General features: G+C 68.0%; 38 protein-coding genes and 4 pseudogenes. 32 read left to right on the top strand and 10 right to left on the bottom strand.

What is annotated here, in order from left to right; genetic code table 11:
* From tolA to folD, 10 genes are all read left to right on the top strand, one after another.
* Window positions 1–581, top strand: a 581-nt coding sequence (gene tolA / locus CLG85_RS18305; RefSeq protein ID WP_512699376.1) for a cell envelope integrity protein TolA, incomplete at its 5' end; no start/stop codon positions are given.
* 140 nt (window positions 582–721) lie between these two features.
* Entirely contained in the window at window positions 722–2050 is a 1329-nt protein-coding gene (tolB, locus tag CLG85_RS18300) for a Tol-Pal system beta propeller repeat protein TolB (RefSeq protein ID WP_095884436.1), read from the top strand.
* Between the two features lie 166 nt (window positions 2051–2216).
* Window positions 2217–2753: a peptidoglycan-associated lipoprotein Pal gene (gene pal, locus CLG85_RS18295; RefSeq protein WP_095884437.1), complete on the top strand. Its 537-nt coding sequence runs from the start codon at window positions 2217–2219 to the stop codon at window positions 2751–2753.
* Between the two features lie 10 nt (window positions 2754–2763).
* Window positions 2764–3609 (top strand): tol-pal system protein YbgF, encoded by an 846-nt coding sequence (ybgF, locus tag CLG85_RS18290; RefSeq protein WP_260349818.1) that lies wholly within the window; start codon window positions 2764–2766, stop codon window positions 3607–3609.
* A gap of 20 nt (window positions 3610–3629) precedes the next feature.
* Window positions 3630–4937 (top strand): tRNA lysidine(34) synthetase TilS, encoded by a 1308-nt coding sequence (tilS, locus tag CLG85_RS18285; RefSeq protein WP_260349817.1) that lies wholly within the window; start codon window positions 3630–3632, stop codon window positions 4935–4937.
* A 92-nt stretch (window positions 4938–5029) separates the two neighbouring features.
* Window positions 5030–6943: an ATP-dependent zinc metalloprotease FtsH gene (ftsH, locus tag CLG85_RS18280; protein ID WP_095884308.1), complete on the top strand. Its 1914-nt coding sequence runs from the start codon at window positions 5030–5032 to the stop codon at window positions 6941–6943.
* A gap of 172 nt (window positions 6944–7115) precedes the next feature.
* Window positions 7116–7715 (top strand): MOSC domain-containing protein, encoded by a 600-nt coding sequence (locus tag CLG85_RS18275; RefSeq protein ID WP_260349816.1) that lies wholly within the window; start codon window positions 7116–7118, stop codon window positions 7713–7715.
* A 78-nt stretch (window positions 7716–7793) separates the two neighbouring features.
* On the top strand, window positions 7794–9488 hold the full coding sequence (locus CLG85_RS18270; protein WP_260349815.1) for a formate--tetrahydrofolate ligase: 1695 nt from the start codon (window positions 7794–7796) through the stop codon (window positions 9486–9488).
* 156 nt (window positions 9489–9644) lie between these two features.
* Entirely contained in the window at window positions 9645–9941 is a 297-nt protein-coding gene (locus tag CLG85_RS18265; RefSeq protein WP_095884285.1) for a chorismate mutase, read from the top strand.
* A 5-nt stretch (window positions 9942–9946) separates the two neighbouring features.
* Window positions 9947–10849, top strand: a complete 903-nt coding sequence (gene folD / locus CLG85_RS18260) for a bifunctional methylenetetrahydrofolate dehydrogenase/methenyltetrahydrofolate cyclohydrolase FolD (protein WP_095884284.1) — start codon at window positions 9947–9949, stop codon at window positions 10847–10849.
* 37 nt (window positions 10850–10886) lie between these two features.
* Here the strand turns inward: folD and pdeM are convergent, their stop codons facing one another.
* Together pdeM and CLG85_RS18250 are read right to left on the bottom strand one after the other, a co-directional pair.
* Window positions 10887–11552: a ligase-associated DNA damage response endonuclease PdeM gene (gene pdeM, locus CLG85_RS18255; protein WP_260349814.1), complete on the bottom strand. Its 666-nt coding sequence runs from the start codon at window positions 11550–11552 to the stop codon at window positions 10887–10889.
* 86 nt (window positions 11553–11638) lie between these two features.
* Window positions 11639–14054 (bottom strand): annotated as a pseudogene (locus CLG85_RS18250) (ligase-associated DNA damage response DEXH box helicase).
* A 261-nt stretch (window positions 14055–14315) separates the two neighbouring features.
* On the opposite strand from CLG85_RS18250, the gene yghU reads away from it, so the two are divergent.
* Window positions 14316–15173: a glutathione-dependent disulfide-bond oxidoreductase gene (gene yghU, locus CLG85_RS18245; RefSeq protein ID WP_095883828.1), complete on the top strand. Its 858-nt coding sequence runs from the start codon at window positions 14316–14318 to the stop codon at window positions 15171–15173.
* Between the two features lie 86 nt (window positions 15174–15259).
* Here the strand turns inward: yghU and hisG are convergent, their stop codons facing one another.
* Genes hisG through hisS form a run of 3 tightly spaced genes read right to left on the bottom strand, consistent with a single transcriptional unit; the run spans window position 15260 to window position 18494 of the window.
* Window positions 15260–15952, bottom strand: a complete 693-nt coding sequence (gene hisG, locus CLG85_RS18240) for an ATP phosphoribosyltransferase (protein WP_095883827.1) — start codon at window positions 15950–15952, stop codon at window positions 15260–15262.
* Window positions 15949–17031, bottom strand: coding sequence for an ATP phosphoribosyltransferase regulatory subunit (locus CLG85_RS18235; protein ID WP_260349813.1), 1083 nt, complete (start codon window positions 17029–17031; stop codon window positions 15949–15951). The genes hisG and CLG85_RS18235 overlap by 4 nt, the downstream gene beginning before the upstream one ends.
* Window positions 17022–18494, bottom strand: a complete 1473-nt coding sequence (gene hisS / locus CLG85_RS18230) for a histidine--tRNA ligase (protein ID WP_095883554.1) — start codon at window positions 18492–18494, stop codon at window positions 17022–17024. Before hisS ends, CLG85_RS18235 begins: the two co-directional genes overlap by 10 nt.
* A 242-nt stretch (window positions 18495–18736) precedes the next feature.
* On the opposite strand from hisS, the gene CLG85_RS18225 reads away from it, so the two are divergent.
* The 8 genes and pseudogenes from CLG85_RS18225 to CLG85_RS18190 all read left to right on the top strand — a co-directional run bounded on the left by CLG85_RS18225 (window position 18737) and on the right by CLG85_RS18190 (window position 28496).
* Complete coding sequence (locus CLG85_RS18225) at window positions 18737–19375, top strand: helix-turn-helix domain-containing protein (RefSeq protein ID WP_095883553.1); 639 nt, start codon at window positions 18737–18739, stop codon at window positions 19373–19375.
* Between the two features lie 144 nt (window positions 19376–19519).
* Window positions 19520–20407, top strand: coding sequence for a class II glutamine amidotransferase (locus tag CLG85_RS18220; protein WP_095883552.1), 888 nt, complete (start codon window positions 19520–19522; stop codon window positions 20405–20407).
* 3 nt (window positions 20408–20410) lie between these two features.
* Entirely contained in the window at window positions 20411–21094 is a 684-nt protein-coding gene (locus CLG85_RS18215) for a GltB/FmdC/FwdC-like GXGXG domain-containing protein (RefSeq protein WP_095883555.1), read from the top strand.
* A gap of 10 nt (window positions 21095–21104) precedes the next feature.
* On the top strand, window positions 21105–22442 hold the full coding sequence (locus CLG85_RS18210; RefSeq protein ID WP_095883551.1) for an FMN-binding glutamate synthase family protein: 1338 nt from the start codon (window positions 21105–21107) through the stop codon (window positions 22440–22442).
* A 77-nt stretch (window positions 22443–22519) separates the two neighbouring features.
* Window positions 22520–23824, top strand: a complete 1305-nt coding sequence (gene glnT, locus CLG85_RS18205) for a type III glutamate--ammonia ligase (RefSeq protein ID WP_095883550.1) — start codon at window positions 22520–22522, stop codon at window positions 23822–23824.
* 26 nt (window positions 23825–23850) lie between these two features.
* Window positions 23851–25101, top strand: coding sequence for a sarcosine oxidase subunit beta family protein (locus CLG85_RS18200; RefSeq protein ID WP_095883549.1), 1251 nt, complete (start codon window positions 23851–23853; stop codon window positions 25099–25101).
* A 163-nt stretch (window positions 25102–25264) separates the two neighbouring features.
* Entirely contained in the window at window positions 25265–25555 is a 291-nt protein-coding gene (locus CLG85_RS18195) for a sarcosine oxidase subunit delta (protein WP_260349812.1), read from the top strand.
* Window positions 25552–28496 (top strand): annotated as a pseudogene (locus CLG85_RS18190) (sarcosine oxidase subunit alpha family protein). Before CLG85_RS18195 ends, CLG85_RS18190 begins: the two are co-directional and overlap by 4 nt.
* Before the next feature lie 180 nt (window positions 28497–28676).
* Here the strand turns inward: CLG85_RS18190 and CLG85_RS18185 are convergent.
* Entirely contained in the window at window positions 28677–28856 is a 180-nt protein-coding gene (locus tag CLG85_RS18185) for a hypothetical protein (protein WP_260349811.1), read from the bottom strand.
* A 339-nt stretch (window positions 28857–29195) separates the two neighbouring features.
* Here CLG85_RS18185 and CLG85_RS18180 point away from each other — a divergent pair, with 339 nt between their 5' ends.
* Complete coding sequence (locus CLG85_RS18180; RefSeq protein ID WP_224843126.1) at window positions 29196–29411, top strand: SlyX family protein; 216 nt, start codon at window positions 29196–29198, stop codon at window positions 29409–29411.
* Window positions 29412–29427: 16 nt separating this feature from the next.
* On the opposite strand, the gene CLG85_RS18175 is transcribed toward CLG85_RS18180, so the two are convergent.
* The 3 genes from CLG85_RS18175 to CLG85_RS18165 all read right to left on the bottom strand — a co-directional run bounded on the left by CLG85_RS18175 (window position 29428) and on the right by CLG85_RS18165 (window position 34747).
* Complete coding sequence (locus CLG85_RS18175; RefSeq protein ID WP_260349810.1) at window positions 29428–30201, bottom strand: hypothetical protein; 774 nt, start codon at window positions 30199–30201, stop codon at window positions 29428–29430.
* Between the two features lie 145 nt (window positions 30202–30346).
* Window positions 30347–33844: a DNA polymerase III subunit alpha gene (gene dnaE / locus CLG85_RS18170; RefSeq protein ID WP_260349809.1), complete on the bottom strand. Its 3498-nt coding sequence runs from the start codon at window positions 33842–33844 to the stop codon at window positions 30347–30349.
* Between the two features lie 84 nt (window positions 33845–33928).
* Window positions 33929–34747, bottom strand: a complete 819-nt coding sequence (locus CLG85_RS18165; protein WP_260349808.1) for a hypothetical protein — start codon at window positions 34745–34747, stop codon at window positions 33929–33931.
* Here CLG85_RS18165 and CLG85_RS18160 point away from each other — a divergent pair.
* The 9 genes and pseudogenes from CLG85_RS18160 (at window position 34746) to CLG85_RS18120 (ending at window position 45396) form a co-directional block, all read left to right on the top strand.
* On the top strand, window positions 34746–34904 hold the full coding sequence (locus CLG85_RS18160) for an alpha/beta fold hydrolase family protein (RefSeq protein ID WP_260349807.1): 159 nt from the start codon (window positions 34746–34748) through the stop codon (window positions 34902–34904). The genes CLG85_RS18165 and CLG85_RS18160 overlap by 2 nt on opposite strands.
* Before the next feature lie 207 nt (window positions 34905–35111).
* Window positions 35112–36526: pseudogene (xdhA, locus tag CLG85_RS18155) on the top strand (xanthine dehydrogenase small subunit).
* Window positions 36523–39031, top strand: a pseudogene (locus CLG85_RS18150) (xanthine dehydrogenase molybdopterin binding subunit). Before xdhA ends, CLG85_RS18150 begins: the two co-directional pseudogenes overlap by 4 nt.
* The gene (gene xdhC / locus CLG85_RS18145; RefSeq protein WP_260349806.1) at window positions 39021–39968 is read left to right on the top strand and encodes a xanthine dehydrogenase accessory protein XdhC; all 948 of its coding nucleotides are present in this window, start codon (window positions 39021–39023) and stop codon (window positions 39966–39968) included. Before CLG85_RS18150 ends, xdhC begins: the two are co-directional and overlap by 11 nt.
* Window positions 39938–41458 (top strand): ABC transporter ATP-binding protein, encoded by a 1521-nt coding sequence (locus tag CLG85_RS18140; protein ID WP_260349805.1) that lies wholly within the window; start codon window positions 39938–39940, stop codon window positions 41456–41458. The genes xdhC and CLG85_RS18140 overlap by 31 nt, the downstream gene beginning before the upstream one ends.
* Before the next feature lie 150 nt (window positions 41459–41608).
* Window positions 41609–42694: an ABC transporter permease gene (locus CLG85_RS18135; protein WP_095883393.1), complete on the top strand. Its 1086-nt coding sequence runs from the start codon at window positions 41609–41611 to the stop codon at window positions 42692–42694.
* Window positions 42694–43602 carry an ABC transporter permease gene (locus CLG85_RS18130; RefSeq protein ID WP_095883394.1) on the top strand — a complete coding sequence of 303 codons (909 nt, stop codon included), beginning with the start codon at window positions 42694–42696 and terminating at the stop codon, window positions 43600–43602. The genes CLG85_RS18135 and CLG85_RS18130 overlap by 1 nt, the downstream gene beginning before the upstream one ends.
* Window positions 43603–43683: 81 nt before the next feature.
* Entirely contained in the window at window positions 43684–44757 is a 1074-nt protein-coding gene (locus CLG85_RS18125; RefSeq protein WP_224843140.1) for a BMP family ABC transporter substrate-binding protein, read from the top strand.
* A gap of 237 nt (window positions 44758–44994) precedes the next feature.
* Entirely contained in the window at window positions 44995–45396 is a 402-nt protein-coding gene (locus tag CLG85_RS18120; RefSeq protein ID WP_260349804.1) for a YdcF family protein, read from the top strand.
* Between the two features lie 20 nt (window positions 45397–45416).
* Here CLG85_RS18120 and CLG85_RS18115 read toward each other — a convergent pair whose 3' ends face one another.
* On the bottom strand, window positions 45417–45848 hold the full coding sequence (locus tag CLG85_RS18115; RefSeq protein ID WP_224843145.1) for a DUF1489 family protein: 432 nt from the start codon (window positions 45846–45848) through the stop codon (window positions 45417–45419).
* A 224-nt stretch (window positions 45849–46072) separates the two neighbouring features.
* Here CLG85_RS18115 and CLG85_RS18110 point away from each other — a divergent pair, with 224 nt between their 5' ends.
* The 3 genes from CLG85_RS18110 to CLG85_RS18100 all read left to right on the top strand — a co-directional run bounded on the left by CLG85_RS18110 (window position 46073) and on the right by CLG85_RS18100 (window position 50997).
* Complete coding sequence (locus tag CLG85_RS18110) at window positions 46073–48361, top strand: adenosylcobalamin-dependent ribonucleoside-diphosphate reductase (protein WP_095882341.1); 2289 nt, start codon at window positions 46073–46075, stop codon at window positions 48359–48361.
* A 1042-nt stretch (window positions 48362–49403) separates the two neighbouring features.
* Window positions 49404–49931, top strand: coding sequence for an ImmA/IrrE family metallo-endopeptidase (locus CLG85_RS18105; protein ID WP_095882342.1), 528 nt, complete (start codon window positions 49404–49406; stop codon window positions 49929–49931).
* Window positions 49924–50997: a hypothetical protein gene (locus CLG85_RS18100; protein WP_141244553.1), complete on the top strand. Its 1074-nt coding sequence runs from the start codon at window positions 49924–49926 to the stop codon at window positions 50995–50997. The genes CLG85_RS18105 and CLG85_RS18100 overlap by 8 nt, the downstream gene beginning before the upstream one ends.
* Window positions 50998–51274 lie beyond the last annotated feature (277 nt).

Raw genomic sequence — 51274 nt, 5'->3', positions numbered from 1 at the left:
CGCTGGCGCCCGATGCCTCGCGCCGTCCGGCGACGCGGCCGACCCAGCTTGCCCAGCGTCCCGAGCCGGAGACGCCCAAGCCGGCCGAGAAGCCGGCGGAGAAACCCGCCGAGAAGCCCGCCGAGAAGCCGAAGACCGAGACCGCCAAGACCGAGACGCCCAAGCCCGCCGCGCCGGAGCCCGCCGAGGATGCCGTCGCCGATGCCATCGCGCAGGCGCTGGCTGCCGGGGGAGCCGCCGAGGAGCGCGGTCCCGCCGGCCCGCCGCTCACGCAGGGCGAGCGCGACTCGCTGCGCGTCGCGGTGCAGAAGTGCTGGGTGGTCGACGTCGGCAGCCAGGCCGCCAACGTGACGGTCACCGTCAGCATGGACATGGAGCCCGGTGGCCGGGTTGTTTCGTCCTCGCTGCGGATGATCGGCTCGTCGGGCGGAGATGCCTCGGCGGCGGAGACGGCCTTCCAGAACGCGCGCCGGGCGATCCTGCGCTGCCAGGCCGACGGCTACCCGCTTCCGGCGGACAAGTACGACCAGTGGAAGACCATCGAAATGACCTTCAACCCCGAGCAGATGAGGCTGCGGTGACCGCCCCTCAGGCAAGGATTTGCGCAGGCCGCGCGTTGCGGCGCTTTGTCCGGGGCACCTCCCCGCGCTATGTTGGCCCCGAGGCAGTCATTCCTGCGGCAGACAAGCGCGTCGGCGCGACCGGGAAGGAGAACACGAGCATGACTAGACTACTGGCCCTCATCCTCGCCCCTGCGCTGGCAGTGGCGGGACTGGCCGCACCGGCGCTGGCCCAGGATGGCCCGCTGCGCATCGAGATCACCGAGGGCGTGGTTGAGCCGCTGCCCTACGCGGTGCCCGACTTCGTCGCCGAGACCGGCGATGCGGCGCAATACGCGCAGCAGATCAGCCGGGTGATTGCCGACGACCTGACCGGCACCGGCCTCTTCCGCGAGATCCCGCGCGATGCGCATATTTCGCGCGTGTCGAATTTCTCGAGCCCGATCCAGTTCTCGGACTGGAAGGCGATCAACGCGCAGGCGCTGATCACCGGCGCGGTGTCGTCTGACGGCGCGGGCAAGCTCACCGCCAAGTTCCGCGTCTGGGACGTCTTTGCCGGCACCGAGCTGGGGCAGGGGATGCAGTTCTCGGCCACGGCCGACGGCTGGCGTCGGCTTGCCCACAAGGTTGCCGATCAGGTCTATTCGCGGATCACCGGCGAGGGCGGCTATTTCGACAGCCGCGTGGTCTTCGTGTCCGAGACCGGCCCCAAGGACGAGCGCGCCAAGCGGCTCGCGGTCATGGATTACGACGGCGCCAACGTGCAGTTCCTCACCTCGAGCAACTCGATCGTCATCGCGCCGCGCTTCTCGCCGAATGGCAGCCGGGTGCTCTACACCAGCTACGAAACCGGCGAGCCGCGCATCCACGTGCTCGACGTGGGCTCGGTGCAGAGCCGCATGCTGCCGACCACCGATGGGGTGATGAGCTTTGCGCCGCGCTTCTCGCCGGACGGCTCGCAGCTGCTCTATTCGATGACACGTGGATCGAATACCGACATCTACGCGATGGACATCAACTCGGGCCAGACCCGGCAGCTGACCACCGCGCCCTCGATCGAGACCGGCGCCAGCTTCTCGCCCGACGGCAGCAAGATCGTCTTCGAGAGCGACCGCTCGGGCAGCCAGCAGCTCTACGTGATGCCGGTGGGCGGCGGCGAGCCGACGCGGATCAGCTTCGGCCAGGGTCGCTATGGCACGCCGGTCTGGTCCCCGCGCGGCGATCTCATCGCCTTCACCAAGCAGAACGCGGGGCGCTTCCACATCGGCGTGATGCGCACCGACGGTTCGGAAGAGCGGCTGCTGACCGCCTCCTTCCTCGACGAGGGTCCGACCTGGGCACCGAACGGCCGGGTGCTGATGTTCGCCCGCGAGACCCAGGGTGCGACCGGCTCGAGCTCGCTCTACACGGTCGACGTCTCGGGGCGGAACCTCAAGCGGGTGCGCACGCCGGACGGCGCGTCCGACCCGAGCTGGGGCCCGCTGCAGTAAGCGCGGCGCCGGGCAGGCACGGCGGGCCAAGGGGCGGGGCTCCTTGGCCCTGTTGCCTTGGAAACAAACCTCTCAAAAGGGTTATCTTGCCTTCAATGCGCCACGTTCCCAAGGCTTTCGCGCTGTGCTAGCGTTGCGGCAAACACACGAGCAGGACAGTGATCCAATGACATATCTTCCGAAGGTTCTGATGCTGGTGGCCGGCCTTGGCCTTGCCGCCTGTACAAACCCGGACCGCTTTGGCGCCGGCGACGGCACCGGTGCCGGTGGCGCAGGCTACGGCAATGGCTCCGGCGTGAACGGCGGCTACCTCGACGGCTCCGCCAGCGACCCGCGTTCGCCCGCCTATTTCAACCAGGCGATCGGTGACCGCGTGCTCTTCGCCGTCGACCAGTCGACGCTTTCCGCGGATGCGCAGGCGACGCTGGACGCGCAGGCGCAATGGCTGATGACCAACTCCGATTACCTCGCGGTGATCGAGGGTCACGCCGACGAACAGGGCACCCGCGAGTACAACATCGCGCTGGGTGCGCGCCGGGCGAACGCGGTGATGGAGTACCTGATCTCCAAGGGCGTCGCCTCGGGCCGCCTGCGCCAGATCTCCTATGGCAAGGAACGCCCGGTCGAGGTCTGCTCGCAGGAAGCGTGCTACGCCAAGAACCGCCGTGCGGTGACGGTGATCTCCATGGGCATGACGAGCTGAGGCCGGGCGGATGCGTCTGACCGGCATTGCCCTCTGCCTGGGCCTGATCGCGTCCGGCGCGCAGGCCCAGCAAACCGAGACCCTGGCGGACCTCCGCCAGGAACTCTCGCTCTTGAATGGTGAACTTCTGAAGCTCAAGCAGGAGCTCAACACCACCGGCATCGGCTCGACGAACATGCCCGCCAGCATGCTCGAACGCGTCAACGCGATCGAGGCCGAGCTGTCGCGGGTGACCGCCAAGACCGAGGAACTCGGCCACCGTATCGACAGCGTCGTCGCGGATGGAACCAACCGCATCGGCGACCTCGAGTTCCGCATCTGCGAGATGGAGCCCGGTTGCGACATCGGTGCCATCGGCCAGACCAAGCCGCTCGGTGGGCAGCAGCCCGCGACCGGCGGCACCTCCGCTCCGGCCCCGGCTCCGGCTCCGGCGCAGACCGCCGAAACGCCCCTCGGGGGCGGTGCGCAGCTTGCCGTCGGCGAAGAGACGGACTTCCGGCGGGCGCAGGAGGCGCTCGCCAATGGTGACTTTCAATCCGCCGCGGAAAAGTTTGCGGCCTTCCGCCAGACCTACCCGGGCTCTCCGCTAGAGGCGGCGAGCTACCTGGCCGAGGGACAGGCGCTGAAGAAGGCGGGCGATACCCGAGAGGCGGCGCGGCGCTTCCTCGGGGCCTATGCCAACTACCCCGAGAGCGAGGTCGCCCCGGCGGCGCTCTGGCAGCTCGGCACGGCGCTCGGCGAGCTGGGCAGCACCACCGAGGCCTGCGTCACGCTGGGCGAGGTCGCGACCCGCTATCCGGGCACCGAGGAGGTGTCGAAGGCGGCGGACGAGATGGCGCGCCTCGGCTGCCAGTGAGGCCGCCGGACGGCATCCCGGTGAGCGCCTCGCTCGACCAGCGCTTCGCAGAGGCGATGGGCGCGGCGCTCGGACCCGATTTCCCCGAAAGCATTGCCCTCGCCGTCTCCGGCGGGGGCGACAGCATGGCGATGCTGACGCTGGCGCACAATTGGACACATGTCTGGGGCGTGCGGCTGCGGGTGGTGACGGTTGATCACGGTCTGCGCCCCGAGGCTGCCGCCGAGGCCGAGATGGTGGCGCAGACCTGCGCCGAGCTCGGCTGGGAGCACCAGACCCTGCGCTGGCACTGGGACGGGCTGGGCAACCTGATGGATTCCGCCCGCCGCGCCCGGCTTTCCCTGATCGACGGCTGGCGGGGCGAGACCCGAGACGTCCTGCTCGCCCATACCGCCGACGATGTCGCCGAGAGCTTCCTCATGCGCCTGTCGCGGGGTGCCGGGGTCGAGGGGCTGTCGGCGATGCGGGCCCTGCGCGAGGTCCGGCTGGGGGAGGGTGCGCCGATGCGCATCGTTCGTCCCTGCCTGGGCATGCGCCGCGCCGAGCTGCGGCATTATCTGCGGGTGCTGCAGGGGCAGTGGGTCGACGATCCGTCCAACGATGACGACGGCTACGAGCGGGTGCGCGCCCGCAAGCTGGTCGCCCGGCTCGAGGCGGAAGACTCCCTGACCGGCGCCGATCTCGCGGCGGCCGCCAACCGCATGGCGCGCGCCTCCGAGGCGCTGCGCGCCCGCGCCGCGCAGGTCTGGGGCGAGATCGCCGCCGAGGTGCCGCCGCAGCGCTGCGGTGATCTCCTCTTCGACCAGACCGCCTTCCAGGGCATCGAGCGCGACACACAACTTCGGCTGCTGTCGGCGGCGCTGCGTTACGTCTCGGGCGCGGAATATCCGCCCCGCGAAGCGCCGCTCGAGGCGCTGCTCGAGCGGCTGCTCGGCGGCGGGGGCGGCACGCTGCACGGCTGCGAGGCGCGGATCGAGCGCGGGCGCATTGCCGTCTTCCGCGAGTTCGCGGCGGTGCAGAACCTGTCCGTCGTGGCGGAAGCGGACGCGCTCTGGGACGGGCGCTGGCGTCTCGCGCTCACCGTTCCCGAGGGGCTCACCTTGCGCGCCCTCGGTGAGGACGGCTGGGCGCAGCGCGACCGAAAGGCCGAGCCGCAGGTGCCCTTCCACGCCGCCCGCAGCGCTCCGGCGCTCTTCGCGGGCGACCGGCTGGTCGGCTGCGACGCGCTGCAACCTGAGGGAGAGAGTGCGGTTTTCCGGCTCTGCCCCTTCGGGCGCCTCGCCCCCGACTTCGCGGCTTTCCTGGAATCAGGCCCGGCTTCGGGGTGAAATCGCATTGAACCGGCTGGCTCAGCCCTTATGTTAGGCACAGATCGCGGAACCGAGAGGTCCGCGAGATACGTCATTTTAGGAGGCCGTCCTTGGGCAACGCACGAAATATCGCCTTCTGGGTCGTTCTTTTCCTGTTGATTCTGGCGCTCTTCAACCTCTTCTCCGGAGGCGGAAGCACGCTGCAGAGCCGGGAAATCAGCTACTCGGACTTCATGGAGGCGGTGGATTCGCAATCCGTCAGCTCCGTCACCATCGACGGCGAACAGATCCGCTACCGGGGGAACGACGGGCAGGATTACGTCACCGTCAAGCCCGAGGATGCCCAGGTCACCGATACGCTCATCGACAAGGGCGTGACGGTTCGGGCCGAGGCACAGGAACAGTCTGGCTTCCAGGCCTTCCTGCTGAGCCTTCTGCCTTTCCTTCTGCTGATCGGCGTGTGGATCTACTTCATGAACCGCATGCAGGGCGGCGGCAAGGGCGGCGCCATGGGCTTCGGCAAGTCCAAGGCCAAGCTGCTCACCGAGAAGCACGGCCGCGTCACCTTCGATGACGTGGCGGGCATCGACGAGGCCAAGGAAGAGCTCGAAGAGATCGTGGAATTCCTGCGCAATCCGCAGAAATTCTCGCGCCTCGGCGGCAAGATCCCCAAGGGCGCGCTGCTCGTGGGCCCTCCGGGCACAGGTAAGACGCTGCTGGCGCGCGCCATCGCGGGCGAAGCGGGCGTGCCGTTCTTCACCATTTCGGGTTCCGACTTCGTGGAAATGTTCGTCGGTGTCGGCGCATCCCGCGTGCGCGACATGTTCGAGCAGGCCAAGAAGAACGCCCCCTGCATCGTTTTCATCGACGAGATCGACGCCGTGGGCCGCAACCGTGGCTCGGGCTACGGCGGTGGCAACGACGAGCGCGAGCAGACGCTCAACCAGCTGCTGGTCGAGATGGACGGTTTCGAGGCGAACGAGGGCGTGATCATCATCGCCGCCACCAACCGCCGCGATGTGCTTGACCCCGCGCTGCTGCGTCCGGGCCGCTTCGACCGCCAGGTCATGGTCGGCAACCCCGACATCAAGGGCCGCGAGAAGATCCTCGGCGTGCACGCCCGCAAGACCCCGCTCGGCCCGGATGTCGACCTGCGCATCATCGCGCGCGGCACCCCCGGCTTCTCGGGCGCGGATCTGGCGAACCTTGTCAACGAGGCGGCGCTCATGGCCGCGCGTGTCGGTCGCCGCTTCGTGACGATGGAAGACTTCGAGAACGCCAAGGACAAGGTCATGATGGGCGCCGAGCGCCGGTCGATGGTCCTGACCGCCGAGCAGAAGGAAAAGACCGCCTACCACGAGGCCGGTCACGCCGTGGTGGGCCTGATGCTGCCGCAGTGCGACCCGGTCTACAAGGCGACGATCATCCCGCGCGGCGGTGCCCTCGGCATGGTGGTCTCGCTGCCCGAGATCGACCGTCTGAACTGGCACAAGTCGGAATGCGAGGAAAAGCTCGCGATGACCATGGCCGGCAAGGCTGCCGAGATCATCAAGTACGGCGAGCCCAACGTGTCGAACGGCCCGGCCGGCGACATCCAGCAGGCTTCGGCGCTGGCGCGCGCCATGGTACTGCGCTGGGGCATGTCGGACAAGATCGGCAACATCGACTACTCCGAGGCGCACGAAGGCTACCAGGGCAACACCGCGGGCCTGTCGGTCTCGGCGCACACCAAGGAGCTGATCGAGGAAGAGGTCCGCACCTTCATCCAGACCGCCTATGAGCGCGCCTACCAGATCCTCACCGACAACAACGAGGAATGGGAGCGCCTGGCGCAGGGGCTGCTCGAATACGAGACGCTGACCGGCGACGAGATCAAGCGGGTGATGAAGGGCGAGCCGCCGAACGCCTCGGGCGGCGAGGACAGCGACGCGGACGAGACGCCGAGCGTGACCTCGATCCCCAAGACCAAGCCCAAGGCCAAGCCCGCCGACGAGGGCGGCATGGAGCCCGAGCCCTCGGCCTGAGCGCGTCGTCCTTGAAAAGACACAGACCCCGGAGCCCGGACAGGCCCCGGGGTCTTTCTTTTTCGGGGGGCCTTCCGGTGTCTTGCGCAGAAATCGGAGCGGATCCCCCCTCGACCTCGCGGCGCATCTGTGGCCCAACTGGGCGCCGTAACGTCAGTCGAAGGATCCTCCCATGCCCGCGCTCATCCCCACCGAGTTCACCGCCCGCATCACCTGGCTCGGGAAGGTCCCGCTGGAGGGCGACGACATCCGCTCGCAGGCCGTCGAGTCGCTCGAGATCGGGTGGGGCGGGCCGGAGGGCGAGCGCCACGCCGGGCGCACGCGGCCGTCCTGCTCGCGCGTGACCTCGCAGCACAAGCGCGGCACCGAGATCGCCAACGTCCGGCAGATGTGCCTGATGTCCGCCGAAGAGCTGGCCGAAATCGCCGGGAGCCTGGAGCTGGACGACGTTGACCCGCAGCTCGCCGGGGCGACGCTGGTGCTCGAGGGCATCCCCGATTTCAGCCACCTGCCGCCCTCGTCCCGGCTGCAGGGGCCGGATGGGGTGACGCTGATCATCGACATGCAGAACCGCCCCTGCAACCTGCCCGCCCGCGAGATCGAGGCCGAACACGCGGGCCACGGCAAGGCCTTCAAGGGCGCGGCCAAGGGCAAGCGCGGCGTCACCGCCTGGGTCGAGCGCCCGGGGCGGCTGGCGCTTGGCGACGAGCTGCGCCTGCATGTACCGGACCAGCGCGTCTGGGCACACCTCAAGGCCGTCCGCAAGGGCTGAGCGCTTCGCGCGTGACCGGCGCGCGGCGAGCGGCTATGGAGGGCGGCAGACGACCAGACGGGAAGGAGGCCCCCGCCCATGAGCAGCAAGATGACCACCGACATCGAAATCGCCCGCGCCGCAGAGAAACGCCCGATCCAGGAGATCGGCGAGAAACTCGGCATCACCGGCACCGACCTCATCCCCTATGGCCATGACAAGGCGAAAGTTTCCGCCGGCTTCATCGCCGGGCTGAAGGGGCGCAAGCAGGGCCGGCTGATCCTCGTTACCGCGATCAACCCGACCCCCGCGGGCGAGGGCAAGACCACCACCACCGTCGGCCTCGGCGACGGGCTGGCGGCGATCGGCAAGAAGGCGGCGATCTGCATCCGCGAGGCCTCGCTCGGGCCGAACTTCGGCATGAAGGGCGGGGCTGCCGGCGGCGGTTATGCGCAGGTGGTGCCGATGGAGGAGATGAACCTCCATTTCACCGGCGACTTCCACGCGATCACTGCGGCGCACAACCTGCTCGCGGCGATGATCGACAACCACATCCACTGGGGCAACGCGCTCGACATCGACCTGCGCCGGATCGTCTGGCGCCGGGTGCTCGACGTCAACGACCGCGCCCTGCGCGATGTGGTGACGGGTTTGGGCGGCGTGCCCAACGGTTTCCCCCGTCAGGGCGGCTTCGACATCACCGTGGCCTCCGAGGTGATGGCCTGCCTCTGCCTCGCCGACGACCTGACCGACCTGCAGCAGCGGCTCGGCGACATGATCGTCGCCTACCGCCGTGACAAGACCCCGGTGCATGCGCGCGACCTGAAGGCCGACGGCGCGATGACCGTGCTGCTCAAGGACGCGCTGCAGCCCAACCTGGTGCAGACCCTCGAGCACACCCCGGCCTTCGTGCACGGCGGACCGTTTGCCAATATCGCCCATGGCTGCAACTCGGTCATGGCCACCAAGACCGCGCTGAGCCTCGCCGATTACGTGGTGACCGAGGCGGGCTTCGGCGCCGATCTCGGCGCCGAGAAATTCTTTGACATCAAGTGCCGCAAGGCCGGGCTGCACCCCGATTGCGTGGTGCTGGTCGCCACCGTGCGGGCGCTGAAGATGAATGGCGGGGTCGCCCGTGCGGATCTCGGCGGCGAGGACGTGGCTGCGGTGAAGAAGGGCTGCGCCAACCTCGGCCGCCACATCGAGAACCTGCGCCAGTTCGGCGTGCCGGTGGTGGTGGCGATCAACCATTTCGCCGGCGACACCGAGGCCGAGGTGGCGGCGGTCAAGGCCTATGCCGAGGCCCGCGGTGCCGAGGCGCATCTCTGCCGCCACTGGGCCGAGGGTTCGAAGGGCATCACGAAACTCGCGGAGCGCGTCGCCCATATCGCCGACGGCGACGCCGCGCAGTTCGCGCCGATCTACCCCGATGAGATGCCGCTGTGGGAAAAGATCGAGACCGTTGCCAAGCGCATCTACCACGCCGAGGAGGTCACCGCCGACCCGCGCATCCTCGCGCAGCTTGCCGAGTGGGAGAAGCAGGGCTTCGGCAACCTGCCGGTCTGCATGGCCAAGACCCAGTATTCCTTCTCGACCGACCCCAAGAAGCTCGGCGCGCCCTCCGGCCACATGGTGCCGGTGCGCGAGGTGCGGCTCTCGGCCGGGGCGGGCTTCGTCGTGGCGATCTGCGGCGACATCATGACCATGCCCGGCCTGCCGCGCGTGCCCGCGGCCGAGACCATCCGGCTCAACGACGCGGGTGAGTCGAGGGGCTGTTCTGACTTCTCAAGATGACGCGGCGGGGGCGGTTCCGGACCGCCCCCGGGTTTCCGATCCGCGCCTCGATTGTCGTCTTTGGCCCGCGCTTTGCCGCACTGGTGCGTTGATCATCGCGCCGCATCGCGGCATAGGGGGCGCAGCGGACCACGGTCACCCTGCAAGGAGGCGCCCATGCGCGATCCCGCAACCCTCGGCGACATGACGGCGCTGCGCGCCGAGATCGACGCCACTGACAGGCGCCTCAGCGCGCTGCTGGCGCACCGCCAGAGCCTCATCGACCGTGCTGCCGAGATCAAGACCGGCGCGGGGCTCCCCGCCCGGATCGAGGCCCGCGTCGAGGAGGTCATTGCCAACGCCCGGAGCAATGCCGAGGCCGAGGGCATCGACCCCGAGCTGAGCGAGACGCTCTGGCGCGCGCTGGTGGACTGGTCGATCCGCCGCGAAGAAACGGTACTGGGACAGGAGTGAGGCGCATGAGCGCAACGATCATCGACGGCAAGGCCTTTGCCGAAAAGGTGCGGACGCAGGTCGCCGCCCATGTGACGCGGCTGAAGGATGAACACGGCATCACCCCCGGCCTCGCCGTGGTGCTGGTGGGCGAGGACCCGGCCTCCGAAGTCTACGTCCGCAACAAGGGCAAGCAGACGCTCGAGGCGGGGATGAACAGCTTCGAGCACAAGCTGCCCGCCGAGACCTCCGAGGCGGACCTGCTGGCGCTGATCGACCAACTCAACACGGATCCGGCGGTGCACGGCATCCTCGTGCAGCTGCCGCTGCCGGCACATCTGAACTCGGACCTGGTGATCAATTCGATCGACCCCGCGAAGGACGTGGACGGCTTCCACATCTCCAACGTCGGCCTTTTGGGCACCGGTCAGAAGAGCATGGTGCCCTGCACCCCGCTCGGCTGCCTGATGATGCTGCGCGAGCAGCTCGGGTCGCTCTCGGGGCTGAACGCCGTGGTGGTGGGCCGCTCGAACATCGTCGGCAAGCCGATGGCGCAGCTCCTGCTCGGCGACAGCTGCACGGTGACCATCGCGCATTCGCGCACCAGGGATCTGGCCGAGGTCTGCCGCCGCGCCGACATCCTCGTCGCGGCCGTCGGCCGCCCCGAGATGATCCCCGGCGATTGGGTCAAGCCCGGCGCGACGGTGATCGACGTGGGCATCAACCGTATCCCCGCGCCGGAGAAGGGCGAGGGCAAGATGCGCCTCGTCGGCGATGTCGCGTTTGCCTCCGCCGCCGAGGTCGCGGGCGCGATCACCCCGGTGCCGGGCGGCGTCGGTCCGATGACCATCGCCTGCCTGCTGGCCAACACCGTCACCGCCTGCTGCCGCGCCAATGGCCTTGCCGAGCCCGAGGGGCTGACGGCCTGAGCATGAGAGCGCCGTGCGGCCCCCCCGCCCGGCGCCTTCAGCGCGGCATCGGGATCGCCAGCGGCACCGCGCCGGTGAGGATCGCCCGCGCGCCCGCCTCCATGAGCCCCGCAAGCGCCGGGCTGTCGGTGCGCAGACCGCCGGTGTAGGCGCCATAGGCGGGCATCAGCAGCCGCGCCTCGTCCACCAGGAAACAGGCCCGCGAGATGACCCGCCCGCCGCGCAGCACCAGCCGCGCCTTGGGGTGGTAATGCCCCGAGACCTCGCCGCGCGCGCCCGGCTTGGCGATGTGCCGCAGCACCAGCCCGCCCAAGTCCAGCTCCGCCAAATGCGTGCCGCCGAGCGAGACCGGACCCGGATCGTGGTTGCCCTCGATCCACATCCAGTCGCGCCCCGCCTGCAGCCGGGCGATCCACAGCCGGTCCTCCTCGGGCAGCAGCAGGTCGATCCCCGCCGCGTCGAAACTGTCGCCAAGACAGACCACCCGCCGCGCGCCGGTGGCCTCGAGGTCGCGCTCCAGCCGCAGCAGCGTCTCGCGCCCCTCGTAGGGCGGCAGCAGCGCCCCGCCCTGCGCGGCCAGCCGGGCTGACTTGCCAAGATGCAGGTCCGAGACCACCAGCAACCGCTCAGCGGGCCAGAACAGCGCCCCCGATCCCAGCGCCTCCAGCGTCGCCCCGCAAAAATCGATCCCCAATCGCGTCATGCCCGCCGCAATGCCAGAGCCGTCGCCGTTCTTCTAGGCCCAAATATCCCGGGGGAGGCCGCGCAGCGGCCGGGGGCAGAGCCCCCTCACGCGCCGATCTCCCAGAGCCCCGCCTCGCGCAGCAGCGCGCCGACCTCCTCTTCCAGCAGCCGCGCCTCGGCACTGCCGCGGATCGGCACCCGGCCGGGCTCGAGGAAGAGCGGCGCCGAAAGCGGCGAGAGCCGCGCGAGCCGGACAAGGTCGATCCGGCCCTCGACCCGCTGGCACATCTCGCGGATGCGGGCGAAATCCACCAGCCCGCGCATCGCCTCCTCGCGGGTGATCTGCAGCAGCAGGTGATCCGGGTCGTATTTCACCAGCGTGTCATAGAGGATGTCCGAGGACATGGTCGCCTGCCGCCCGGTCTTGCGCTGGCCGCCGATGTTGCGCTCGATCAGCCCGGCGATGGTGGCCGAGGCGCGGAAGGTCCGCTTCATCACCGCATTGCCCGCCAGCCAGCCCTCGAGCCCCGCCTCCAGTGCCGCGAGATCGAAGAGCGGGCCCGGGTCGATGATCGCATCGAGGCCCCAGATCAGCACGGCGTAATCCGTGGCGACGAAGCCCATGGGCGCCAGCCCTTCCTCCTCCATCCGCTTGGTGAGCAGCAGCCCCAGCGTCTGCATCGCGTTGCGCCCGGCAAACCCGTAGACCACAAGCTGCTCGCGCCCGTCATGCGGGAAGCTCTCGATCAGCAGCCGGCCCGGCTGGGGCAGGCGCGAGACCTCGCGCTGCAGGTGCAGCCAGTCGGCGGTGTGCTCCGGCAGGCCGGGCCAGTCCTCCTGCTGGAACAGGCGCAGGATGCGCTCCGAAAGCTGGGTGGAGGTGGCGAATTTGGTGCCCATGAAGGTGGCGATCTTCGGCTTGCGGTGGGCGTCGCGGCTGACCTGCACCACCATCTCGCGCAGCCCCTCGTAGCGCACGATCTGCCCGCCGATGAGGAAGGTGTCGCCGCGGGTGAGCTGCGCGGCGAAGCCCTCCTCGATCTCGCCCAAGGGGGCGCCGCCCCGGCCGCGGTAGCGCACCTTGAGCGTGTCGCTGTCCTGGATGGTGCCGATGTTCTGCCGGATGCGCGCCGCCGAGCGCGGATCGCGCAGCTGCCAGAGCCCGTCCTCGCGTTGCTTCAGCCGCTGCCACTGGTCGTAGGCCCGCAGCGCGTAGCCGCCGGTGGCACAGAACATCAGGCAATCGTCGAAGGCGGCGCGGCTCAGCCCGGCATAGGCTCCGGCGGTGGTCATCTCGGCGTAGAGGGCATCCGCCTCGAACGGCCCGGCGCAGGCGGCGATGAGAATGTGCTGGCAGAGCACGTCGCGCGGGCCGGACCCGCGGCGCTCGCCGTCGAGATCGCGCGCGCGCACCGCCTCCAGCGCCGCCAGGCATTCCACCACCTCGAAGCGGTTCGCCGGCACCAGCAGCGCCTTGGAGGGGGCGTTGTAGCGGTGGTTGGCCCGGCCGATCCGCTGCACCAGCCGCTTCACGTTCTTCGGCGCGCCGATCTGGATCACCAGGTCGACGTCGCCCCAGTCGATCCCCAGATCGAGCGAGCCGGTGCAGACGATGGCGCGCAGATCGCCGCGCACCATGGCGGCCTCGACCTTCTCGCGCTGGCCGCGGTCGAGCGAGCCGTGGTGGATGCCGATCGGCAGCGCCTCCTCATTGGCCAGCCAGAGCTTGTGAAAGAAGATCTCCGCCTGCGCTCGGGTGTTGTGGAAGATCAGCGTGGTGCGGTGCCGCCTGACCTGCTCCAGCACCGCCGGGATCGCGTGGGCGGCGCCGCCGCCGGACCAGGGCGGGGCGGCCTCGGTGTGCAGCATCGAGATATCCGGCTCTGGCCCCGGGTCTGCTTCGACGATCTCGCAGGGATCGGGGTGCCGGGCCAGCAGCCGGGCGATGGCCTGCGGGTCCTCCACCGTCGCCGAGAGTCCCACCCGCCGCAGACCCGGGCAGAGCCGCTGCAGCCGCGCCAGCGCCAGCATCAGCTGATCGCCGCGCTTGCTCTCGGCCAGCGCGTGGATCTCGTCGACCACCACCCTCTGCAGCCCCGCGAAGATGCGCGGCGCATCCTCGTAGGAGGTCAGCAGGGCAAGGCTCTCGGGTGTCGTCAGCAGGATGTGCGGCGGGTGGGCCCGCTGGCGGCGCTTGCGCGAGGATGAGGTGTCGCCGGTGCGGTCCTCGACGCGGATCGGCAGGCCCGCCTCCTCGATGGGGATGAGCAGGTTGCGCCGGATGTCCGCCGCCAGCGCCTTCAGCGGCGAGACGTAGAGCGTGTGCAGCCCCGTCCTCGGCGTCTCGGTCAGCTCGGCCAGCGTCGGCAGGAAGCCGGCCAGCGTCTTGCCGCCCCCGGTGGGCGCGATCAGCAGCAGCGCCGGCGCGCCCGCCCCGCGCCAGCATGGCACGCTGGTGCGGGTGCAGGCTCCAGCCACGCGCGGAGAACCACTGGTCAAGAGAGACGGGCAGGTCGGACATGCCTCGTAGATAGGCGCCCGCCGCCCGAGGAAAAGCACGCCGCATCCCCTTTCTTCTAGGCAGAAATATCCCGGGGGAGACGCGCGCAGCGCGGCGGGGGCAGAGCCCCCAATCGCTCGCAGATGCCCGAGCCGAGCCGCCGCCGGGATCAACGCAGCAGCCCCCCTCACACCCACATGTGCCGCCACGCACAGCCCCGCCTCTGGCCTTTCCGCCCCAAACCACTAGGGTTCGGCGCAATCAGACAATGGAGCCTCTCTCATGAACGCTGAATACACCCCTCCCAAGGTCTGGACATGGGATGCCGAGAACGGCGGCCAGTTCGCCTCGATCAACCGTCCCATCGCCGGCGCGACCCACGACAAGGCGCTGCCGGTCGGCAAGCACCCGTTCCAGCTCTACAGCCTCGCCACGCCCAACGGCCAGAAGGTCGGGGTGATGTTCGAGGAGCTGCTCGCCGCCGGCCATGACGCCGAGTACGACGCCTGGCTGATCCGCATCGGCGACGGCGACCAGTTCGGCTCGGGCTTCGTCGAGGTGAACCCCAACTCGAAGATCCCGGCGCTGATGGACCGCTCGGGCGACACGCCGGTGCGCGTCTTCGAATCCGGCGCGATCCTTCTGCACCTCGCCGAGAAGTTCGGCGCCTTCCTCGGGAAGCCCGAAGACCGGGCCGAGATGCTGAGCTGGCTGTTCTGGCAGATGGGCAGCGCGCCTTATCTCGGCGGCGGCTTCGGGCATTTCTACGCCTATGCGCCCTCGAAGATGGAATATCCGATCAACCGCTTCGCCATGGAGACCAAGCGCCAGCTCGACGTGCTCGACCGCAACCTCGCGGACCGCAGGTTCATGGCGGGTGACGATTATACCATCGCCGACATCGCAATCTGGTGCTGGTACGGCAACCTGGTGCTGGGCCGCGCCTACGAGGCTGCCGAGTTCCTCGACGTGGAAAGCTATGCCAACGTCCGGCGGTGGGCGCAGGAGATCGACGCGCGCCCGGCGGTCAAGCGCGGCCGCATGGTCAACAAGGCCACTGGCCCGCTCGAGGAGCAGTTGCACGAGCGTCACGACGCCTCTGACTTCGAGCTGCGCACGCAGGACAAGCTGGCCGGGTGAGGGGAAGGGCAACTTCCTTCGAAGGAAGTTGCAAATCGCTTCGAACAGATTTGCCCGGGGGATCGCTCTCCCGGGCATTCTTGTTGTCAGACGCCGAGCATCTCGCTGAGGCCGCGCATCGCCTCGCGGTCGGCCTCGGTGAGCTTCGCGGCGCGCGAACGGAAGAGCGTCGCCTGGCTGCGCAGCACCGGCTCCTCGGCCAGCACCTTGAGGTGGTTGGCGCGCAGCGTCTCGCCGGTCGAGGTGATGTCGGCGATGGCCTCGGCGGTGAGGTTCTTCACCGTGCCCTCGGTCGCGCCCTGGCTGTCGACGAGCTGGTAGTCAGCCACGCCGCCCATGCGCAGGTAGTCGCGCACGAGGCGGTGGTACTTGGTGGCGATGCGCATGCGGAAGCCGTGGCGGGCGCGGAAGGCGGCAGCGGCCCCGTCGAGATCGTCGAGCGTGTCGACATCCACCCAGGCGGCGGGCACCGCGACGATGAGATCGGCTTGCCCGAAGCCCAGCTCGGCCAGCTGCTCGACCTTCTGGTCCCATTGCACCAACTTCTCGCGCACGAGATCGGTGCCGGTGACACCGAGGTGGATGCGCCCCGCCGCCAGCTCGCGGGGGATCTCCCCGGCAGAGAGCAGCACCAGCGACACGTCCTCGACGCCCTCGACCGCGCCCGCGTATTCGCGATCCGAGCCGCTGCGCGAGAGCTTGACGCCGCGCGCGCCGAACCAGTCGAAGGTCTTCTCCATCAGACGGCCCTTGGAGGGCACACCGAGCTTGATGGTCATCGTGCCACCTCCAGAAGGATGCCCGGCCGGATCACGCCGCCGACGGCGGGGATCTCCTGCCCGCCGCCGAGCCGCCGGGTGAGCGCGTCATAGCGCCCGCCGGTGGCGATGGGGGGCAGGTCCGGGCGGCTCTCGCAGACGAAGCCGAAGGCGAAGCCGTCGTAATATTCCATCGAGCTGCGGCCGTAGCTGGCCTCGAAGTCGAGCTCGGCCACGTCGATGCCGCGCGCCGATAGCGCGTCGCAACGGCGCTCGAAGGTCTCGAGCGCGGGCAGCAGCGCGGGCATGTCCACGGCGATGTCGCGCAGGTGCTCGAGCGCGAACGAGCAGGTCTCGCGCACCGCCAGCACGGCGTCGATCAGCTCGACCTGTCCACGCGGCAGGGCGGGCTCGGCGGCATCGGCGCGCAGGGCGGCGATGCGGGCCTCGATCTCGCGCTCGCTGCGCATGCCGATCACCGGGCCGGCCTTGGCCATCGGATCCGCCTGCGCCAGCATCGCCGCGCGGGTCGCGGGCACCGGTGTCTTGCCCGAGTAACGGTCGAGCAGGGCGCGGAAGCGGCGCGGCCGCCAGATGTGGCGCAGGAGCGCGTCGCGGCGTTTCTGCGAGGTTTGCAGTCCCGCCACGGCGGCAGTCAGGATGCCGATATCGCCGGTCACCGGGCGCAGCGCATGCGGCTTCAGCACCTCGGCGAAAAGCGCGAAGACCTCGGCGTCGAGCACTGCCTGGTCGCCCCGGTCAAAGACCTCGTAGCCCACCTGGTAGTATTCCGACGGGCGCTCGGGGTGCTCTTCCTGGCGGCGGAAGACCTCGCCCGCGTAGGTGTAGCGGGCGGGATCGGCGCCGTGCGACATGTGCATCTCGACCACCGGCACGGTGAAGTCGGGACGCAGCATCATCTCGCCGCGGGACGGGTCATGGGTGACATAGGCGCGGGCGCGGATGTCCTCTCCGTAGAGGTCCAGCAGCGTCTCCGCCGACTGCATGATCGCGCAGTCGAGCGGTTGCGCCCCGGCCTCGGCGAAAACCGCCCTCAGCCGTTCCGCCTCGGCCTTCTCGGCAGCGAAGTTCACGCCCATTGGCTCAGGATCTCGCGCACCTTGGCGACCAGCTGGTCGCGCGGCACCTCGTATTGCGAGGGGCGCTCCTTCCACTCCTCGAGGCTGGCACTCTGCGCCAGCTTGGCCCCGAGGATCAGATCCTTGATCTGCACCACGCCGCGGTCCTTCTCGTCGCCGCCCTCGATGACGGCCACGGGGGACTCGCGCTTGTCCGCGTACTTGAGCTGGTTGCCGAAGTTCTTCGGGTTGCCGAGGTAGACCTCGGCGCGGATGCCGGCGTTGCGCAGCTCGGCAACCATTGCCTGATAGTCGGCCATGCGGTCCTTATCCATCACCGTCACCACCACCGGGCCCTGCGCCGTGCCGCCGATGCGGCCCTTGGCGCGCAGCGCGGCAAGCAGCCGGTCGACGCCGATCGAGACGCCGGTCGCCGGGACGGACTGGCCGGTGAAGCGCTTGACCAGGTCGTCGTAGCGCCCGCCGCCCGAGACCGAGCCGAACTGCCGCTTGCGGCCCTTCTCGTCGAGGATCTCGAAGGTCAGTTCCGCCTCGAACACCGGGCCGGTGTAATAACCGAGCCCGCGCACGACCGAGGGGTCGATCTCGATGCGGGTCGAGCCATATCCGCCCGCGTCGAGCAGCGTGGCGATCTGCTCGAGCTCATCGACGCCCTCGGCGCCGATCGCCGAGCCGCCGATGGCAGCGCGCAGGTTGGCCAGCGTCGCGCCCGCATCCGTGCCCTTCGAGGTCAGGAAGGCCAGCACCGGCGCCGCCTGATCGTCGGAAAGGCCCACGCCGTCGATATAGGCGCCCGAGGCGTCGAGGCGCCCCTTGCCCAGAAGCTCCCGCACGCCGCTCTCGCCGACCTTGTCGAACTTGTCGATGGTGCGCAGGACAGCCTGCTGCTGCGCGTCATCCGACAGGCCCATGGTCTCGAGCACGCCGTTCAGAACCTTGCGGTTGTTGACCCGCACCAGGTAGTCGCCGCGCGGGATGCCAACCTCTTCCAGCGTGTCCGAGAGCATCGCGCAGATCTCGGCGTCGGCGGCCACCGAGGGCGCGCCCACGGTATCCGCATCGCACTGGTAGAACTGGCGGAAGCGGCCCGGGCCGGGCTTTTCATTGCGCCAGACCGGCCCCATGGCGTAACGCCGGTAGGGGGTGGGCAGGTCGTTGCGGTGCTGGGCGTAGACCCGCGCCAGCGGCGCGGTCAGGTCGTAGCGCAGCGCCACCCAGCCGTCGTCATCGTCTTCCCAGGCAAAGACACCCTCGTTCGGACGGTCGACGTCCGGAAGGAACTTGCCAAGTGCCTCGACGGTCTCGACGGCCGAGCTTTCCAGCGCCTCGAAGCCGTAGCGATGATAAACCCCGGCGATGGTATGCAGCATATGTGCACGCTCGGTCACTTCCGTGCCGAAATAGTCGCGGAACCCCTTGGGCGTTTGTGCCCGGGGGCGGGGGGCTTTCTTTTCCTTGGCCATGGCCTCGCTCCGGCTGTCCAGATTGCGCGCATCCCATAGCCGCTTGACCACAAAGGAGCAAGCAAAGGCCTCGGCTTCGGGATGATGAGAGGGGCCGCTACGGCAATTGTGTCCGACGGGGCGCGGGCGGAAGGCGTGCCGGAGAGGGGTCTTGCCGAGCAAGCAGCGGTATGCGCAGCCTTGCATCCTACGGGGCGCGGCAGGCCCGGCGCCCCGTGACGCCGGAAGACGAAGGAGCACCGATGGCCAAGCGGGACGACAAGGCGCTGCAGCAGAACCCCCACGCGTTGCGCGAGCAGCGCGAGAAGAATCTCGAGGTGGCAATTGGCCGGCAGGTGCGCGAGCTGCGCAAGCGGCAGCGGATGACTGTCGCGGACCTCGCCACGCAGACCGGCCTGTCCGTGGGGATGCTCTCGAAAATCGAGAACGGCGTCATCTCACCGTCGCTCACCACCATCTCGACGCTGGCCCATGCGCTGCGCGTGCCGCTGGTGCAGCTGTTCTCCGGCTACGAGGAAGAGCGCGGCTGCATGCACGTCAAGGCCGGTGAGGGGGTGGAGATCGAGCGCGCCGGCACCCGCGCCGGGCACCAGTACCACCTGCTCGGCCATATCGGCTCGAACAACTCGGGCGTGGTGGTCGAGCCCTACATGATCAGCCTCGACAGCGAGAGCGACCAGTTCCCCACCTTCCAGCACGAGGGCATCGAGTTGCTCTACATGCTCGAGGGCGAGATGGGGTACCGGCACGGCGATCGGCTCTACCGGATGGAGCCCGGCGACTCGCTGCTATTCGATTCTGACGCGCCGCACGGGCCGGAAGAGCTGATGTCCCTGCCGATCCGCTACCTGTCGATCATCACCTACCCCCAGCAGCGCTGACTCTGCCCAATTCGCGGGCGAAAATTTCTGATGAGGACAAACAATTTCCTGCGGACGGAGTTTTTCTTGGAGGGAATAAAGGTTTCCCGGTAGTGATTTTGGCAAGGGGCGCTTCCGCCCGTTCCAGAACTCTATGGAGGACCCATGTGCGGCATCGTTGGCCTTTTCCTCAAAAGGGATGAGCTGCGCCCCAAGCTGGGCGACATGCTGACCGACATGCTCATCACCATGACCGATCGCGGCCCGGACAGCGCCGGCATCGCGATCTACGGGGATGCGGCATCCGGCCTGAAGATCACCGTCCAGTCGGACACGCCGGACAAGGACTTTGCCGGTCTCGACGCGTCGCTGGCCGAGGTGCTCGGCGCCGAGGTGACGATGCGCGTCGCCAGCACCCATGCGGTGCTGACCCTTCCGGTGGCGCAGGAGGCCGAGGCGCTGAGCTTCCTCGAGGCGCGCGGCCTGCGGGTCATGGGCTCGGGCGAGAGCATGGAAATCTACAAGGAGGTGGGCCTGCCCAAGGACGTCGCCGCCCGCTTCGGCATCCGCGAGATGGGCGGCAGCCATGGCATCGGCCACACCCGCATGGCGACCGAAAGCGCGGTGACCACGCTCGGCGCGCATCCGTTCTCGACCGCCGGGGACCAGTGCCTCGTGCATAACGGCTCGCTGTCGAACCACAACGCCATGCGCCGCAAGCTCGCCAAGAAGGGTGTCTTCACCAAGACCGAGAACGATACCGAGGTGGGCGCGGCCTATATCTCCTCGCGCATCGCCGAGGGCGCCACACTGGGCGAGGCACTGGAAGGCACGCTGAAGGACCTCGATGGGTTCTTCACCTTCGTCACCGGCACCAAGACCGGCTTCGGCGTGGTGCGCGACCCCGTTGCCTGCAAGCCCGCCGTGATGGCCGAGACCGAGGATTACGTCGCCTTCGCCAGCGAATACCGCGCCTTTGCCGACCTGCCGGGGATCGACGCCGCCCGCGTCTGGGAACCCGAGCCCGCCACCGTCTACTTCTGGGAGCGCTGAGTGATGCCCGTTCTGGATATGCTGGAAACCGAGCTGCGCGAGGTCAACGCCACCCTTCAGGCCGCCGCGAGGGCCAAGGGCAACGAAACCTTCACTATCGAGAACCCGCGCGGCGCCCATGCCATGGCGGTGGGGCTCGACGGGCCGATCTCGGTCACCGTGAAGGGCTCGACCGGCTACTACTGCGCAGGGATGAACAAGCTCGCCACCGTGCATGTGACCGGCTCCGCCGGCCCGGGCGTGGCCGAGAACATGATGTCCGGCGAGGTGATCATCGAGGGTGACGCCAGCCAGTACGCCGGGGCCACCGGCCATGGCGGGCTGCTCAACATCAAGGGCAACGCCAGCTCGCGCTGCGGCATCTCGATGAAGGGCATCGACATCGTCGTGCACGGCAACATCGGCCACATGTCCGCCTTCATGGCGCAGAAGGGCAATCTGGTCGTTCTGGGCAACGCTGGCGATGCGCTGGGCGACAGTCTCTACGAGGCGCGGCTCTTCGTGCGCGGCTCGGTGAAATCGCTCGGTGCCGACTGCGTCGAGAAGGAGATGCGCCCCGAGCACCTCGAGATCCTGCGCGGGCTGCTCGAACGCGCCGGTGCGGATGCCAGGCCCGAGGAGTTCAAGCGCTACGGTTCTGCCCGCACGCTCTACAACTTCAACATCGACCACGCCGACGCCTACTGAGGAGCGGACCATGGACAAGACACCCCAGCACACTCCCCAGACCGAACCCCGCCAGTCCTGGACCTTCTCGCGCGAGATCAACTCCGAGATCCGCCGCGCGGCGGCGACCGGCATCTACGACATCCGCGGCGGCGGGGCGAAGCGCCGTGTGCCGCATTTCGACGACCTGCTGTTCCTCGGCGCCTCGATCAGCCGCTACCCGCTCGAGGGCTACCGCGAGAAATGCGACACCTCGGTGGTGCTCGGCACGCGCTTCGCCAAGAAGCCGATCGAGCTGAAGATCCCGATCACCATCGCGGGCATGTCCTTCGGCGCCCTCTCGGGCAACGCCAAGGAAGCCCTCGGCCGCGGCGCGACGCTCTCCGGCACCTCGACCACCACCGGCGACGGCGGCATGACCGAGGAAGAACGCGGGCATAGCGAAAAGCTGGTCTACCAGTACCTGCCGAGCCGCTACGGCATGAACCCCGACGACCTGCGCCGTGCCGATGCCATCGAGGTGGTCGTGGGGCAGGGCGCCAAGCCCGGCGGCGGCGGCATGCTGCTCGGCCAGAAGATCACCGAGCGGGTCGCCGGGATGCGCGACCTGCCGGTGGGCATCGACCAGCGCTCGGCCTGCCGCCACCCCGACTGGACCGGGCCGGACGATCTGGAGATCAAGATCCTCGAGCTGCGCGAGATCACCGGCTGGGAAAAGCCGATCTACGTGAAGATCGGCGGCGCGCGCCCCTATTACGACACCGCGCTGGCGGTGAAGGCCGGGGCCGACGTCGTGGTGCTCGACGGCATGCAGGGCGGTACCGCCGCGACGCAGGATGTGTTCATCGAGCATGTCGGCCAGCCGACGCTGGCCTGCATTCGCCCTGCCGTGCAGGCGCTGCAGGATCTGGGCATGCACCGCGAGGTGCAGCTGGTGGTCTCGGGCGGCATCCGCACCGGCGCGGATGTGGCCAAGGCGCTGGCGCTGGGCGCGGATGCGGTGGCCATCGGCACCGCCGCGCTGATCGCGCTCGGCGACAACGATCCCAAGTGGGAAGACGAGTACCAACGGCTCGGCACCACCGCCGGGGCCTATGACGACTGGCACGAGGGGCGCGATCCGGCCGGCATCACCACGCAGGATCCCGAGCTGATGTCCCGCCTCGATCCCATCGCCGCCGGGCGCCGCCTGCGCAACTATCTCAACGTGATGACCCTCGAGTGCCAGACGATCGCCCGGGCCTGCGGCAAGAGCCATGTGCACAATCTCGAGCCGGAAGACCTCTGCGCGCTCACGATGGAAGCCGCAGCCATGGCGCAGGTGCCGCTTGCCGGCACAAACTGGTGGCCGGGCAAGGGCGGCTTCTGACCGCCATAGCCCCGGACGCAAAATGGCGAGGGCGGCCAACGCCCCGCCGGTACCAACAGGGAACGAAAGGGACCACCATGGCTGATCTGGCCGAATTCGCCCGGGCGCGCGGCGTGAAGTACTTCATGATCTCCTACACCGACCTTTTCGGCGGCCAGCGCGCCAAGCTGGTGCCGGCGCAGGCGATCGCGGACATGCAGGAGGACGGTGCGGGCTTTGCCGGCTTCGCCACATGGCTCGACCTCACCCCGGCGCATCCCGACATGCTCGCCGTGCCCGACCCCGAGGCGGCGATCCAGCTGCCGTGGAAGCCCGAGGTGGCCTGGGTGCCCGCCAATTGCGTGATGGAGGGCGACGACGTCGCGCAGGCACCGCGCAACGTGCTGCGCAAGCTGGTGGCCGAGGCGGCCTCGGAAGGGCTGCGGGTGAAGACGGGGATCGAGGCCGAGTTCTTCCTGCTCACCCCCGAGGGCGACCAGATCTCCGACCCCTTCGACACCGCCGAGAAGCCCTGCTACGACCAGCAGGCGGTGATGCGCCGCTACGACGTGATCGCCGAGATCTGCGATTACATGCTGGAACTGGGCTGGGGTCCCTACCAGAACGACCACGAGGACGCCAACGGCCAGTTCGAGATGAACTGGGAGTTCGCTGACGCGCTGACCACCGCCGACCGCCACAGCTTCTTCAAGTTCATGGTGAAATCCGTGGCCGAGAAACACGGGCTGCGCGCCACCTTCATGCCCAAACCCATCGAGGGGCTGACCGGCAACGGCTGCCATGCGCATATCTCGGTCTGGGATACCGAGGGCAAGGTCAACGCCTTTGCCGATCTCGGCAAGGACCTGGGCCTGTCGGATCAGGGGCGGCACTTCCTCGGCGGCATCATGAAGCACGCCGAGGCGCTGGCGGCGATCACCAACCCGACGGTCAACAGCTACAAGCGGATCAACGCGCCGCGCACGACCTCCGGCGCGACCTGGGCGCCCAATACCGTCACCTGGACCGGCAACAACCGCACCCACATGGTGCGGGTGCCCGGCCCCGGCCGCTTCGAGCTGCGCCTGCCCGACGGCGCGGTCAATCCCTACCTGCTGCAGGCGGTGATCATTGCCGCGGGCCTTTCCGGCATCCGCTCCAAGGCCGATCCGGGCAAGCGCCACGACATCGACATGTACGCCGAGGGTCACCTGGTGACGGACGCGCCGCGCCTGCCGCTGAACCTTCTGGACGCGGTCCGGGCCTATGACGCGGACGCGGAGCTGAAGGAGATGATGGGCGCCGAATTCTCCGCCTCCTACACCAAGATGAAGATGCAGGAGTGGACGTCCTTCGTGTCGCATTTCTCCCGCTGGGAGCGGGACACCACGCTCGACATCTGACCACCTTCTTGCACGCGAGCTGAGCCATGCATTTCTCCGGCCTCCGGGTCATCAAGGAAGCCCTCACCGGCCACAAAGGCTGGAAACCGCTCTGGCGCGATCCCGCGCCCAAGCCAGCCTATGATTTCGTCATCGTGGGTGGCGGCGGGCACGGGCTCGCCACCGCCTTCTACCTTGCCAAGACCTTCGGGCAGGCCAAGGTGGCGGTGCTGGAGAAGGGCTGGATCGGCTCGGGCAACATCGGGCGCAACACCACGATCATACGGTCGAACTACCTGCTTCCGGGCAACGAGCCCTTCTACGAGTTCTCAATGAAGCTCTGGGAGACCCTCGAGCAGGAGACCAACTTCAACTCGATGGTCAGCCAGCGCGGGATCATCAACCTCTTCCACACCGACGCGCAGCGCGACGCCTACCGGCGGCGCGGCAACGCCATGCTGCTGGCCGGGGCGGATGCGCGGCTCATGGGGCAGGGGGAGCTGCGCGCGCGGCTGCCGTATCTCAACTTCGACAACGCCCGCTTTCCGATAAAGGGCGGGCTGCTGCAGGCCCGCGCCGGCACCGCCCGCCACGACGGTGTGGCTTGGGGCTATGCGCGGGGCGCCGACATGCGCGGCGTCGACATCATCCAGAACTGCGAGGTCACCGGTTTTCGCATCGAGGGCGGCACGGTCCGGGGCGTCGAGACCACGCGCGGCTACATCGGCGCGGGCAAGGTCGGCGTCGCCGTGGCGGGCTCGTCGAGCCGGGTCATGCAGATGGCCGGGATGCGCCTGCCGATCGAGAGCCATGTGCTGCAGGCCTTCGTCTCGGAGGGGCTCAAGCCGCTCATCGACACGGTGATCACCTTCGGCGCGGGGCATTTCTACATCAGCCAGTCCGACAAGGGCGGGCTGGTCTTCGGCGGCGACATCGACGGCTACAATTCCTACGCGCAGCGCGGCAACCTGCCGGTGGTCGAGGACGTGGCCGAGGGCGGCATGGCCGTCATGCCGATGATCGGCCGGGCGCGGCTGCTGCGCAGCTGGGGCGGCATCATGGACATGTCGATGGACGGCTCGCCGATCATCGACGCGACGCCGGTGGACGGGCTCTACCTCAACGCCGGCTGGTGCTACGGCGGCTTCAAGGCGACGCCTGCCTCGGGTTACGCCTTTGCTCACCTGCTGGCCACCGGCCGCCCGCACGAGACCGCGACCGCCTATCGGCTCGACCGCTTCGCGCGCGGGCATCTCATCGACGAAAAGGGCGCGGGCGCCCAGCCGAACCTGCATTGAGGCTTCCCATCATGTGCTGTGCCATGCTCCTCCTGCCCGCCCGGCGGCACGCCGGGCAGCCACCGACCGCCCCGCAGGAGTTGCCTTTGCGTGGGGGCTTTGCCCCCACCCGTGGCCGGGGACTGCCCTTCCTACATGACCCCCGCCAGATGGATGCTGCCCCATGCTGATCCCGCACCCGCTCCTCGGCCTTCGCGACGCGCAGGAATTCACCTATCTCGGCGACGCCGCTCTGCTGGACCGTCCCTCGCCCGTAGCCGAGGGCGCCGAGGCCGCCTTCTGCGACTACGTCTTCCTGAGGGGCAACCCTGCGGGCGTGCACCGCGAGCTGTGGTTCCACGAGCAGGGCGACCGCTCGTGGCTGGTGGTGACCCGCAACACGCTCACCCATGAAATTCTCGGCGCCGAGCTCGCCTCGGACGTCGCGCTGGCCCTGAAGGGAGCCGCCGAATGACCCGCATCCCCGGCGGCCTGATCGACCGCAGCCAGACCCTGAGCTTCACCTTCAACGGCAAGCGCTACACCGGCCACCCCGGCGACACGCTGGCCTCGGCGCTGCTGGCAAACGGCGTGCGCCTCATGGGCCGCAGCTTCAAGTACCACCGCCCGCGCGGCCCGATCTCGGCCGGCTCCGAGGAGCCCAACGCCCTCGTCACCCTGCGCGAGGGCGCCCGCGCCGAGCCCAACACCCGCGCCACCGTGGCCGAGCTCTACGACGGGCTGACGGCCCGCAGCCAGAACCACGTCGGCCCGCTGGGCCTTGATGCACTGGCGGTGAACGACCTGCTCTCGCCTTTCTTCGCGGCGGGCTTCTACTACAAGACCTTCCTCTGGCCGCGCGCTTTCTGGAAGCATCTCTACGAGCCGTTCATCCGCCGCGCCGCGGGCCTCGGCGCACTCTCGGGCGAGCCGACCCCGACGCCTATGACCGCGGCTACCTGCATTGCGACCTCTTGGTCATCGGGGCAGGCGCGGCGGGGCTGTCGGCGGCGCTGACCGCCGCCCGCGCCGGCGCGCAGGTGGTGCTGGCGGACGAGGACTTCCGCCTCGGCGGCCGCCTGCTGGCCGAGAGCGATCCGCTGGGCGGCGCGCCCGCATCCGACTGGGTGGCGGCCGTGGAAGCCGAACTGCGCGCCCTGCCAAATGTGCGCATCCTCTCCCGCACCACCGTCTTCGGCGCCTATGACCACGGCGTCTTCGGCGCCGTCGAACGCGTCGCCGACCACATGTCCGAGCCGGGGCCGCAGGTGCGCCAGACGCTCTGGCGGATCACCGCGAGACGCGCCGTGCTGGCGGCGGGCGCGACCGAGCGGCACATCCCCTTTGCCAGCAACGACCGCCCCGGCATCCTGCTCGCGGGGGCAATGCGGGCCTATGCCAACCGATGGGCGGCGCTGCCGGTGGCAAAGTCGCAGGACCGCATCGCCATCTTCACGAACAACGATGACGGTCACCGCACGGCGCTCGACCTCATCGCCAAGGGGGCCAACGTGCTTGGGGTGATAGACCCGCGTGCGGATGCGCCCAAATTCGGCGACTACCAGCTCTTCGCCGGAGCGCAGGTCACCGGCACGCGCGGACGGCTGGGCCTCGGCTCGATCGAGATCACCCGCGATGGCCGTGCCGACTGGCTCGAATGCCATGCGCTTGGCGTCTCGGGCGGCTGGAACCCCAACGTGCATCTCGCCTCGCACCACCGCGGCCGCCCGGTCTGGAACGAGAATCTCCTGGCCCTCGTGCCGGGCGAGGGCGGGCCGCAGGGCCTCATCCCCTCCGGTGCCTGCGCCGGGCGCGGCTCCACCGCTGCCGCGCTCGAGGATGGCGCGCGGGCGGCGCAGGTCGCCCTGTCGGAGCTTGGCATCCGCGCGGCGCTCCCCCGCCTGCCCGAGGCCGAAGACCGTCCCCTGCGCCAGACCGCCCTCTGGCATGTGCCCGGCAAGGCGCGCGCCTGGGTGGACTTCCAGAACGACGTGACGGTCAAGGACATCGCGCTGGCACATAAGGAGAATATGCGCCCGGTCGAACACCTGAAGCGCTGGACCACGCTCGGCATGGCGACGGATCAGGGCAAGACCGCCAATGTCACCGCGCTGGCGGTGATGGCCGAGCTCACCGGCAAGGCGGTACCCGAAACCGGCACCACCATCTTTCGCCCGCCCTACACCGGCGTCTCGCTCTCGGTGCTGGGCGGCGGCGACACCGGCAAGGACTTCCGCCCGACACGCCTCACCCCAACCCACCATTGGGCCGAGGCACAGGGCGCCGCCTTCACCGAGGTCGGGCAATGGCTGCGGGCGCAATACTTCCCGCAGCCCGGCGAGACCCACTGGCGGCAGAGCGTCGACCGCGAGGCGCGGGCCGTGCGCAGCGCCGTCGGCCTCTGCGACGTGACCACGCTGGGCAAGATCGACGTGCAGGGCAGCGACGCCGGGGAGTTCCTCAATCGCGTCTACGCGAACACGATGGGCACGCTGAAGGTCGGCCGCGTCCGCTACGGGCTGATGCTGCGCGAGGACGGGCATCTCTACGACGACGGCACCTGCGCCCGGCTGGCCGAGGATCACTACGTGGTCACCACCACCACCGGCAACGCCGGGCTGGTCTACCGGAACATGGAATTCGCCCGGCAGTGCCTCTGGCCCGAGCTCGACGTGCAGGTCATTTCGACCACCGACGCCTGGGCACAGATCGCCGTGGCAGGCCCGAAATCGCGCGAACTGCTGGCCCGCATCACGGACGGGGCCGACCTGTCGAACGCGGCCTTCCCCTTCATGGCCTGCGCCGCGCTCACCGTCTGCGGCGGCCTGCGCGCGCGGCTCTTCCGCATCTCCTTCTCGGGCGAGCTCGCCTATGAGATCGCCGTGCCCGCCCGCTATGGCGCGGCGCTGATGCAGCGGCTGATGGCGCAGGGGGCGGATCTCGGCGTCACCCCCTATGGCACCGAGGCGCTCGGCGTGCTGCGCATCGAAAAGGGCCATGCGGCGGGGGCCGAGCTGAACGGCCAGACCACGGCGGAGATGCTCGGCCTTGGCGCGATGGTCTCGCGCAAGAAAGACTCGATCGGCGCGGTCATGTCCCGCCGCGAGGGTCTGGCGCAGGACAGCCGCCGCCTTGTCGGCCTGCAGCCGGTGGAGCCAGCCGCCACCGTCGTGCCCGGATCGCATCTCTTCGCCGAAGGCGCCCCGCAGGACGTGGCCCACGATCAGGGCTGGATCACCTCGGCTTGCCACTCGCCGCACGTCGGCAGCTCCATCGGCCTCGGCTTCCTCGAGAATGGCGAGAGCCGCATGGGCGAGGTGATCCTCGCCGCCAATCCGCTCGAGGGCTCCAGCGCCGCGCTGCGCGTGGTACCGGCACAATTCGTCGACCCCGAAGGAGCGCGCCTGCGTGACTGATCTCATCCCCCTCACGGCCCTCGGTACCGAGACCCCGCGCCGCGCGGCCTTCGGCGCGCTCACCCTGACCGAGCGGCCCGACATTGCCCTCGCCTCGCTGGCCCTGCGCCGTGATGCCGCCGTGCCCGCGCCCTTCGGCCTGAGCCTGCCGCCGCCCGGGGGGATGACAGGGGCAGAGGGTCACGCTGCCTTCTGGACCGCGCCGGGGCAGTGGATGCTGCTGGGTGAGCAGCGCGCCGAAACCGATTTCGCCGCCGCGCTGCGCGCCGAGGCGCCCGGCGCGTCGGTGACCGAGCAGACCGACGGCTGGGTGGCTCTCGAGATCACCGCGCCGGACGCCGCCGCGCTGGAGCGCCTCATCGAGCGGCTGGTGAACCTGCCCCCCCGAGGCGCTCTCCCCGGGCCGCGCCACCCGTACCCTGCTGCACCACATGCCGGTCTTCGCCTTGCGCCCCTCGGGATCCGAGCTCACGCTCCTCGGCATGCGCTCCGCGGCGCAAAGCCTCTGGCACGCACTCGAGACCGCTGCCGCCCGCCTTGCCGCCTGATCGTTCTTCTAGGTGAAAATATCCCGGGGGAGGCGCGCGCAGCGCGGCGGGGGCAGAGCCCCCGATCCGCGCCATGGACAAGCCGGGCCCGGACGCCTATCTGCAGCGCAGACCGTCACCCAGCCTCTCGACGCGAGGGAAGGAGCCTGCGATGCCGCAAGAGCCGCAAGATATCCAAGACCTTCAGGAACGCATCGCGCATCTCCAGCGCGCGGTGGACGATCTGTCCCAGACCGTCGCCCGGCAGGACAAGGACATCGCCCTGCTCCAGTACCGTGTGCAGCTGCTGATGGAGCGCGAGGCCGCGCGAGAGAGCGACGGCGGTGGCGGCGTGATCCTCGGCGACGAGCGCCCGCCGCACTACTGAGCCGTCGCGCCGCGCGTCAATGCTGCTCGAGGGCGACGACCTGCCCGCCGTGCAGCAGCAGGTTCACGTAGGACGCGCTGCCGAAGGCTGGGTAGACGCTGACAAAGGCCGTGTCCCGCGCCAGCCGCGACATCGCCCGACCGCAGGGCCGGCCCGGCGCGACGCGGCAGACCTCGGCCTTCACCGTCTCGTAGGCCCCGTCCACCGGCCCCTTCGGCAGGCTGCGCCCGGCCAGCCCGTAGCGCAGTTGCTCATGCAGTTCGGGATCGCCGAAGAGCGCCAAGGCCCCGGTCACCTGCCGGGCGCAGCCATCGTCGAAACCGGTGATGTAGAGCGCGCGCGGCGCCGTCGTGCCGGGGCGGCTGTCATAAAGAACGTAGCCGCGCCGGGTCTCGGGATATTGCGCCACCGGAACGCCGAGCCGACTCTCTGGCACGCCGCAGACCCGGGCGATCTCGCCATAGGGCAGGGTGGTGCCGAAGGGGACCTGCCGCGCGTCGGGACCCGTGCCCTTGGCCGCCGCGGCCTGCCCGCCGAGCCAGCCCAGGAGCCCGCCCTGCGGCGGCGCTGCTCGCGGCACGGGGGTCTCGGTTGCGGCAAGAAATCCTCCCTCGTCAGAGAGCTCGGCCTCGGAGGGCAGGGCGGCGCTCTGACCGGCGCTTTCGTCCAGCTCGACCTCCGACAGGCGCGGCACCTCGCCCGGCGTCTCGCAGGCGGTAAGCGCCAGCGTCGCGAGCAGGGCCGGGAGGATCTGCGCAAGGCCACGGCGGGTCGGGGCGGCGGGTGTCACGAAGGGTCTCCGGAATAGGCACCGTCGGCGTTATTGGCCCGCGCGATGCCCCGCGCAGGTCAATAATCTTAACCCTCGTTTAACCTTTTTCCGGAGGCGGATCCACAACCCCTTGTGGAAGCAGGGAAACCCGGCGGCAGACCGCTCAGAAGTCCTCGACCGCCAGCACCCCGCCCAGCGATTTCACCGCGCCCTTGATCTCCGGGGTCACCGGGAAGTCCTGCTGCAGGTCCATCTCGACCTCGCCCGGCAGCCCGTGGTCGGCAAGGCAGAGCCGCACCGGGCCGCGCCCGGCCTTGGGCATCTGCTCGGCGGCACGCGACAGCACCGAGGCGATCTGGCTGATCGCGCTGGCGCCCTCGATCCAGATCTTCAGCCCGGTCGCCCCGGCGCCTGCCACCACCTGTTCGACCGGTCCCACCGAGCGCGCCAGCAGCTTGAGCTGGTCGGCTTCCATCGTGGCCTCGACGGTGATCACCACCTTCGAGCCGGTCTCGAGGAACTCGCGGCTCTTCTCCAGCGTCTCCGAGAACAGCGTCACCTCGTAGGCCCCCGTGGGATCGGAGAGCTGGGCAAAGGCAAAGCGATTGCCCTTGGCCGACTTGCGCTCCTGCCGCCCGGCGACGACGCCGGCGAGCTTTGCGATGCAGGGCCCGCCGCGCGCCTTGTTGGTGGCCTCCTCGAGGGTCATCACGTCGCGCCGCTTCAGCGCGGGCATGTAATCGTCGAGCGGGTGGCCCGAGAGGTAGAAGCCGATCGCCTTGAACTCTTCCGACAGCCGCTCGGCGGGCAGCCAGTCGGGCACCGGCGAAAGGCGCGGCTCGGGCAGGTCGTCGCCGGCCTCGCCAAAGAGCGAGACCTGCGCCGAGGCCTTCTGCTCGTGGATCGCGGCGGAATAGGCGACCAGCGCGTCGAGGCTGTCGAACACCCGGCGGCGGTTCTTGTCGAGCATGTCGAAGACACCGGCGCGGGCCATCATCTCCATCGGGCGCTTGCCGACGCGCTTGAGGTCCACCCGCCGCGCCACGTCGAAGAGCGTGGTGAAGGGGGTGTCGCCGCGGCCCTCGACAACCAGCCGCATGGCATCGAGCCCGACGTTCTTCAGCGCGCCGAGCGCGTAGACCAGCTCGCCGTTCACCACGTCGAAGCTCGCCTGCGAGCGGTTGATGCAGGGCGGCACGTAGGGCAGCTTGAGCCCGTTCTTCGTCTCGTCGAAATAGACGGCGAGCTTGTCGGTCAGGTGGATGTCGCAGTTCATGACGCCCGCCATGAACTCCACCGGGTGGTTCGCCTTCAGCCAGGCTGTCTGGTAGGAGACCACCGCATAGGCCGCCGCGTGCGACTTGTTGAAGCCGTAGTTGGCGAACTTCTCCAGAAGGTCGAAGACCTCGGTGGCCTTCTTCTTGTCGACGCCGTTCTCGGCCGCGCCCTTCTCGAACTTCGGACGCTCGGCGTCCATCGCCTCCTTGATCTTCTTGCCCATGGCGCGGCGCAGCAGGTCGGCGCCGCCGAGCGAGTAGCCCGCCATCTCTTGCGCGATCTGCATCACCTGTTCCTGGTAGACGATGATGCCCTGCGTTTCGGCAAGGATGTGGTCGATCGAGGGATGCACCGAGGTGATTTCGCGCAACCCGTTCTTGACCTCGCAATAGACCGGGATGTTCTCCATCGGGCCGGGACGGTAGAGCGCCACCAGCGCCACGATGTCCTCGATGCAGGTGGGCTTCATGCGCTTGAGCGCATCCATCATGCCCGAGCTTTCCACCTGGAACACGGCGACCGTCTTGGCGGCGGAATAAAGCTCGTAGGTCTTCTCGTCATCCAGCGGGATGAGGTTCATCTGGTTCTCTGCGCCCTCGGGCGGGGCGTAGAGCTCGGTGCCATCGGCAGCGACATGGATCGGCCGGCCCGACTTCAGGATCAGGTTCACCGCGTTCTGGATCACCGTCAGCGTCTTGAGGCCGAGGAAGTCGAACTTCACGAGGCCGGCCTGTTCCACCCATTTCATGTTGAACTGGGTGGCCGGCATGTCCGACCGCGGATCCTGGTAGAGCGGCACCAGCTGGTCCAGCGGCCGGTCGCCGATCACCACGCCCGCGGCGTGGGTCGAGGCGTTCCGCAGCAGCCCCTCGACCTGCTGGCCGTAGGTGAGCAGCCGGTCGACGACCTCCTCGTTGCGGGCCTCCTCGCGCAGCCGCGGCTCGTCCTGCAGTGCCTTCTCGATCGAGACGGGCTTCACCCCCTCGACCGGGATCATCTTCGACAGCCGGTCGACCTGGCCGTAGGGCATCTGCAGCACCCGGCCGACGTCGCGCACCGCCGCCTTGGACAGCAGCGCGCCGAAGGTGATGATCTGCCCCACCTTGTCGCGCCCGTACTTCTCCTGCACGTAGCGGATCGTTTCCTCGCGCCGGTCCATGCAGAAGTCGATGTCGAAGTCGGGCATCGACACACGTTCGGGGTTGAGGAAGCGCTCGAACAGCAGCGAGTAGCGCAGGGGGTCGAGGTCGGTGATGGTCAGCGCATAGGCGACCAGAGAGCCTGCGCCCGAGCCCCGCCCCGGCCCGATGGGAATGTCGTTGTCCTTCGACCACTTGATGAAGTCGGCCACGATCAGGAAGTAGCCCGGAAAGCCCATGCCCTCGATGATGCCGAGCTCGAAATCGAGCCGCTTCTGGTATTCCTCGACCGAGACCGCGTGCGGGATCACCGCGAGCCGCGCCTGAAGCCCCTCGTTGGCCTGACGGCGCAGTTCCTCAACCTCGTCGTCGGCGAACTTCGGCAGGATCGGATCGCGCCGGTAGGCCATGAAGGCGCAGCGCCTGGCGATCTCGACGGTGTTCTCGAGCGCCTCGGGCAGGTCGGCAAAGAGCGTCGCCATCTCCTGCGGGCTCTTGAGGTAGTGCTGCGCGGTCAGCCGCCGGCGCGGTTCCTGCTGGTCGACATAGGCACCTTCGCTGATGCAGATCAGCGCGTCATGCGCCTCGTACATCTCGGCCTTGGGGAAGTAGACATCGTTGGTCGCGACCAGCGGCAGGCCCATCTCGTAGGCCATCTCGATGTGGCCGCGCTCGGCGATACGCTCCTCGGGAGGCAGGCCGTTCTCGCCGGGGTGGCGCTGCAGTTCGACGTAGAGCCGGTCCTCGTAGATCTGGTGCAGCCGGGTCAGCAGGGTCTGCGCCGCGGCGCGGTGGTTGTCGCGCAGGTGTCGACCGACAGGGCCGTCGGGGCCGCCCGAGAGACAGATCAGCCCTGCGCCATAGGTCTCGAGATCGTCCAGCGTCACATGCGGCTCCTGCCCGTCACCGCGGAGGTAGAGGCAGGAGTTGAGCTTCATCAGGTTCTCGTAGCCCGTCTCGTTCTGCGCGAGCAGCACGATGGGGGCGGGGGCCTTCGGTTTCTCGCCCGGCACCGGCTCGACGTAGAGCAGATCGAGCTGGCAGCCGATGATCGGCTGGACCCCCGCACCGCTGGCGGTCACCGAGAACTCCAGCGCCGCGAAGAGATTGTTGGTGTCCGTCACCGCCACGGCGGGCATCTCCATCGCCTCGCAGAGACCGGGCAGCTTTTTCAGCCGCACGGCGCCTTCGAGCAGGGAGTATTCGGTATGGACGCGGAGGTGGATGAATCGGGGATCGCTCATGCCGCTTAGAGTATTGCGCGGCGCCCGGGGGCGAAAGCCCCCGCGTGGCGGTGCGCGCCGCGGGGTGATGCAGGCTTACCTCATTTAGAAAGCAAGACAAATTCCCGCAGAAAGTGAATTGTCGCACGCCGGCTGATGGCGCAATCCTTGAACGGTGGGCGTTGTACGAGTCAACGAAAGGTCGGCATGGCACTGTGGAACGAGGGACGTACGGTCGGCGCCGAGGGGCGTCCCGCGGCCCGGGGCGCCGTTTCGACCCGCCGCCGCGCCCTGCATCTCGCGGCACGGATCGCCCCGAGGCTGGTCGGCCGGCTGCTGGCCCGCCGCTACCTCAGCCCCGCGTCGCACCTCGATCCGGCCCATGTCGCGCGCCACGGGGCGCAGCTGGTCCGGATCGGCGCAGAGACGGCGCTGGTGCGCCACGCGGCCCCGCACGCCGGCGCGCCTCGGGTGCTGCTGGTACCCGGCCATGACGGGCAGATGCGGCAATTCTCCCGGCTTGTGCGCGACCTGCGCCGGGCCGGGGCGGCGGTCGACCTGCTGATCCTGCCCGGCCACCTGCACCCGGCCCGCACGCTCTGCAGCCTTGCCGACATCATCCCCGCGATCCGCCGCTGCATCGAGGCGCACGGCCCCTACAACGGCGTCGGCGCCCATTGCGTCGGCGCGCGCAGCCTGCTCTTCGCGCTGGGCGAGGGGCTGGCCTGCCCGCGCGCCGCCCTGATCTCGACCCCGGTCGATCTGCCGGGGCTGATCCGGCTCGGCGGCACGCAATACGGTCTGGTCGGCGCCGCGCTGGCGCAGTTCGAAGCCGGGGTCACGCGGCTCTGCGCGCCCTATGATCCCGCAACCGACTGGCGCCCCGCGGCCACGTCCCGGCGCGGCGAGACGCTGGTGATCCATGCCCGGCACGACTACGCCGCCCTGTCGCGGCGCCCGCGCGCTGGCCGAGGCCATGCCCGGCACGCGGCTGGAGGTCTTCGAGGAGGGCGATCACAACACCATCCTCAACCATGCCCCGGCGAGCCGGATGCTGGCGGAGTTCCTCGCCGGAGCCTGACCTCCGCAAGGCGGCAACCCCGCGTGGTCATGCGCAAATTCGCGCCGCCATCGCGCCGCCTGCCTCCCAAACGGGCAGATTTTTCTTGCCAACCCGGAAAGCCGCCGCCTAGCCTTGGGGCAAAGAGACAAGAATCCGCGCGCCTTCTACGCCGCATCGAGGGCGCGCTGCGGGGAAACGTCAATGGTAAGGCGGCGGGTCATCAAAATGGACATCTCCTTTCTTCTGAACGGGGAAAGCGTGGTGCTGCGCGACGTGTCTCCCACGCGCACGGCGCTCGACTGGCTGCGCGAAGAGCGTGGGCTCAGGGGCACCAAGGAAGGCTGCAACGAGGGCGATTGCGGTGCCTGCACGGTGATGCTCACCGATGCGCGCGGCAGCCGGGCGGTCAACGCCTGCATCCTCTTCCTGCCGCAGTTGCACGGCAAGGCGCTGCGCACGGTCGAGGGCATCGCCGGCCCGGACGGCGCGCCGCACCCGGTGCAGCAGGCGATGGTCGATCATCACGGCTCGCAATGCGGCTTCTGCACGCCAGGCTTCGTGGTTTCCATGGCGACGGCGCATCTCAACGGCGACACCGGCCATGATGACGCGCTGGCCGGCAATCTCTGCCGCTGCACCGGCTACGCGCCGATCATCCGCGCCGCCGAGGCCGCGACCAGCGCCCCCGTGCCCGCCTGGATGAGCTCCGAGAAAACTCTCCTGGCAGAAATATCCTCGGGGGGGGCTCGGCGGAGCCGAGCGGGGGGCAGACAGCCCCCCTCCGACGGTCTCCGCGCCCGAGACCGCCGATGAGCTGGCGCGCCTCCTCGAAGCCACCCCCGATGCCACGCTGGTGGCGGGCGCCACCGACGTCGGCCTCTGGGTGACGAAACAGCTGCGCGATCTGGACAAGGTGATCTTCCTCAACCGCTGCGCCGAGCTGCAGCAGATCGAGGTCTCCGGGGATGCGATCCGCATCGGCGCGGGGGTCACCATGGACCGCGTGCTCACGCTGATGAAGGACCACTACCCCAGCTATGCCGAGATGCTGCGCCGCTACGGCTCGGCGCAGGTGCGCGCGGCGGCGACCATCGGCGGCAATATCGCCAATGGCTCGCCCATCGGGGACAACCCGCCTGCGCTGATCGCGCTTGGCGCGACGCTGCATCTGCGCAAGGGGGGGCACCCGGCGCGAGCTGCCGATCGAGGCGTTCTTCCTCGAGTACGGCAAGCAGGACCGGCAGCCCGGCGAGTTCGTCGAGGCGGTGACCATCCCGCGCGGGCCCGATCACCTGCGCGTCTACAAGCTCTCCAAGCGCTTCGATCAGGACATCTCCGCCGCCTGCGGGGCGTTCTGGATCGAGGTGGGCGGCGGCACTGTGACCGCAGCCCGCATCGCCTTCGGCGGCATGGCGGGCATCCCCAAGCGTGCCTCCCATGTCGAGCAGGCCCTCATCGGCCAGCCGTGGAACGAGGAAACCCTGCGCGCCATCTCGGGCGAATGGGAGAAGGACTTCCAGCCGATGACCGACATGCGCGCCAGTGCCGCCTACCGGCTCGGGGCCGCGCGCAACATGCTGACGCGCTGCCTGCTCGCCGATCAGGGCGCGGCCACCGACGTGCGGGAGGTGCGGGCATGAGCGTCTCGAAACCCCTGCCGCATGACGCGGCGCCGCTGCATGTCTCGGGCAAGGCCCGCTACATCGACGACATCCCCGTGCCGGCGGACTGCCTGCACCTCGCCTTTGGCCTGTCGACCATCGCGGCGGGGACGATCACCTCGATCGACCTCTCGGCGGTCCGCGCCGCCCCCGGCGTGGTGAAGGTCTGGGGGGGCGAAGGACCTGCCTTCCGACTGCGACTGCTCGGCCTCGCTGCACGACGAGCCGCTGCTCTCGGATGGCACCATCCACTACCTCGGCCAGCAGATCTTCTTCGTCGCCGCCACCAGCCACCAAGCCGCGCGCAAGGCGGCGCGGCTGGCCAAGGTCACCTACGCGCAGCGCGAGCCCATCCTCACCATCGAGCAGGCGCTGGCCGCCAATTCCCGCTTCGAGGAAGGCCCGCGCATCTGGGAGAAGGGCGATGCCGCCGAGGCGCTGAAATCCGCCCCGATCACGCTGGAAGGCTCGCTCGAGATGGGCGGGCAGGAGCATTTCTATCTCGAGAGCCAGGCCGCGCTGGTGATGCCGCAGGAAAACGGCGATCTGGTCGTGGCCAGCTCCACCCAGCACCCCACCGAGATCCAGCACAAGGTGGCCCATGCGCTGCACCTGCCGATGCACGCGGTGCGGGTCGAGACCCGGCGCATGGGCGGCGGCTTCGGTGGCAAGGAAAGCCAGGGCAACGCGCTGGCCATCGCCTGCGCCGTCGCGGCCTCGGAAACCGGGCGTCCGGCGAAGATGCGCTACGACCGCGACGACGACATGATGATCACCGGAAAGCGCCACGACTTCCGGATCGACTACACCGTCGGCTTCGACGAGATGGGTCGCCTGAAAGCGGTGGACTTCCGGCAGTACACACGCTGCGGTTGGGCGCAGGACCTGTCGCTCGCCGTGGCCGACCGCGCCATGCTGCATGCCGACAACGCCTATGACATCCCGGCGCTGCGGGTCGAGAGCCACCGGCTGAAGACCAACATGCAGAGCGCCACCGCCTACCGCGGCTTCGGCGGCCCGCAGGGGATGTTCGGCATCGAGCGGGTGATGGACCACGTTGCCCACCACCTGAAGATCGACCCTCTGGAACTGCGTCGCCGCAACTATTATGCCGACCTCGTCCCTTCAGGGACGGTGGCGGAAAGTGTCCCCGCAGGGGCGGCGGTGGAAAGTGTCCCCATGGGGACGGCAGAGCAGAGCGTCCCCGCGGGGACGGTGGACAAGCGTGTCCCCGCGGGGACACAGCCGCTGGCGCATGACGACACCGACGATCTCGCCTCGCGCGGCGCGCTCGCCGGGCCGGGCGAAGGCCATGCCCCGCAGGCCGGGGCGCACACCGACCCCGCCCCGCAGCAGACCCACTACGGCCAGCCGGTCGAGGATTTCATCCTCGGCGCGCTGACCGACAGGCTCGAGGAAATCAGCGGCTACGCCGCGCGCCGCAAGGCCGTGGACGACTGGAACGCCGCGAACCCGGTGCTGAAGAAGGGGCTCGCGATCTCGCCGGTCAAATTCGGCATCTCCTTCACGCTGACCCATCTCAACCAGGCCGGGGCGCTGGTGCACGTCTACCAGGACGGCTCGATCCAGCTCAACCATGGCGGTACCGAGATGGGGCAGGGCCTCTTCCAGAAGGTGGCGCAAGTGGCCGCCGCGCGCTTCGGCGTGCCGCTGGAGATGGTGAAGATCACCGCCACCGACACCGGCAAGGTGCCCAACACCTCGGCCACGGCGGCGTCCTCGGGTTCGGACCTCAACGGCATGGCGGTGAAGGTCGCCTGCGACACGATCCGCGACCGCATGGCACATCACCTCGCCGAGCTGCACCAGGACCTGCCCGAGAACGTCCGCTTCGCGGGCGGCATGGTCCACGTCGGCGGCACCGACATCTCCTTCGAGGAGGCGGCGGTGCTCTGCTACCAGGGGCGCGTGTCGCTCTCGTCCACGGGCTATTACAAGACGCCCAAGGTCGATTGGGACCGCATACGGGGGCAGGGCCGGCCGTTCTTCTACTTCTCCTACGGAGCCTCGGTCACCGAGGTGGTGCTCGACACGCTGACCGGCGAGTCCCGTATCCTGCGCACCGACATCCTGCACGATTGCGGCGCCTCGCTGAACCCGGCGCTGGACATCGGCCAGATCGAGGGCGGCTACGTGCAGGGCGCGGGCTGGCTGACCACCGAGGAACTGGTCTGGGACGGCAAGGGCGCGCTGCGCACCCATGCGCCCTCGACCTACAAGATCCCCGCCTGCTCGGACCGGCCCGAGGTGTTCAACGTCACCCTTTGGGACGGGCGCAACGTCGAGGAGACCATCTACCGCTCCAAGGCCGTCGGCGAGCCGCCTTTCATGCTGGGCATCTCGGCCTTGCTTGCGCTGTCGGACGCGGTCGCCTCCTGTGGCGAGACCTATCCCGACCTGATCGCCCCCGCGACACCCGAGAACCTGCTGGCCGCGGTGCGGAGGGTGCGCGATGGGGTTTGATCTTGCCGGGCTGAAGGCCGCCGTGGCGGCGCATGGACGTGTCGCCCGCGTGGTGATCGCCGAGGTCTCGGGCTCGGCCCCGCGCGAGGTCGGCTGCGCGATGCTGGTCTGGGAAGCACGGGGAAAGCTCTGCCAGAGTGGCACCATCGGCGGCGGCGCGCTGGAACTGATGGCGGTGGAGCAGGCGCTGCGCGCGCCGGGGCTCACCCGCCACCCGCTGGGACCGGGGCTGGGGCAATGCTGCGGCGGCGCCGTGGTGCTCTGGACCGAGGTCTTCGACGCGCAGGGCGTCGCGGAACTCGAGGGGCAGGAGATCGTTGCGCGCGGTTCCGGAGAGCGCCCACTCGCAGTGCAACGGCTGATCGACCGCGCCCGTGCGCAGGGCCGGGCACCCGAGCCGCAACTGGTGCAGGGCTGGATGGTCGAGCCGCTGGCACGGCCCGCCCGGCAGCTCTGGGTCTGGGGCGCGGGCCACGTCGGCCGCGCGCTGGTGCAGGTCATGGCCCCTCTGCCCGAGCTGGCGATCACCTGGGTCGACACCGCCCCCGAGCGCTTTCCCGATGACGTGCCCCAAGGCGTGACCGTGCTGCCCGCCGCCGACCCGGTGCGCGCTGTGCGACACGCGCCGCAGGAGGCCGAGCACCTCATTGTGACCTACAGCCACGAGATCGACCTGCAGCTTTGCCATGCGCTGCTGACCCATGGGTTCGCCTTCGCCGGGCTCATCGGGTCGAACACCAAATGGGCGCGTTTCCGTAGCCGGTTGAGGACGTTGGGTCATGCGGATGCCCAAATAGCTCGCATTTCTTGTCCGATTGGTCAAAAAACATACGGGCGACACCCGCAGGCGATTGCCATCGGCGTCGCCGGGCAGCTATTGGGGCAGAAAAAAGGGGACGGGACGGCGTGGCTACACTCCTCAGCATCCGGGGCCTGACCAAGGCCTACCCCGGCGTCGTGGCCAATGACGATGTCTCCTTCGACATCGGCAAGGGCGAGATCCATGCGCTGCTCGGCGAGAACGGCGCGGGCAAGTCGACGCTGGTGAAGATGATCTTCGGGCTGGTCAAGCCCGACGCGGGCGAGATGGCCCTGGACGGCGCGGCTTACGCCCCGGCCAAGCCGTCGGACGCGCGCCGCTCGGGCGTGGCCATGGTGTTCCAGCACTTCTCGCTCTTCGAGGCGCTGGACGTGGCCGAGAACGTGGCGCTCGGCATGGAGAACCCGCCGAGGCCGCGCGACCTCGCCCGGCAGATCCGCGAGGTCTCGGAAACCTACGGACTGCCGCTCGATCCCACCCGCACTGTCGGCACGCTCTCGGCCGGCGAGCGCCAGCGGGTCGAGATCATCCGCTGCCTGCTGCAGAACCCGCGCCTCTTGATCATGGACGAGCCGACCTCGGTGCTGACCCCGCAGGAAGTGGATATCCTCTTCCAGACGCTGAACAAGCTGCGCGCCGAGGGCACCTCGATCCTCTACATCTCGCACAAGCTCGAGGAGATCCGCGCGCTCTGCGACGAGGCGACGATCCTGCGGCTCGGCAAGAACGTCGGCACCTGCACCCCGCGCGAGGTGACCGCCCGGCAGATGGCCGAGCTGATGGTCGGATCGAGCTTCAATGCCCCCGAGGCGCGCGCCGGCGAGAAGGGCGAGGTGCTCTTGCGCACCGACAAGCTCTCGCTGCCCGCGCCGGGCGCCTTCGGCACGCCGCTGCGCGAGGTCTCGCTCGAGGTCCGCGCCGGCGAGGTGCTGGGCATCGCCGGGGTCGCCGGCAACGGCCAGGACGAGCTGCTGATGGCGCTCTCGGGCGAGCGGCTGGCGCCAGCGGGCACGATCTTCTTCAAGGGGCAGGACGTCAGCCGCCTCGGCCCGATCGGCCGCCGCGACGCGGGTCTGCTCTCGGGCCCCGAGGAACGGCTGGGCCACGCCGCGGCACCCAACATGAGCCTGACCGAGAACGCCGTGCTCACCGGCGCGCGCCGGGAGGGGCTGGTGCAGGGCGGCTTCATCGACTGGGGCAAGTCGAAGGCCTTCGCCGAGAAGGTCATCGAGCGTTTCGACGTGCGCACCCCCGGGCCCGGCACCGCCGCGCGGGCGCTCTCGGGTGGCAACCTGCAGAAATTCGTCGTCGGGCGGGAAATCCTGCAAAGCCCCGATGTCTTCGTGGTCAACCAGCCGACCTGGGGCGTCGACGCCGCCGCGGCCGCCGCGATCCGCCAGGCGCTGCTCGACCTCGCCGCCAAGGGCGCGGCGATCATCGTCATCTCCCAGGACCTCGACGAGCTGATGGAGATCTCGGACCGTTTCGCGGCGCTCAACGAGGGCCGGCTCTCGCCCGCCCGCGCCGTCGCCGAGCTCGACATCGAGAAGATCGGCCTGATGATGGGCGGGGCGCATGACATGGAGGTGGCCCATGTCGATGGCTGACCCCCGACGCCGCGCCGCCTGGTTGGCGCCGGATGTGCGTATTTGTGAAGGGAAGAAGCCCGCGGGCCCCTCCTTCGCCTGCGCTTCTTCTCTTTCAAAATACGCACGGCGCGGCGGCGGCACCCCCGCGGCGCCGGTGGGAGGCTCCCAATGATCCGCCTCGAGAAACGTCCGCAGCCGTCGCGGCTCTGGACCATCGTGACCCCGCTGCTGGCGGTGGTGCTGACCATGGTGGTGGGCGGCATCATGTTCGCGCTCCTCGGCAAGCCGCCGCTGGAGGCGATCCGCACGATCTTCTGGGATCCGCTGTTCCACCCGCAGTTCGCCAGCTACTCGCGGCCGCAGTTGCTGGTGAAGGCGGGGCCGCTGATCCTCATCGCCATTGGCCTGTCGATCGGCTTCAAGGCGGGGATCTGGAACATCGGCGCCGAGGGTCAGTACATCATGGGTGCCGTCACCGGCGCCGCGGTGGGGCTGGCCTTCTACCCTTCCGAGAGTGTCCTGCTGTTCCCGCTGATGGTGATCGCCGGCGCGCTTGGCGGCTGGGCCTGGGCAATGATCCCGGCGGTCCTGAAAACCAAGCTCGGGACCAACGAGATCCTCGTCTCGCTCATGCTGGTCTACGTGGCCGAGAACATCCTCGCCTCGGCCTCGGCAAGCTGGCTGCGCAGCCCCGAGGGCATGGGCTTTCCCGGCTCGCGCAACTTCAAGCAATGGCCGGCGGTGCACAATGACGAGCTCATCGCGAACACCGGCATGCATTGGGGCGTGGTCTGCGCCTTCATCGCGGTGATCGCGGCCTATGTGCTGATGGCCCGGCACATCCAGGGCTTCAACATCCGCCTCACCGGCGAGGCACCGCGGGCGGCGCGCTTCTCGGGGGTGACCCCGGCGCGGATCGTCTTCCTCTGCCTTGGCATCTCGGGTGCGCTGGCGGGCATGGCGGGGCTTTTCGAGGTGACCGGCCCGGCGGGGCAGATCACCATCGACTTCAACTCAGGCTATGGGTTCACCGCGATCATCGTCGCCTTCCTCGGGCGGCTCAACCCGGTGGGTATCCTGCTGGCGGGGCTGCTGATGGCGCTGACCTATATCGGCGGCGAGCTGGCGCAGCTCATGCTCGGCCTGCCGGGCGCGTCGATCCAGCTGTTCCAGGGGATGCTCCTGTTCTTCCTGCTGGCGACCGACGTCTTCACCAATTACCGCATCCGCTTTGCCAAGGGGGAGCTGGCCTGATGGATCCCGTACTTCTTGTCGCCTCGATCATGGTCTCGGCGACGCCGATCCTGCTGGCGGCCCTCGGCGAGATGGTGGTGGAAAAGGCCGGGGTGCTGAACCTCGGCGTCGAGGGCATGATGATCACCGGCGCGGTGGTCGGCTTTGCCGCGGCGGTGAGCACCGGATCGCCGGTGGTCGGCTTCCTCGCCGCGGCGCTGGCCTCGGCGGTGCTGTCGCTGAGTTTCGGCTTCCTGACGCAGGTGCTGCTGTCGAACCAGGTGGCGACGGGCCTTGGCCTGACGCTGGTGGGGCTGGGGCTTTCGGCGCTGGTCGGTGCCGGCTTCGAGGGGGTGCGCGCGCCGGGCATGGGCAAGCTGTGGATCCCCGGCCTGGCCGAGATCCCGGTGATCGGGCCGATGTTCTTCCGGCATGACTTCATGGTCTACGTCAGCCTGTTGCTGGTCGCCGGGGTCTGGGCCTTTCTCAAGTACACCCGCGCCGGGCTGATCCTGCGCGCGGTGGGCGAGGACCACGAGAGCGCCCATGCGCTCGGCTACAAGGTGGTGCGGGTGCGCCTGGCGGCGATCTTCTTCGGCGGCGCCTGCGCCGGGCTCGGCGGGGCCTACGTCAGCCTCGTACGGGTGCCGCAATGGACCGAGGGGATGACCGCGGGCGCGGGCTGGATCGCGCTTGCCATCGTCGTCTTCGCCAGCTGGCGACCGCTCGGCGTGCTGATCGGCGCCTATCTCTTCGGCGGCGTCACCGTGCTGCAGCTCAACCTTCAGGCAGCGGGGGCCAAGGTGCCCGTCGAGCTGCTGTCGATGTCGCCTTACCTGATCACCATCCTCGTGCTGGTGATCATCTCGGCCCGCGGGGTGCATGGCGCGCCCGGCTCGCTGGGCCGCTCCTTCCACGCGTCGGCCTGAGGTGATCAGGCCGGGCGCCGACCCCATCCGGACAGGTCCGGTAACTTTCAAGACAGTATGAAGACAGGGAGACTGAACAGAATGAAACGCAGAACGCTTCTCGCCTCGGCCGCGATGGGCCTCGCGCTCGCCGCCGCACCGGCCTTTGCCCAGGACAAGCCGAAGATCGGCTTCGTCTACGTCGGCCCGGTGAACGACGGTGGCTGGTCGCAGCACCACCACGAGGCCGCGGTGAAGATGAAGGAGCACTTCGGCGACTCCATCGAGATGATCGAGCAGGAGAGCGTGCCCGAGGGTGCCGATGCCGAGCGCGTGCTGACCCAGATGGCGCTGTCCGGTGCCGATCTGATCTTCACCACCTCCTTCGGCTACATGGACCCGACGATCAACGTCGCGGCCAAGTTCCCGGACGTGAAGTTCGAACATGCCACCGGCTACAAGACCGCCGACAACGTCTCGGCCTATTCGGCCCGCTTCTACGAGGGCCGTGCGATCACCGGCTACCTCGCCGGCGCGATGACCAAGTCGAACAAGATCGGCTACATCGGCTCCTTCCCGATCCCGGAAGTGATCCGCGGCATCAACTCCTCGTTCCTGCACGCCAAGAAGGCCAACCCGGACGTCGAGATGTCGGTCGTGTGGCTCTCGACCTGGTTCGACCCGGCCAAGGAAGCCGACGCCACCCAGGCGCTGCTCGACCAGGGCGTCGACGTGGTACTGGCGCATACCGACTCCACCGCACCGCTGTCGGTGCTGGAGAAGGCCGGCGGCTTCGGCTTCGGCCAGGCTGGCGACATGTACGACTATGCGCCCGAGCCGCGCCTCTCGTCGATCATCGACGAATGGGCGCCCTATTACATCGACCGCGTGCAGGCGATCATCGACGGCACCTGGACCAGCCAGAACGTCTGGCAGGGCATCGGTGACGGCATGGTCGGCATCGGCGAGATCACCGGCCCGGTGCCGGAGGACGTCAAGGCCACCGTGCTGAAGATGAAGGACGACATCGCCTCGGGCGCCTACCACCCGTTCACCGGCCCGATCAACAAGCAGGACGGCTCGGCCTGGCTTGCGGACGGCGAAGTGGCCGAGGACGGCGTGCTGGCCGGCATGAACTTCTATGTCGAAGGCCTGACGGGCGATATCCCGAACTGATCCGCAGCGCGATAAGAAACAGACGCCGCCGGGAGCGATCCCGGCGGCGTTTGCTTTTGGCTCCGGGCGTGCTTTGCTGGGGCGGTGCGCCGGGTGGGACTGCTGCGCGGGCGTATTTGGAAAGAGAAGAAGGGCAGGGATGCGGGACGCGGGCGCAAAGCCGGTGGCGCTGGTGCTGGGCGCGGCGGTCTGGGCTGGGGGGGCGGCCCTCGCCGACGCTGGAGCGGCGGGCGCTTCATGCGGCGGGGCTCTGGCAGGGGGGGGGAGGTCGCGGCCATCCTCGCCTCGGGCGGTGTCGGCAGACATGGTCCTTCGGAGGCTGCGGTGATCGCGCGCCTCTGCCGCGAGGCCGGGGTTCCGGAGGCGGCGCTGGTGCTGGAGGAGCGTTCGACGAGCACCGAGGAGAACCTGCGGTTTTGCCTGCCGCTGCTGCGGGCGATGGGGGCGGGGAGCGTGGTGATCGTCACCGACGGCTTCCACGCGCCGCGCGCCCGGCTGGCGGCGCGGCGGCTGGGGCTGGCGGCACTGGGGGCGCTGCGCAGCGACTCGCCCCGGGTGCCGCTGTCGGCGAACCGGGTGAAGGCGGGATTGCGGGAGGTGCCTGCCTACCTCTGGTACGCTCTGCGGCTGCGCGGCTGAGCGCGCAGGCGGCGAGGAAGCTAGAGAATGCCGATCTCGGCCAGCGCGCCGGCCAGCTCAGGCGGCAGCTCGTCATCGTCCTCGCGCGCCGCCGAGAGGTCGGGCGGTGCATCCTTGGGATCGAGGTAACGCCAGCCTTGGAAGGGGCGGCGCGGGCTGGTGGCGACGCGGTGAATCTCGGGGTCGAGCACCAGCGCGCAATGCCGCGTGCCATCGTGCCCGGTGACCTCGTCGAGCCGCAGCACTCGCTGGCGGCATTGGATCAGCCCCTTGAAAACCCAGTAGATCGAGCCGCCGTTCAGCAGCTCCGCCTCGCGTTTCGGCCACATGCGGGTGACGTGGCAGGGCAACCGGTCGGCGGTCTGCGCGGCGCGTCCGGACTGCCAGGCGGCCAGCGTCTTGACGCTTTCGGTACCGACGCTGAGCTTGATCAGATGGGTGAACTTATCCACGGAATGCTCCACAGAGTCCTCAACAGGATGAACACATATTGTAGTCTTTGCCGCGGGAGCTTCAAGCAGTGGTAGGCTCGCGGTCGAAAAAACGTGTACTCTTACGTACCGCGCATTCTTGCATCGGGCGGCCGTCGCGAGTAGTCACACCGGCCTGCCACCCCCCCTGCGCGACTCTGCCGCCGCGCCCTCGAATTGACGAGCCAACAAGGAAGTCTGCTGCCATGACTCGCTTTGCCGCCCCCATCGCCGAACAGATCTGGGACATGAAATACCGCTTCAAGGAGGCGGACGGCACCCCGATCGATCTCAGCGTCGAGGACAGCTGGCGCCGCATCGCGCGCGCCCTCGCCGAGGTCGAGAAGAAGCCCGCGGTCTGGGAAGAGAAGTTCTATTCCGCGCTCGAGGATTTCCAGTATCTGCCCGCCGGCCGGATCACCGCCGGCGCCGGCACCGCGCGCTCGGTGACCCTGTTCAACTGCTTCGTCATGGGCACCATCCCCGACAGCATGTCCGGCATCTTCGACATGCTGAAGGAGGCCGCGCTGACCATGCAGCAGGGCGGCGGCATCGGCTATGACTTCTCGACCATCCGGCCCAAGGGCGCGCATGTGGCGGGTGTCGCCGCCGACGCCTCGGGGCCGCTGTCGTTCATGGACGTCTGGGACGCCATGTGCCGCACCATCATGTCGGCGGGCTCGCGCCGCGGTGCGATGATGGCGACGATGCGCTGCGATCACCCGGACGTGGAGCACTTCATCTCTGCCAAGGCCGACAGCGCGCGGCTGCGCATGTTCAATCTTTCGGTGCTGGTCACCGATCCGTTCATGGAAGCGGTGAAGGCGGACGGCTCGTGGGATCTGCAGTTCGACGGCAAGGTCTACCACACGGTCAAGGCGCGCGATCTGTGGAACAAGATCATGAAGGCCACCTACGACTATGCCGAGCCGGGCGTGATCTTCATTGACCGGATCAACAAGGCCAACAACCTCAGCTACATTGAGCAGATCTCGGCGACCAACCCCTGCGGCGAGCAGCCGCTGCCGCCTTATGGCGCCTGCCTGCTGGGCTCGATCAACCTCGCGCGTCTCGTCGACACGCCCTTCGAGACCGGCGCCGAGATCCCCGAGGCCAAGCTCGACGAGCTGGTGGCCCTCGCGGTGCGGATGATGGACAACGTCGTCGACGCCTCGAACTTCCCGCTGCCGCAGCAGGCCGAGGAAGCGCGCAACAAGCGCCGCATCGGCCTTGGCGTCACCGGCCTTGCCGACGCGCTGCTGATGATGGGGCTGCGCTACGGCTCGGAAGAGGCGGCCGCTCAGACCGAAAAATGGCTGAAGCGCATCGCGCGTGCGTCTTATCTCGCCTCGGTCGAGCTCGCGAAGGAGAAGGGGGCCTTCCCGCTCTTCGACGCCGAGAAGTTCCTCGCCTCGGGCAACATGCTGCAGATGGATGACGACGTGCGCGAGGCGATCCGCACCCATGGCATCCGCAACGCGCTGCTGACCTCGATCGCGCCCACCGGCACCATCTCGCTTTACGCGGGCAACGTGTCCTCGGGCATCGAGCCGGTGTTTGCCTATGCCTACACCCGCAAGGTGCTGCAGAAGGACGGCACCCGCACCGAGGAAGAGGTGGTCGACTACGCCGTGCAGATGTGGCGCGACAAGTTCGGCGACGTCGAGCTTCCCGATTATTTCGTCAACGCGCAAACCCTCGCCCCGCTCGATCACGTCCGCATGCAGGCGGCGGCGCAGAAGTGGATCGACAGCTCGATTTCCAAGACGATCAACTGCCCCGAGGACATCTCCTTCGAGGGTTTCAAGAGCGTCTACATGGAAGCCTATGAGACCGGCTGCAAGGGCTGCACCACCTACCGTCCGAACGACGTGACCGGCTCGGTCCTGTCGGTCTCGGAGAAGACCGAGAAGACCCCGGCAGAGACGCCCGCCGTGGTCACCGAGAGCGAAGGTGGCGGTGCCGAGGTGGTCTACATGTCCGAGCCGCTCGACCGGCCGCAGTCGCTCGAGGGGCACACCTACAAGCTCAAGTGGCCGGACAGCGAGCACGCCATCTACCTGACCATCAACGACATCATCGTCGGCGGTCACCGCCGTCCGTTCGAAGTCTTCATCAACTCCAAGAACATGGAGCACTACGCCTGGACGGTGGCGCTGACGCGGATGATCTCGGCCGTGTTCCGTCGCGGCGGCGACGTCTCCTTCGTGGTGGAAGAGCTGAAGGCGGTCTTCGATCCGCGCGGCGGCGCCTGGGTGCAGGGCAAGTACATCCCCTCGATCCTCGCGGCGATCGGCGGGGTGATCGAGAAGCACCTGGTCGCCACCGGCTTCCTCGAGGGCGAGGGCAAGGGGCTGAAGGCGGACCCGACGGCGAAGGTCGTCGGCCTCGACGCCCCGCGCGGCAAGGCCTGCCCGTCCTGCGGCCAGTTCTCGATGATGATGGTGGAGGGCTGCATGACCTGCTCGAGCTGCGGCCACTCGAAGTGCGGCTGAGGGATCAGGCGTAGGACATAGAGTCAGAGAAAGCAGATGAATGCGCAAACGGAAGCATAAGTCTGCGCAAGGGGTGTCAAGGGCGAAACGTACCGCTTCGTGCCCTTCGGCTGCTCTCTGACGGACGGTGATAGAGGCGCTGGAGCAGACGCTCCGGCGCCTTTCGCGTATGAAGGGGATGTGCGGTTCGTGATATGAAGTCGCGGAGGGCCGTCGTGCCGTCGCTATGCGCTCCTGAGCACGGCGCAGCGGCGCTCGCGATGGTGAGACCCTGAACACAAGGTTGCTTTGAAACGGTGGAAGCTCTGACGAAGACTATGATGCAGACGCAAACTGTCGCTACGATCCTGAACCGATATCAGCGTCGGAGAAATTGTCAGGTGCCCATCACGGCAACCGATGTCTACGCCGACAGCATTGCGCGCGTCTGTGGAGAAGACGTTGACCTTGACCCGGTCGAACGAGGCCTTATCCACCTCAAGCGTCAGAAGGTAATTTCTGGCCGAAGACTGGTCGCCCTCCTTGGCCGCCACCAGCGCGAGATTAGACCTGAGTGACGCCTCGCGAGGGCTTCCTGGGCCAGTTGACACAACGCTACCCAGGAAGACACTGAGCGTCGCGGCTCTGGGAACAAAGTGATGGCTTCAACCGGCCCGTAGACACCGCTCACGTCCGGCGCAGGAAGGCGAACTGACCTGGCTCGAAGGGCGGGTAGCGGCCGTTCGCTGCGTCCTGGACGAACGGCAGCGATGCGCAGATAGCGGACATGCCGATTGATAGCGCTGCGCCTGGTGAGGTTGGCGCAACCAAGCCAAAGCTATTTTTCGAACCTAACCCATGTCGTGGCTGGTCCAGCCTCTTAGGTGCCTTTCGATCAAGCCCACATAAGAGAATATGCCGCCGAAGCGTGGCCTATCTTGCAATGTCATGCGGAAGCTGTGAAAGAATTGCCGTGTTGACTGGCGCGAAGGAACATAGTATGAACCTCCGCCGCATGACCAAGGAGCAGCTGATATGATGCTTGAGGCGCAGAGTAGAACACATGAGTTGTAATTATCTGCCCCCGATTCCTTTGCGAGCGACCAAGCCGAGTGTCTGGGCTTTCGCAGAAAAGCAAAGAGCAAAGGTCGGCCTTTCCAACGGCTTCGACCTTCACAAGCTGGTATCTCGGAATGGCGGAATAATCGAATACATTGGGATGTTCGATGAGGATCAAACCGATGCGATCGTTGTCGAGCCGGATAATTCGTTCGTCATTCACCTTTCGTCTGAAACTGGCGTGCTCCGCGACAACTTTACGATTGCCCACGAGCTCGGACACCTTTTACTGCATTGGCCGAAGGTGAGGAAGGCGCACCAAGGTAGCGGGATGCGCGCGACACGCTGGGTCGATGAGAGTGAAAGAAGCCTGGTTAGGTGTGAATGGGAGGCAAACTGGTTTGCATCTGCATTCCTTATGCCTGAGGCTGAGTTTCGAAAGGCGTACAAGGAAGGTGTAGCAAGTGAGACTTTTGGCGTCACACAGGCTGCGGTTGAGGTTCGAGCCAAGACGTTGGGAATAGATGCCTGAACTTGAAGCCTTAAGATTTGAAGCTGCCGCCTATCGTGTCCGCTTGTTCTTGTCGGTAGACCTTAGCGGATCTACGGCATTCAAAAACTCTAAAGAAGGTGAGGCTAGAAAGGCGGGCGCAACCCCAAGCTGGGTTACGGTTTTCCAGAAATTCTATTCTGATTTCCCGAGTCTGTTTGCCGCCGAATTTCAGCAACAGAAGAATGCCAGTGTAGGACAAGACATTTGCCCGGAACTTTGGAAGGCTGTAGGCGACGAATTGGTTTTCTGCGGTCGAGTGACGAACAAGAAGTCTTGCGCGGTCACTTTGAGTGCATTTGTAAAAACTCTCCACAATTATCGTCAGAGACTTTCTGAGCAGAAAGTAGCGCTAAACCTCAAGGGAGCAGCATGGCTAGCTGCCTTTCCCGAACCGAATCGTACCGTGCAACTCCGGGCCGGCGACGGGAGTCCTGAACTCTTGCCAGCGTCTGAAGCACTTGAGCATTCAGCAGATGAAAGACCATTCGAATTCGATTTTCTTGGCAAGGCCATAGACACGGGGTTTCGGGTTGCGTCTAGGGCCCAGCCCGACAAATTCGTTCTTAGTGTCCAATTGGCTCGCCTCCTTGCGAGCCATGGACCTGAGTTGGGCTTTGGCTATCAGGTTCGCATGGAAAGACCCGCCACGCTTAAGGGCGTAAACAAAAATGAACCTTACCCCTTGTTGTTCATAGACACGCTTGAGCATCTTCCGACAAGGAAAGCAAAGGAGCTCGAGAGAGAGGTCCTTCGAGAACATGAACCTCCCAGTCAGCCAAAGGTTGCTGACTATTTGGAAGCTTACTCTGCTGTTGTAGGAACAGACGAAATTATGTTGCGGCTCGACAGCGGTGCCGTAGAAGTTGGCCCCCCTGAGAGCTACACACAAAATCGGGTTCTAATTTCGAAGCATCTTGAGGGCGAAAAGAAGACGGAAATCGATGGAGGAAGCGATGGAGAAGAAGATCCGTCGCTGGACGATTCGGAATTAGAAGACGTCCTCCTTGAGCCTCTCGCGGGGGATCAAGAAGGCGATCCCAGCTGATGGTGCGGTTCCTCCACTTGATATGATCGCCCGGAGCGCCGAAAAGTGGACGTTGAAAGCCCAATACCACGCGTAGATCTTCTGGCGATGATCTCTGACCAGATTCCGGCGATCTATCCAGACTACGGAATTAAGAGGACGGAGGCTCTCGCGACACGCGTGTTGGACGATCTTTATATCTTGGCGAGATGTGCGATCAGCAAGTGCCGTGTGACGTACACCGGCGTTGTTGGACAAATCAGCTGGTGACCGCAGTCCCCCTTTCCCCAGACACACC

Source organism: Alloyangia mangrovi (assembly GCF_002300555.2).
In the GTDB taxonomy this organism is placed as follows: domain Bacteria; phylum Pseudomonadota; class Alphaproteobacteria; order Rhodobacterales; family Rhodobacteraceae; genus Salipiger; species Salipiger mangrovi.
The sequence above is the reverse complement of the archived record's forward strand: the minus strand, read 5'-3'. Positions and strand labels throughout refer to the sequence as shown.

What these genes read in the sequence shown, in the direction of transcription:
- tolB (WP_095884436.1), top strand. Translation starts at nt 722, where the DNA reads ATGACTAGACTACTGGCCCTCATCCTCGCCCCTGCGCTGGCAGTGGCG.
- pal (WP_095884437.1), top strand. Translation starts at nt 2,217, where the DNA reads ATGACATATCTTCCGAAGGTTCTGATGCTGGTGGCCGGCCTTGGCCTT.
- ybgF (WP_260349818.1), top strand. Translation starts at nt 2,764, where the DNA reads ATGCGTCTGACCGGCATTGCCCTCTGCCTGGGCCTGATCGCGTCCGGC.
- CLG85_RS18275 (WP_260349816.1), top strand. Translation starts at nt 7,116, where the DNA reads ATGCCCGCGCTCATCCCCACCGAGTTCACCGCCCGCATCACCTGGCTC.
- CLG85_RS18270 (WP_260349815.1), top strand. Translation starts at nt 7,794, where the DNA reads ATGAGCAGCAAGATGACCACCGACATCGAAATCGCCCGCGCCGCAGAG.
- CLG85_RS18265 (WP_095884285.1), top strand. Translation starts at nt 9,645, where the DNA reads ATGCGCGATCCCGCAACCCTCGGCGACATGACGGCGCTGCGCGCCGAG.
- folD (WP_095884284.1), top strand. Translation starts at nt 9,947, where the DNA reads ATGAGCGCAACGATCATCGACGGCAAGGCCTTTGCCGAAAAGGTGCGG.
- pdeM (WP_260349814.1), bottom strand. Translation starts at nt 11,552, where the DNA reads ATGACGCGATTGGGGATCGATTTTTGCGGGGCGACGCTGGAGGCGCTG.
- yghU (WP_095883828.1), top strand. Translation starts at nt 14,316, where the DNA reads ATGAACGCTGAATACACCCCTCCCAAGGTCTGGACATGGGATGCCGAG.
- hisG (WP_095883827.1), bottom strand. Translation starts at nt 15,952, where the DNA reads ATGACCATCAAGCTCGGTGTGCCCTCCAAGGGCCGTCTGATGGAGAAG.
- CLG85_RS18235 (WP_260349813.1), bottom strand. Translation starts at nt 17,031, where the DNA reads ATGGGCGTGAACTTCGCTGCCGAGAAGGCCGAGGCGGAACGGCTGAGG.
- hisS (WP_095883554.1), bottom strand. Translation starts at nt 18,494, where the DNA reads ATGGCCAAGGAAAAGAAAGCCCCCCGCCCCCGGGCACAAACGCCCAAG.
- CLG85_RS18225 (WP_095883553.1), top strand. Translation starts at nt 18,737, where the DNA reads ATGGCCAAGCGGGACGACAAGGCGCTGCAGCAGAACCCCCACGCGTTG.
- CLG85_RS18220 (WP_095883552.1), top strand. Translation starts at nt 19,520, where the DNA reads ATGTGCGGCATCGTTGGCCTTTTCCTCAAAAGGGATGAGCTGCGCCCC.
- CLG85_RS18215 (WP_095883555.1), top strand. Translation starts at nt 20,411, where the DNA reads ATGCCCGTTCTGGATATGCTGGAAACCGAGCTGCGCGAGGTCAACGCC.
- CLG85_RS18210 (WP_095883551.1), top strand. Translation starts at nt 21,105, where the DNA reads ATGGACAAGACACCCCAGCACACTCCCCAGACCGAACCCCGCCAGTCC.
- glnT (WP_095883550.1), top strand. Translation starts at nt 22,520, where the DNA reads ATGGCTGATCTGGCCGAATTCGCCCGGGCGCGCGGCGTGAAGTACTTC.
- CLG85_RS18200 (WP_095883549.1), top strand. Translation starts at nt 23,851, where the DNA reads ATGCATTTCTCCGGCCTCCGGGTCATCAAGGAAGCCCTCACCGGCCAC.
- CLG85_RS18195 (WP_260349812.1), top strand. Translation starts at nt 25,265, where the DNA reads ATGCTGATCCCGCACCCGCTCCTCGGCCTTCGCGACGCGCAGGAATTC.
- CLG85_RS18185 (WP_260349811.1), bottom strand. Translation starts at nt 28,856, where the DNA reads ATGAGGCGCTCCAGCGCGGCGGCGTCCGGCGCGGTGATCTCGAGAGCC.
- CLG85_RS18180 (WP_224843126.1), top strand. Translation starts at nt 29,196, where the DNA reads ATGCCGCAAGAGCCGCAAGATATCCAAGACCTTCAGGAACGCATCGCG.
- dnaE (WP_260349809.1), bottom strand. Translation starts at nt 33,844, where the DNA reads ATGAGCGATCCCCGATTCATCCACCTCCGCGTCCATACCGAATACTCC.
- CLG85_RS18160 (WP_260349807.1), top strand. Translation starts at nt 34,746, where the DNA reads ATGCCCGGCACGACTACGCCGCCCTGTCGCGGCGCCCGCGCGCTGGCC.
- CLG85_RS18165 (WP_260349808.1), bottom strand. Translation starts at nt 34,747, where the DNA reads ATGGATCACCAGCGTCTCGCCGCGCCGGGACGTGGCCGCGGGGCGCCA.
- xdhC (WP_260349806.1), top strand. Translation starts at nt 39,021, where the DNA reads ATGGGGTTTGATCTTGCCGGGCTGAAGGCCGCCGTGGCGGCGCATGGA.
- CLG85_RS18135 (WP_095883393.1), top strand. Translation starts at nt 41,609, where the DNA reads ATGATCCGCCTCGAGAAACGTCCGCAGCCGTCGCGGCTCTGGACCATC.
- CLG85_RS18130 (WP_095883394.1), top strand. Translation starts at nt 42,694, where the DNA reads ATGGATCCCGTACTTCTTGTCGCCTCGATCATGGTCTCGGCGACGCCG.
- CLG85_RS18125 (WP_224843140.1), top strand. Translation starts at nt 43,684, where the DNA reads ATGAAACGCAGAACGCTTCTCGCCTCGGCCGCGATGGGCCTCGCGCTC.
- CLG85_RS18120 (WP_260349804.1), top strand. Translation starts at nt 44,995, where the DNA reads ATGCGGCGGGGCTCTGGCAGGGGGGGGGAGGTCGCGGCCATCCTCGCC.
- CLG85_RS18110 (WP_095882341.1), top strand. Translation starts at nt 46,073, where the DNA reads ATGACTCGCTTTGCCGCCCCCATCGCCGAACAGATCTGGGACATGAAA.
- CLG85_RS18105 (WP_095882342.1), top strand. Translation starts at nt 49,404, where the DNA reads ATGAGTTGTAATTATCTGCCCCCGATTCCTTTGCGAGCGACCAAGCCG.
- CLG85_RS18100 (WP_141244553.1), top strand. Translation starts at nt 49,924, where the DNA reads ATGCCTGAACTTGAAGCCTTAAGATTTGAAGCTGCCGCCTATCGTGTC.